45 protein-coding genes and 5 pseudogenes (1 of these 50 running past the window's edge) are annotated in these 57,671 nt (G+C 59.6%); 33 read left to right on the forward strand and 17 right to left on the reverse strand.

Annotated elements, in window-relative coordinates; genetic code table 11:
• Nucleotides 1-86: 86 nt before the first annotated feature.
• The 3 genes from JF290_RS18240 to JF290_RS18250 all read left to right on the forward strand — a co-directional run bounded on the left by JF290_RS18240 (nucleotide 87) and on the right by JF290_RS18250 (nucleotide 3,637).
• Entirely contained in the window at nucleotides 87-1,400 is a 1,314-nt protein-coding gene (locus tag JF290_RS18240; RefSeq protein WP_233155559.1) for an ArgE/DapE family deacylase, read from the forward strand.
• Nucleotides 1,401-1,567: 167 nt separating this feature from the next.
• Nucleotides 1,568-2,548: a L,D-transpeptidase gene (locus JF290_RS18245; RefSeq protein ID WP_233155560.1), complete on the forward strand. Its 981-nt coding sequence runs from the start codon at nucleotides 1,568-1,570 to the stop codon at nucleotides 2,546-2,548.
• 144 nt (nucleotides 2,549-2,692) lie between these two features.
• Nucleotides 2,693-3,637 (forward strand): META domain-containing protein, encoded by a 945-nt coding sequence (locus JF290_RS18250; protein WP_199026343.1) that lies wholly within the window; start codon nucleotides 2,693-2,695, stop codon nucleotides 3,635-3,637.
• A gap of 243 nt (nucleotides 3,638-3,880) precedes the next feature.
• Here JF290_RS18250 and JF290_RS18255 read toward each other — a convergent pair whose 3' ends face one another.
• Complete coding sequence (locus tag JF290_RS18255; protein ID WP_199026344.1) at nucleotides 3,881-4,789, reverse strand: DMT family transporter; 909 nt, start codon at nucleotides 4,787-4,789, stop codon at nucleotides 3,881-3,883.
• Nucleotides 4,790-5,054: 265 nt separating this feature from the next.
• On the opposite strand from JF290_RS18255, the pseudogene JF290_RS18260 reads away from it, so the two are divergent.
• A pseudogene (locus JF290_RS18260) lies at nucleotides 5,055-5,497 on the forward strand (hypothetical protein).
• 149 nt (nucleotides 5,498-5,646) lie between these two features.
• Here JF290_RS18260 and fahA read toward each other — a convergent pair.
• The 3 genes from fahA to hmgA are packed head-to-tail and all read right to left on the reverse strand — an operon-like array spanning nucleotide 5,647 to nucleotide 8,898.
• Nucleotides 5,647-6,897, reverse strand: a complete 1,251-nt coding sequence (gene fahA / locus JF290_RS18265; protein WP_199026345.1) for a fumarylacetoacetase — start codon at nucleotides 6,895-6,897, stop codon at nucleotides 5,647-5,649.
• A 10-nt stretch (nucleotides 6,898-6,907) separates the two neighbouring features.
• The gene (maiA, locus tag JF290_RS18270) at nucleotides 6,908-7,543 is read right to left on the reverse strand and encodes a maleylacetoacetate isomerase (RefSeq protein WP_199026346.1); all 636 of its coding nucleotides are present in this window, start codon (nucleotides 7,541-7,543) and stop codon (nucleotides 6,908-6,910) included.
• Between the two features lie 5 nt (nucleotides 7,544-7,548).
• A complete protein-coding gene (gene hmgA / locus JF290_RS18275) occupies nucleotides 7,549-8,898 on the reverse strand; it encodes a homogentisate 1,2-dioxygenase (protein ID WP_199026347.1) in 1,350 nt (449 codons plus the stop codon).
• A 242-nt stretch (nucleotides 8,899-9,140) separates the two neighbouring features.
• Between hmgA and JF290_RS18280 the strand changes: the two genes are divergently transcribed.
• From JF290_RS18280 to JF290_RS18290, 3 genes are read left to right on the forward strand one after another with little or no spacing between them, the layout of a single operon-like run.
• On the forward strand, nucleotides 9,141-9,575 hold the full coding sequence (locus JF290_RS18280) for a MarR family winged helix-turn-helix transcriptional regulator (protein WP_227363278.1): 435 nt from the start codon (nucleotides 9,141-9,143) through the stop codon (nucleotides 9,573-9,575).
• A 46-nt stretch (nucleotides 9,576-9,621) separates the two neighbouring features.
• Nucleotides 9,622-10,410 carry a 3-hydroxybutyrate dehydrogenase gene (locus JF290_RS18285; protein ID WP_199026349.1) on the forward strand — a complete coding sequence of 263 codons (789 nt, stop codon included), beginning with the start codon at nucleotides 9,622-9,624 and terminating at the stop codon, nucleotides 10,408-10,410.
• Nucleotides 10,407-12,341, forward strand: a complete 1,935-nt coding sequence (locus JF290_RS18290) for an acyl CoA:acetate/3-ketoacid CoA transferase (RefSeq protein WP_199026350.1) — start codon at nucleotides 10,407-10,409, stop codon at nucleotides 12,339-12,341. The genes JF290_RS18285 and JF290_RS18290 overlap by 4 nt, the downstream gene beginning before the upstream one ends.
• 26 nt (nucleotides 12,342-12,367) lie before the next feature.
• On the opposite strand, the gene JF290_RS18295 is transcribed toward JF290_RS18290, so the two are convergent.
• On the reverse strand, nucleotides 12,368-13,156 hold the full coding sequence (locus JF290_RS18295) for an IclR family transcriptional regulator (RefSeq protein ID WP_199026351.1): 789 nt from the start codon (nucleotides 13,154-13,156) through the stop codon (nucleotides 12,368-12,370).
• Nucleotides 13,157-13,279: 123 nt separating this feature from the next.
• On the opposite strand from JF290_RS18295, the gene JF290_RS18300 reads away from it, so the two are divergent.
• From JF290_RS18300 to kynU, 5 genes are all read left to right on the forward strand, one after another.
• Nucleotides 13,280-15,139: a TRAP transporter permease gene (locus JF290_RS18300; protein WP_199026352.1), complete on the forward strand. Its 1,860-nt coding sequence runs from the start codon at nucleotides 13,280-13,282 to the stop codon at nucleotides 15,137-15,139.
• A gap of 29 nt (nucleotides 15,140-15,168) precedes the next feature.
• Nucleotides 15,169-16,200 (forward strand): TAXI family TRAP transporter solute-binding subunit, encoded by a 1,032-nt coding sequence (locus tag JF290_RS18305; protein WP_199026353.1) that lies wholly within the window; start codon nucleotides 15,169-15,171, stop codon nucleotides 16,198-16,200.
• Between the two features lie 72 nt (nucleotides 16,201-16,272).
• Nucleotides 16,273-17,901: an alkaline phosphatase family protein gene (locus JF290_RS18310; protein WP_199026354.1), complete on the forward strand. Its 1,629-nt coding sequence runs from the start codon at nucleotides 16,273-16,275 to the stop codon at nucleotides 17,899-17,901.
• A 45-nt stretch (nucleotides 17,902-17,946) separates the two neighbouring features.
• Nucleotides 17,947-19,725, forward strand: a complete 1,779-nt coding sequence (locus tag JF290_RS18315) for a SulP family inorganic anion transporter (protein ID WP_199026355.1) — start codon at nucleotides 17,947-17,949, stop codon at nucleotides 19,723-19,725.
• Between the two features lie 71 nt (nucleotides 19,726-19,796).
• The gene (gene kynU, locus JF290_RS18320) at nucleotides 19,797-20,993 is read left to right on the forward strand and encodes a kynureninase (RefSeq protein ID WP_199026356.1); all 1,197 of its coding nucleotides are present in this window, start codon (nucleotides 19,797-19,799) and stop codon (nucleotides 20,991-20,993) included.
• A gap of 833 nt (nucleotides 20,994-21,826) precedes the next feature.
• Here the strand turns inward: kynU and JF290_RS18325 are convergent.
• From JF290_RS18325 to JF290_RS18335, 3 genes are all read right to left on the reverse strand, one after another.
• Nucleotides 21,827-22,414, reverse strand: a complete 588-nt coding sequence (locus tag JF290_RS18325) for a dimethylsulfonioproprionate lyase family protein (RefSeq protein WP_199026357.1) — start codon at nucleotides 22,412-22,414, stop codon at nucleotides 21,827-21,829.
• A gap of 260 nt (nucleotides 22,415-22,674) precedes the next feature.
• Nucleotides 22,675-23,889, reverse strand: a complete 1,215-nt coding sequence (locus JF290_RS18330; RefSeq protein ID WP_199026358.1) for a M24 family metallopeptidase — start codon at nucleotides 23,887-23,889, stop codon at nucleotides 22,675-22,677.
• A 121-nt stretch (nucleotides 23,890-24,010) separates the two neighbouring features.
• Complete coding sequence (locus JF290_RS18335) at nucleotides 24,011-24,904, reverse strand: LysR substrate-binding domain-containing protein (RefSeq protein ID WP_199026359.1); 894 nt, start codon at nucleotides 24,902-24,904, stop codon at nucleotides 24,011-24,013.
• Nucleotides 24,905-24,999: 95 nt separating this feature from the next.
• On the opposite strand from JF290_RS18335, the gene JF290_RS18340 reads away from it, so the two are divergent.
• The 6 genes from JF290_RS18340 (at nucleotide 25,000) to JF290_RS18365 (ending at nucleotide 31,452) form a co-directional block, all read left to right on the forward strand.
• Complete coding sequence (locus JF290_RS18340; RefSeq protein ID WP_199026360.1) at nucleotides 25,000-25,803, forward strand: creatininase; 804 nt, start codon at nucleotides 25,000-25,002, stop codon at nucleotides 25,801-25,803.
• Nucleotides 25,804-25,848: 45 nt separating this feature from the next.
• A complete protein-coding gene (locus tag JF290_RS18345; protein WP_199026361.1) occupies nucleotides 25,849-26,967 on the forward strand; it encodes a polyamine ABC transporter substrate-binding protein in 1,119 nt (372 codons plus the stop codon).
• A gap of 75 nt (nucleotides 26,968-27,042) precedes the next feature.
• Nucleotides 27,043-27,888, forward strand: coding sequence for an ABC transporter permease (locus JF290_RS18350; RefSeq protein WP_199026362.1), 846 nt, complete (start codon nucleotides 27,043-27,045; stop codon nucleotides 27,886-27,888).
• 1 nt (nucleotide 27,889) lies between these two features.
• Nucleotides 27,890-28,684 carry an ABC transporter permease gene (locus JF290_RS18355; RefSeq protein ID WP_199026363.1) on the forward strand — a complete coding sequence of 265 codons (795 nt, stop codon included), beginning with the start codon at nucleotides 27,890-27,892 and terminating at the stop codon, nucleotides 28,682-28,684.
• The gene (locus JF290_RS18360) at nucleotides 28,684-29,805 is read left to right on the forward strand and encodes an ABC transporter ATP-binding protein (protein WP_199026364.1); all 1,122 of its coding nucleotides are present in this window, start codon (nucleotides 28,684-28,686) and stop codon (nucleotides 29,803-29,805) included. Before JF290_RS18355 ends, JF290_RS18360 begins: the two co-directional genes overlap by 1 nt.
• 72 nt (nucleotides 29,806-29,877) lie before the next feature.
• Nucleotides 29,878-31,452, forward strand: a complete 1,575-nt coding sequence (locus tag JF290_RS18365; protein ID WP_199026365.1) for a BCCT family transporter — start codon at nucleotides 29,878-29,880, stop codon at nucleotides 31,450-31,452.
• A 148-nt stretch (nucleotides 31,453-31,600) separates the two neighbouring features.
• Here JF290_RS18365 and JF290_RS18370 read toward each other — a convergent pair whose 3' ends face one another.
• The gene (locus JF290_RS18370) at nucleotides 31,601-32,596 is read right to left on the reverse strand and encodes a GlxA family transcriptional regulator (RefSeq protein ID WP_199026389.1); all 996 of its coding nucleotides are present in this window, start codon (nucleotides 32,594-32,596) and stop codon (nucleotides 31,601-31,603) included.
• 126 nt (nucleotides 32,597-32,722) lie between these two features.
• On the opposite strand from JF290_RS18370, the gene JF290_RS18375 reads away from it, so the two are divergent.
• The 6 genes from JF290_RS18375 to JF290_RS18400 all read left to right on the forward strand — a co-directional run bounded on the left by JF290_RS18375 (nucleotide 32,723) and on the right by JF290_RS18400 (nucleotide 40,609).
• Entirely contained in the window at nucleotides 32,723-33,976 is a 1,254-nt protein-coding gene (locus tag JF290_RS18375) for a sarcosine oxidase subunit beta family protein (protein ID WP_199026366.1), read from the forward strand.
• A gap of 12 nt (nucleotides 33,977-33,988) precedes the next feature.
• Nucleotides 33,989-34,288: a sarcosine oxidase subunit delta gene (locus JF290_RS18380; RefSeq protein ID WP_199026367.1), complete on the forward strand. Its 300-nt coding sequence runs from the start codon at nucleotides 33,989-33,991 to the stop codon at nucleotides 34,286-34,288.
• The gene (locus tag JF290_RS18385; protein ID WP_199026368.1) at nucleotides 34,285-37,290 is read left to right on the forward strand and encodes a sarcosine oxidase subunit alpha; all 3,006 of its coding nucleotides are present in this window, start codon (nucleotides 34,285-34,287) and stop codon (nucleotides 37,288-37,290) included. Before JF290_RS18380 ends, JF290_RS18385 begins: the two co-directional genes overlap by 4 nt.
• A gap of 12 nt (nucleotides 37,291-37,302) precedes the next feature.
• Complete coding sequence (locus JF290_RS18390; protein ID WP_199026369.1) at nucleotides 37,303-37,833, forward strand: sarcosine oxidase subunit gamma; 531 nt, start codon at nucleotides 37,303-37,305, stop codon at nucleotides 37,831-37,833.
• 76 nt (nucleotides 37,834-37,909) lie between these two features.
• Nucleotides 37,910-39,184 carry a serine hydroxymethyltransferase gene (gene glyA, locus JF290_RS18395; RefSeq protein WP_199026370.1) on the forward strand — a complete coding sequence of 425 codons (1,275 nt, stop codon included), beginning with the start codon at nucleotides 37,910-37,912 and terminating at the stop codon, nucleotides 39,182-39,184.
• 3 nt (nucleotides 39,185-39,187) lie between these two features.
• The gene (locus tag JF290_RS18400) at nucleotides 39,188-40,609 is read left to right on the forward strand and encodes an L-serine ammonia-lyase (protein ID WP_199026371.1); all 1,422 of its coding nucleotides are present in this window, start codon (nucleotides 39,188-39,190) and stop codon (nucleotides 40,607-40,609) included.
• Nucleotides 40,610-40,811: 202 nt separating this feature from the next.
• Here JF290_RS18400 and JF290_RS18405 read toward each other — a convergent pair.
• Nucleotides 40,812-41,728, reverse strand: a pseudogene (locus JF290_RS18405) (pseudouridine-5'-phosphate glycosidase).
• Nucleotides 41,729-41,852: 124 nt separating this feature from the next.
• Here JF290_RS18405 and JF290_RS18410 point away from each other — a divergent pair.
• Together JF290_RS18410 and JF290_RS18415 are read left to right on the forward strand one after the other, a co-directional pair.
• Nucleotides 41,853-42,995: a DSD1 family PLP-dependent enzyme gene (locus JF290_RS18410; RefSeq protein WP_199026372.1), complete on the forward strand. Its 1,143-nt coding sequence runs from the start codon at nucleotides 41,853-41,855 to the stop codon at nucleotides 42,993-42,995.
• A 7-nt stretch (nucleotides 42,996-43,002) separates the two neighbouring features.
• Nucleotides 43,003-43,696 (forward strand): annotated as a pseudogene (locus JF290_RS18415) (dimethylarginine dimethylaminohydrolase).
• Between the two features lie 92 nt (nucleotides 43,697-43,788).
• On the opposite strand, the gene JF290_RS18420 reads toward JF290_RS18415, so the two are convergent.
• From JF290_RS18420 to JF290_RS18435, 4 genes are all read right to left on the reverse strand, one after another.
• On the reverse strand, nucleotides 43,789-45,183 hold the full coding sequence (locus tag JF290_RS18420; RefSeq protein WP_233155562.1) for an NCS1 family nucleobase:cation symporter-1: 1,395 nt from the start codon (nucleotides 45,181-45,183) through the stop codon (nucleotides 43,789-43,791).
• A gap of 230 nt (nucleotides 45,184-45,413) precedes the next feature.
• The gene (locus JF290_RS18425; RefSeq protein ID WP_199026373.1) at nucleotides 45,414-46,307 is read right to left on the reverse strand and encodes a mechanosensitive ion channel family protein; all 894 of its coding nucleotides are present in this window, start codon (nucleotides 46,305-46,307) and stop codon (nucleotides 45,414-45,416) included.
• A 283-nt stretch (nucleotides 46,308-46,590) separates the two neighbouring features.
• Nucleotides 46,591-47,028, reverse strand: coding sequence for a nucleoside diphosphate kinase regulator (rnk, locus tag JF290_RS18430; RefSeq protein WP_199026391.1), 438 nt, complete (start codon nucleotides 47,026-47,028; stop codon nucleotides 46,591-46,593).
• 89 nt (nucleotides 47,029-47,117) lie between these two features.
• Nucleotides 47,118-47,570 (reverse strand): GreA/GreB family elongation factor, encoded by a 453-nt coding sequence (locus tag JF290_RS18435; protein ID WP_227363300.1) that lies wholly within the window; start codon nucleotides 47,568-47,570, stop codon nucleotides 47,118-47,120.
• A 551-nt stretch (nucleotides 47,571-48,121) separates the two neighbouring features.
• Between JF290_RS18435 and JF290_RS18440 the strand changes: the two genes are divergently transcribed.
• The 7 genes and pseudogenes from JF290_RS18440 to JF290_RS19855 all read left to right on the forward strand — a co-directional run.
• Complete coding sequence (locus JF290_RS18440; RefSeq protein ID WP_199026374.1) at nucleotides 48,122-48,433, forward strand: DUF1127 domain-containing protein; 312 nt, start codon at nucleotides 48,122-48,124, stop codon at nucleotides 48,431-48,433.
• A gap of 79 nt (nucleotides 48,434-48,512) precedes the next feature.
• Nucleotides 48,513-48,836 carry a hypothetical protein gene (locus tag JF290_RS18445; protein WP_199026375.1) on the forward strand — a complete coding sequence of 108 codons (324 nt, stop codon included), beginning with the start codon at nucleotides 48,513-48,515 and terminating at the stop codon, nucleotides 48,834-48,836.
• A gap of 42 nt (nucleotides 48,837-48,878) precedes the next feature.
• Nucleotides 48,879-49,829, forward strand: coding sequence for a universal stress protein (locus tag JF290_RS18450; RefSeq protein WP_199026376.1), 951 nt, complete (start codon nucleotides 48,879-48,881; stop codon nucleotides 49,827-49,829).
• 9 nt (nucleotides 49,830-49,838) lie between these two features.
• On the forward strand, nucleotides 49,839-50,333 hold the full coding sequence (locus tag JF290_RS18455; RefSeq protein WP_199026377.1) for a Dps family protein: 495 nt from the start codon (nucleotides 49,839-49,841) through the stop codon (nucleotides 50,331-50,333).
• Between the two features lie 176 nt (nucleotides 50,334-50,509).
• On the forward strand, nucleotides 50,510-51,784 hold the full coding sequence (locus JF290_RS18460; RefSeq protein WP_268912039.1) for an MFS transporter: 1,275 nt from the start codon (nucleotides 50,510-50,512) through the stop codon (nucleotides 51,782-51,784).
• A 250-nt stretch (nucleotides 51,785-52,034) separates the two neighbouring features.
• Nucleotides 52,035-52,740: pseudogene (locus tag JF290_RS18465) on the forward strand (IS6 family transposase).
• Nucleotides 52,741-52,793: 53 nt separating this feature from the next.
• A pseudogene (locus JF290_RS19855) lies at nucleotides 52,794-53,081 on the forward strand (YcbK family protein); the annotation flags it as partial.
• Between the two features lie 189 nt (nucleotides 53,082-53,270).
• Here JF290_RS19855 and JF290_RS18470 read toward each other — a convergent pair.
• The 3 genes from JF290_RS18470 to JF290_RS18480 form a co-directional block, all read right to left on the reverse strand.
• Nucleotides 53,271-55,178, reverse strand: coding sequence for a DUF3604 domain-containing protein (locus tag JF290_RS18470; protein WP_328701292.1), 1,908 nt, complete (start codon nucleotides 55,176-55,178; stop codon nucleotides 53,271-53,273).
• 323 nt (nucleotides 55,179-55,501) lie between these two features.
• On the reverse strand, nucleotides 55,502-56,347 hold the full coding sequence (locus JF290_RS18475; protein WP_199026379.1) for a bestrophin-like domain: 846 nt from the start codon (nucleotides 56,345-56,347) through the stop codon (nucleotides 55,502-55,504).
• A 713-nt stretch (nucleotides 56,348-57,060) separates the two neighbouring features.
• Nucleotides 57,061-57,671: the 3' portion of a DUF1254 domain-containing protein gene (locus tag JF290_RS18480; protein ID WP_199026380.1), read on the reverse strand. 391 nt of this gene lie beyond the right edge of the window; 611 of the gene's 1,002 nt are visible here — the last part of the coding sequence; the start codon falls outside the window, past its right edge; the stop codon is at nucleotides 57,061-57,063.

A 57,671-nucleotide genomic window follows, 5' to 3' on the forward strand; every position in this document is an offset into this window, starting at 1 on the left:
CGCGGATTCGCTCATCTCGCCGACGTCATCGAAGGCGTCGACTTCATCAACGGCATCAAGCCATCAAACCAAGATCAAGCCGCCGCATGATGATCGCCTGGACACCAGATTTGACAGTAACTCAACAACTCCTTCTCCAAGCGATAGAGAGCAGCTTCGATAAGCAAGTCTCATTTCTCGCCGATTTTGTCCGTATTCCCAGCCTGCGCTTCCAAGAAGGCCCAGCGCAGGATTTCATCGCCGCTGCTTTGCACGAGAGAGGATACGAAATCGATGAATGGCAAGTGCATCTCGGAGACCTGGAGCCACTGCCGGGGTTCGGGCCGATCCACGGTGATTTCTCTCGTGCGCGCACTGTCGTAGGCACCCATCGACCCAGTGTGACACGCGGCCGGTCGCTCATTCTTCAGGGGCATCTTGATGTTGTGCCGACCGGCCCTCTCGATATGTGGACACATCCTCCTTTCGAGCCCGCAATCATCGATGGCTGGATGTATGGCCGTGGGGCAGGCGACATGAAGTCTGGTACAGTCGCCGCGATCTTCGCTCTGGATGCCTTGCGCCATGCCGGCTTCGAACCTGCCGCTCGCATACATCTCCAGTCGGTAATCGAAGAGGAAAGTACAGGACTTGGCGCGCTTTCCACGCTCCAGCGAGGATATCGCGCTGACCTTGCCTTGCTTCCAGAGCCTTCCGGGCACACCGTCAATCGAGCGCAGATTGGTGTGCTCTGGTTCCGCATAGCGGTGAAAGGCAAACCTACGCATGTTGCCGTGGCCCAGGAAGGGTCGAATGCTATCATGGCTGCGCACGACGTGATCCGCGCACTTGAGAAACTTGAGGCGGATTGGAATGCGCAGGCCGCAAATGACCCTGTCTATGGCGACGTGCCGCATCCACTGAACTTTAACCCGGGCAGGATCGCCGGTGGGGATTGGGCGTCAAGCGTGCCCTCTTGGTGCTATGTGGACTGTCGCATGGGTGTGTTGCCAGGTCAGGATCTTGAGGCGGCGAAGTCCCAGATCGAGGCTTGTGTTGCCGCAGCCTCGCGTGACCATCCGTTCCTGTCCAACAACCCTCCCGAGGTCGTCTGGAATGGTTTTCAAGCCGAAGGGTACGTTCTTGGGCCAGAGACCGAGCCAGGTCTTGAAGCCCTGCGGCGCAGCCATGCAGCCGTATTCGGAGAAGGGGCTGAACTGGCGGAACGGAAAATGACTGCGCTGACCGATACGCGTTTCTACGGCTTGTACTACGGGATTCCTGCTTTCTGCTACGGTGCCCAAGCCGAAAACATTCATGGCTTTGATGAACGTGTGAACCTGGAGTCGCTTCTGCGCACGACCGAAGTACTAGCGCTATTTATCGCCGATTGGTGTGGTCTGAACCGATTGTCCAGCTGATGATCTCGGATGGCATGACTTGGTGCGGCATCCCCCCAGCTCCACCTTGTCGAAAAGGTTCCAATTGGCAGATACCTCGCCGAGGCCCATAATCGGGTTTACAAGGCTACACCGTGTGGGCATCGTTGACCGAGATACCGTTTTGGCAGAACCCGAGACCTCCAATCATGTCCGACCCGACCGCCCCGACCCGGCGAATGCTTCTGGCGGCTTCCGGTGGAGCAGCGCTGGCACTGTTCGCTGGCCCGCTTGCAGGACAACATGTTTATAAAGAGGTCCACGAGCTCAAACCCAACGAGTTTACTTGGCATCCCGAGCGTCAGCCCGCCGGGCCGGTCGCGGTCATCGTGTCGTTGACGGATCAACGGGTCCATGTCTATCGCAACGGCGTTCGGATTGCGGTCTCGACCTGTTCCACCGGCAAGTCCGGTCATGAAACCCCGACGGGAGTTTTCGTCGTCCTGCAGAAAGACCGAAATCACCGTTCGTCGACCTACAACAACGCGCCCATGCCCAACATGAACCGACTGACATGGGATGGCATAGCTCTCCACGCTGGCAACCTTCCGGGCTATCCGGCCTCGCATGGGTGCGTGCGTCTGCCGCTGAAGTTCTCGGCCCTGCTGTTCGAGGTCACGCACCTCGGGACGCCGGTCATCATCGCCGACGAGCATCACTTCCCCATTGACGTGGTGCATCCGGGAATGGTTCTGTCGCGCTATGCCGAGGACGAGTTCGAGGATGTCGTTTCCACCTTGGAAGGGCGCAAGCATCCCGCGGACTGGGCCTTGGACGATGCCTATCCGGTCACCACGATGCTTGCGTCCTCGCATGACCGCAAGATCGTGATCATCGAAAACGACGTGGAGGTTGCCTCCGGGCCGCTGGAATGGGATGGCGATCCCTTGGGCGACCATGTCTATGTCCTGCAAGGGGCCCATGAAGGCGTCAAGGGAATGCATTGGCAGGCGCTCACGTATGGCAGCTCGCAGAGCGCGGAGATGCAGGATCTCACGCGCGTGCGCTCTGACCAGGCATTTGCGGAGCAGATCCGAGAACATATCCACCCGGGCATGATCTACATCCTGACCGATCTGCCGCTGCATCCCGACAGCCGCTCGCAACGCGACTTCGTGATCATGTCGTGATGGCCAGGCGGACCGGAATGATGCAGAACCGTTTCAACGCTTTCGCCACTCTTTTGCTCGCAAGCATCGCTCTTGCGGCCTGTTCGCAGTCGTCGGGTGGGTTCGAGAGTGTCGTTGTATCCGACTTTGTAGAGCAGGAAGCCAATGAGTGATCTGTGCCGCATTGCTGGGGCGATCGGACTTGCCGCCGCCTGCTTGTCGCCGACCTTTGGCTGGGCGAGCGATTGGACCATCGTCTCGGTGAACGGAGCGCCCGCAATCGGGCAGCCCAAGATCGCGCTTGGTGCGGATGGCGCCATGGCCGGAAACACCGGCTGCAACAGCTTCACCGGGTCGGCACGTTTCGAGAACGCCATGCTGGTGGTGGAGGCTCCACTGGCCGTGACGCGAATGGCGTGCCCCGACGATGGCCTGGCGCGGCAGGAAGCAGCGATCCTGCAGCTGCTGGAGGGGCAAATTGCGTTCACGCATGACCCTTTCACCGGCGCATTCGCTCTGTCCCGTGGCGAACGCCAGTTGGAGCTGACCGAATTGGCGGCTTCGTTATTCGATATCGACTTCGTCACTGTGGACGGTCTCAGCGGCCCGCTGAACATTCGACAGGCGCCCGGAACGGATGCGCCCTTGGTCACGCGTGTCTTGCCCGGAACACTCCTACGAAACCAGGGATGCGAGGTCGGTGACACCTATGACTGGTGCAACATCACCTTTCTGGACGCTTCGGGAACTACGGGCTGGGCAGCGGCAGACTATCTGCGACCCGCGCCGGCCACGGTTCGGGTGCGGCAGGGGCTTTTCGACAATATCGGTACCCTCGAATGCCGCGGCTCGGTCGAGGGGGAAGTCGCGCTTTGCGAATATGGCGTTGCGCGAGACGGCGACCACTCCGCGGTCTTGGTGGTCTATGATCCGGACGGCGGCGAGCGCGTCATGCATTTTGCAGACGGTGAACTGGCCTATGCCGAGACCGCGGAAGGTACCGCCTCCGATGCGCAGGGTAGCGAACTTTCGGGGGACGTGCTTGTGGTTACTCTGGGTCAGCAGATCTACGAAGTGCCGCAGGCTGTTATCGTAGGAAACGGGGAGTAACACGCCTTCGATGCAGCTGATGCCCGATGGACGTGGAGGGGACAATCTGATGACACGTCTCCCGGAGACACCTGACATGGTCTTCGGAGCGTCAATTGCCGGGTTCCTCGGAGCCATTGTTGAGTTGTCAGAAGACACAGCCGTACTGGGCGCTATTGCGGCACAACCAGTGCCGGGAAAGGTCGCTCCCGCCGTCGCCGCGATTCGGGAAGGCACCATTGACACAGTAGTGCTGCGCCGGTGTCAGGTCGCGGATATCGCTTGAGTCTTGCTGAGAATGCCCGAGGCAAGGAAGACGCCGGCGGCCACCAGGATGACGCCAACCACCTTGAGCGGGGTGACGGTTTCGCCCAGGAAGGCCACGCCTCCCAGAAGGGCGAGAATCGGAGTCAACGCGCCGAAGGCCGCGGTTTCGGCGGCACCGAGGCATTGCACCGCGTAGCCGAACAGGAACATCGCCAGGATGCCGATAATGAAGCTTTGCAGCACGATCATCACGGCGATGTCGCCAAGACTCGCGGTGGCAAAGCTCACTCTGCCAGTCGCGAGCAGCAAGGGAGTCATCAGCAACGTGCCCCAGAACAGCCCGATGACCAAGCCATGCAAGGGGCTCAGGCCACTCTGGCGGAAAATGACGGAATAGACTGCCCAGCAACCTGATCCGGTCAGAAACATCAGGTGCCCCTTCCAGGCATCCTCATCAGCCCCGGCCAGGATTTGCCACAGGCTCACGACCATCGCCCCGGCCAAGATCATCGTCAGCCCAAGCCGTCGGCGGGGGCCGGGGATTTCGCCTGCCATCGCATAGGCGGCCAGCGCGGTCCAGAACGGCAGCATTCCGGGCGCAAGTGCACCGCCGTCCGAAGCGGGAGCATAGGCAAGCCCCATGGACACAACGAAGGGAAAGACCGCGCTTGCGCCAACCATCAGCATCGCTGCGCGGGGCCACGACTGCCCGCGTGGAGTAATCCCCAACCACCACATAAACGGAGCCATGGCGAGGGCTCCGGGCACAAGGCGCAGAATCAAGAGTTCTTCTACGGTGAAACTGCCCTGAACCGCGAACCGCGTGACCAGCATGAAAGCGGCCCAGATCGTCACGGTCGCAAGGGCAGCAAGCAGTCCTTGCGCGCGCGTTGCGGGGAGGTTCATGAATCCGGCCTTTCGCGAGTCTGTCTCCACGCCGCACTAAACGTCATCGCAGGCCGATGCGCCAGCCAAAGCCATCATCAATGCGGGAAGGGGCGCTGCGCAGTGCAAAGTCGAAGCCGCCTTCGATGGCATTGAACGGCTGTGTCGGTCTTGTCAGGGGAACGTGGCTTGCGTGGAGGCTGGGGTCTGAGAAGCGTTTTCAGATGACCAAACTCAACCCTTCAAGTACTTCAAGACGTCGCCTGAAATCATCCGCCTGGCGGTGATGATGTACGTCCGGTTCCCTCTCTCGCTTCGGAACGTCGAGGATCTGCTGCATTAGCGCGGCATCGAGATCAGCCGCGAGTCGGTGCGGTTCTGGTGGCATCGCTTTGGTCCGATCTTCGCCGCCGAAATCCGGAAGTGTCGCATCGAGCGGACGAAGTCGAGCCACTGGCGGTGGCATTTGAACGAGATGTTCGTGAAGATCAACGGCGAGCGCCACTACCGTTGGCGGGCGACCGCGCCGAGAATTCGCACCTGCCGTTCCGACGACGGGAGCGGGCGATGCTGCGGTTCCGGCGCATGCGCAGTTTGCAGAAGTTCGCGACCGTGCACGCCTCCGTCAGTAACCACTTCAATCAGGAACGCAGCCTTTCTAACCGGACCATTTTCAAGACCAACCGCGCCGTCGCTCTAGCCGAGTGGCGCGACCTTTGCGTCACATAGCGGGCAGGGTCACTGTCGTAGACGAGACTGGTTGGAATTCGTCTGCCAGCACCCGTCAGGGCATTCCGGATTTTGGGTCGGGTTCCAGATCATATGATCTCACATGTATTGGGATAATCGCCGCAGACATGCTGCGACGATCCTGGCTGTTAGTCCAGAGCAGGGGCAGGGCGCAATGTGCCTGCGCAGTCACCAAACCCGATGCGGTAGCCGTCGCCTTTGGCCGCGCCGCGCAGGGTCAGGGTGTCACCATCTTCAAGGAACGTGCGGGTCTCGCCCGTGTCCAGCGTCAGCGGTTCTTTGCCCGCCCAGCTCAATTCCAGCAGGCTGCCACGGTTTTGCTTTTCCGGGCCGGAAATCGTACCGGACCCCAGAAGGTCGCCCACGCGCATCGGGCAGCCGCTGGTGGTGTGGTGGGTCAGTTGCTGGGCTGCAGAGTAGTACATCACGTTGTAATTCGTGCGCGACAGGATCGTCTCGGCTTTGCCTTCAGGGGCTAGGCCCACTTCGAGGTCGATGTCATAGAGCATCGGACCCGGCTCTGCGAGGTAAGGCAGCAGTTCCTTTTCGCGCGGGGGAGTTGAGGCGCGGAAGGGCTCGAGCGCTGCTTTGGTCACGATCCACGGGCTGATGGTGGTTGCCGTCGCCTTGGCTTGAAACGGTCCAAGCGGTACGTATTCCCACGCCTGAATGTCGCGTGCGGACCAGTCGTTGAGAAGAACGTAGCCGAAGATCATGTCATCGGCCTCTTGCACCGAGACGCGGCCTTTGGACGGTTTGCCAACAATGGCGCCCATTTCCAGCTCCAGGTCGAACCGCTTGGAGGCCTCAAACACCGGCATGTCCGCGTCGGGCGCTTTCAACTGGCCGTTGGGGCGGGTGATATCGGTGCCGCTGACCACGACAGACGACGCGCGACCGTTGTAGCCGATGGGGATGTGCAGCCAGTTGGGCGGCAGGGCATTGGCCGGATCGCGGAACAGGCTGCCGACGTTGAACGCGTGGTGACGACCTGCGTAGAAGTCGGTGAACTCGGTCACACTGAAGGGCATCTCAAGCGTGGCATCGGCCATCGCGACCAGGTGCGCCTCAAGATCTGATCGCTGCGCGGCGCCCTCGGACAGCGCCGTGGTCAGGTGGTCCCGAAAACGGGCCCAGACATCCGCGCCGAGCGCCATGAAATCGTTCCATGTGCCGCGGGCAAAGACGCCGTTTTCGGGCAGATCCAGCAGACCGGCCTGCTCAAGGGCGGTGACGTCAAGAATGCGGTCGCCAATCGCGACACCTGCATGCAGCGCGCCGCCGCCGAAGCGGAAGGCCCCATAGGGCAGGTTGTTGAGCGGAAAATCGGTCTCGGGCGTATTGGCACTTTCGACCCAGGAGCGGAGGAGCTGTGTCATGGTGTATCCTTCAAGTGGCGTCTGGCTGGTTTTCGGGGCGCGCGGCGTCAAAGGCCGGCAATGTCAGGGCCTGTTTTTCGATCTCAAGCAGGCGGGCAAAGGGCGTCATGTCAACGCCCCAGCGGTGTGCGTTATAAAGCTGCGCAACAAGGCAGATATCGCAGAGCAACGGCGTATCCGAGAAGCTGTAGGTGGGGCCATCGGGCAGCAGTGCCTGATAGGCGTGGAAGCCTTCGGTCATCCAGTGACGCATCCATTCGGTGCCTTGATCGGCACTCAATCCGTGTTCGGACTTCAGGCGGCTGACAACCTTGAGGTTGTTCACCGGGTGGATGTCCAGCGCGATGACCTGCCCTGCGGCCAGAACCCTTGCCCGCAACAATGGGTCTTCCGGCAAAAGCGCGGGATCGGGGGCGACGTGATCCAGATAGTCGAGGATCGCCAGCGATTGCGTCAGCGCCGTGCCGTCCTCCAGCACCAGTGTTGGAACACCCTTGCTCGGGTTCCTGACGACATAGTCCGGCGCGCGCTGCGCACCGGCAACAAGGTCCACCGGGACTGTCTCGTAAGACAGCCCCTTGAGATTCAACGCGACACGCACCCGGTAGGATGTTGTCGACCGCCAATAGGAATAAAGCGTCAGCATCCCGGTCACTTCTTGCCCGGCGTGCCGTCGAACTTCTTCTCCATATCCGCCCAGCAGTCGATGTAATCGTCTTGAAGCGGGGCTTCCTTGCCTGCGAACTGGGTCAGTTGCTGCGGGAAGCGCGTCTCGAACATGAAGGACATGGTGTTGTCCAGCTTGTCCGGGCCAAGATTTGCGTTCGACGCCTTCTCGAATGCTTCGCGGTCCGGACCATGCGGCAGCATCATGTTGTGCAGGCTGATCCCGCCGGGAACAAAGCCCTGCGGTTTGGCATCGTATTCGCCGTAAATATTGCCCATGAGTTCGGACATGATGTTCTTGTGATACCACGGCGGACGGAAGGTATCTTCCATAACCATCCAGCGTTCACGGAACAGCACGAAGTCGATATTCGCGGTGCCCGGCTGGCCGGATGGGGCGGTGAGAACCGTGAAGATCGACGGGTCCGGGTGATCAAACAGGATCGCACCGACAGGGCAATAGTTGCGCAGGTCATATTTGTAGGGCGCATAGTTGCCGTGCCAGGCCACGACATCGAGCGGGCTTTGCCCGATCTTCGTCTCGTGGAATTGCCCGCACCATTTCACGGTCAGGGTCGAAGGCACCTCGCGGTCCTCGAAGGCCGCCACCGGTGCCTTGAAGTCGCGCGGGTTGGCCATGCAGTTGGCCCCAATCGGCCCACGGCCGGGCAGTTCGTACTTCTGGCCGTAGTTTTCGCAAACAAAGCCGCGCGCGGGTCCGTCCAGTAACTCCACCCGGTAGACAAGGCCGCGCGGGATGATCGCGATTTCCTTGGGCTCAAGGTCGATTATGCCCAGCTCAGTGGCAAAACGCAGGCCGCCTTCTTGTGGCACCACGAGCATCTCGCTGTCGGCCGAGAAGAAATATTCGTCCTGCATGGATTCGGTCACGAGATACACGTGGGAGGCCATGCCAACCTGCGTGTTCACATCGCCCGCCGTCGTCATGGTGCGCATGCCGGTCAGCCATGTCAGCGGCTCGTCGGTGTGGGGGATCGGATCCCAACGGTATTGACCAAGGCTGGTCACGTCCGGGTGGATGTCGGGCGCCGAGCGGAAATGCGGCAGGTCGATCTTTTCATAGCGGTGGCTGTGTTTGACCGACGGGCGGATGCGGTAGCACCAGGTGCGCTCGGGGCGCACATCGGTGAAGGCGGTGCCGGACAGCTGCTCACCATAAAGGCCATAGTTGCATTTCTGGGGGCTGTTCATGCCCTGAGGCAGGGCGCCGGGCAGGGCCTCTGTCTCGAAATCATTTCCAAAACCGGGCATGTAGCCGGGCGTCGTCGTTGTGCCATCGGCTTGGACCAAGGGGCTGATATCTATGTCTTTCATCGTGCGGCTCCTTTCAGTGATGCAACCGGGTCCAAGCCAAGTGAGTCGGGTTTTGTCGGCTGGCAACCGGAGGGTCAGAAAATCGTTTCACTTGCAACGAATATCAGTTTGTGAGATGATGAGTCAAGATCATTTCATATGCAACGAAATACGGAAGGCCGATCCATATGACGTCAGACAACTTCAATCTGTCGGAGTTTCTGCCCTACAAACTGTCGGTTCTGTCCTCTCGGACCACCAAGATGCTGTCGAAAGTCTATGGCGAAAAATATGGCCTCTCGACGCCGGAATGGCGGGTGCTGGTGCATGTCGCACGTCGTGAAAAAATGTCCGTCCGTGAAATCCACGACAGTGTCTACCTTGAAAAACCCGCCGTCAGCCGTGCCGTTGCCAAGCTCGAAAAGGCGGGACTTCTCAGAAAGACCACCTGCGACAAGGATCACCGGTTGGTTGAAATCGAACTGACCGAAGGCGGGCTCTACGTATTCAACGGGATAGTGCCAGAGGCGCTGTCGTTTGAAGCTGCGATTCTGAGCGCCTTTTCCCCCGAGGAGAGGGACCAACTGCATGACCTGATGGAACGGCTGCATGATGTTCTTGACAGGCTGCCAGACGCGACCCGCCGACCTCAGATGGACAACGATACATCGGGCAAATCTTCGACCGAAGCCCACTAGCTAGGCGCAAACGCCTGGATACTCGACAAAACAGAGGACACGGAAAATGACGGATCTGACGGGAAAAACAGCTGTAGTTACCGGGTCGACCTCGGGCATCGGGTTGGGGCTGGCGCGGGGGTTTGCGCAGGCGGGCGCGAATGTCGTCCTGAACGGTTTCGGGGATACCGAGGAAATCGAAAAGACGCGCACTGAACTGGATGCCGCGGCTTCGGGGAGGGTGACCTATGACGGCGCGGACATGACCAAGCCGGACCAGATCGAGTCCTTGATAAATTCAGCCATCGCGCAACACGGGAGCGTCGATATCCTCGTCAATAACGCCGGCATCCAGCAGGTGGCACCTGTCGAAGACTTCCCGCGCGACAAGTGGGATATGATCATCGACATCAACATGAACTCGGCCTTCCACACCGCGCGCGCGGCAATTCCGGCGATGAAATCCAACGGCTGGGGTCGGATCATCAACATCGCCAGCGCGCATGGGCTCGTCGCCTCGCCGTTCAAGTCGGCCTACGTCACGGCCAAGCATGGGGTGGTGGGCATGTCCAAGACGATCGCGCTTGAGGTGGCCGAGGACGGGATCACCTGCAATGCGATCTGTCCGGGCTATGTGTTGACGCCTCTGGTCGAGGCGCAAATCCCCGACACAGCCAGGTCGCGCGGCATGACCGAAGAAGAGGTCAAGCGTGACGTGCTTCTGGCCGCGCAATGGACCAAGAAATTCGTCACAGTCGAACAATTGGCAGGTGTCGCCCTGTTCCTGTGCTCAGACGCGGCGGAAAACATCACCGGGATCGCCTTGCCGGTGGATGGTGGGTGGACAGCGGCATGAAGGCCAGCAAGGTTGTCTCGCCCTCCGAGGCCGCCGCCCTGATCAAGGACGGCGATTGCGTCACGACATCCGGTTTCGTCGGCATCGGTGTTCCGGATGAGCTGCTGGCCGCGATCGAGGCGCGGTTTGTCGAAACCGGCCATCCGCGCGATCTGTCTCTGGTCTTTGCGGCCGGGCAGGGCGACGGCAAAGACCGAGGTTTGAACCGGCTGGGCCATGAAGGCCTGTTGAAACGTGTCGTCGGCGGTCATTGGGGGCTGATCCCGAAGGTTGCGAAACTGGCGACCGAAGGAAAGATCGAAGGCTGGAATCTACCGCAAGGCGTGATCAGTCAACTGTATCGGGACATCGCGGCGGGCAAGCCGGGGATGCTGTCGAAAGTCGGTCTGGAAACCTTTGTCGACCCGCGAAAGGGGGGCGGCGCCATCAATGCGAATTCCACCACGCCGCAAGTCCGGTTGATGGAGGTTGGTGGCGAAGAAATCCTCTTTTACCCGTCGCAGAAGTTGACCGTTGCCTTGTTGCGCGGAACAACGGCGGATGAGGCCGGCAATGTGACGATGGAGCGCGAAGCGCTGACCATCGACAATCTGGCGCAGGCCATGGCGGTGCACAACGCCGGTGGTCTGGTGATCGTACAGGTCGAACGGGTGGCGCGGGCAGGCACATTGCCCGCACGCGATGTGCATATACCGGGCATCCTCGTGGACGCCGTGGTCGTGGCAAAGCCAGAGAACCACCTGCAAACCTACAGCACCGCCTTCAGCCAGGCCTTCACCAATCGTATCCGTCCGCCTGTGGGCGAAATCCCGGCCATGGCACTGGATGCACGCAAGGTCATCGCGCGGCGCTGCGCGTTCGAGTTGCCGGTCAACGGGGTCGTCAACCTAGGGATCGGGATGCCTGAGGGAGTGGCCTCGGTCGCCGCCGAAGAAGGCTTGCTGGAGCATCTGACTCTGACGGCCGAACCCGGCGTGATTGGTGGTCAGCCGGCCTCGGGTCTCGATTTCGGCGCGGCGGTCAACACCGATGCGGTCATTCCGCAAAACAACCAATTTGACTTCTATGATGGCGGCGGTCTTGATCTTGCTTGTCTTGGCCTTGCGCAAGCCGATGCCGCTGGCAACGTCAATGTCTCCCGCTTTGGGCCGCGGCTTGCGGGTGCTGGCGGGTTCATCAACATCAGTCAGAACGCCCGCGCCGTTGTCTTTGCGGGTACGTTTACCGCGCAGGGGTTGGATGTTCAGATCAGCGAAGACGGGGTTGAAATCCGCAAGGAGGGCAGGGCGCGCAAGTTCCTTGACCATGTCGAACAGATTTCCTTTTCAGGCGCGCGCGCTGCACGTCTGGGTCAGCGGGTGCTTTATGTGACCGAGCGCTGTGTTTTTGAGCTGACCGCGGATGGATTGAAACTGATCGAGATCGCCCCGGGTATCGATCTTGAGCGCGATATTCTGAGCCTGATGGACGTGGCCCCGATGATTGACGACCTGCGCCCGATGGAGTCGCGCATCTTCCGCGAAGCCGAGATGGACCTGCGCACCGACCTGTTGCACCTTGATCTGCCAGACCGCGTCGCGCTGGATCGTACTCTGGGCCAGTTGTTCCTCAACTTCGAGAAAATGCGGATCCGGACGGGCGACGAAATCGATCTTGTCCGGGAGACTGTTGCCAAGACTTGCGAGGCTCACGGTCGCCGGGTGGATGTCATCGTGAACTATGACGGTTTCCGCATTGACGAGGCGCTCGAAAGCTGTTGGGCCGAAATGGTGGCCGGACTGACCGAACGGTACTACGCACAGGTGTCGCGCTATTCCGGGTCTGCGTTCATGCGGATGAAGCTGGGCGAAGTCTTCCCTGATGCGCGCACGCACATCTTTGAGACGGGCGGGCAGGCGCGGACATTCCTGCAGTCGGACAGGGGGTCCTGACCCAACAGGAATAACGAAACAGTGGCTTACAGGTCCGAGCCGGAGGCGAATTGCCGACCTATGGCGTCTGCGGCCGCGATGAGCCGATCAAGACATGCGTCTGCGACTTCATCCACGCTTTTCCTTTCGGCCAGCCAGACCAGACTGAGGGCCCCAATGACGTGATCGTCGGCGCGAATTGCAACGCTGATGGCACTGGGAATGCCGCCATAATCCACCGCACGGCCCCAATAGCCGTATTCCCGCGTCGCAAACCCTCGTGTCCGTATCTCACGGAGCTTTTCGGGCAGGCGCAAGGCGGCCTCGCGATCCTTGCCCTTGGTGTTCACAGCCAATTTGGCCGCGACATCAGCCCTTTCATCAGCTTCCAGAGCTGCAAGGAATGCACATCCCAAGGCCGAGCGAAACGGGGACGGTCGGTAGCCGATACAATCGGGAAAGATGCCGTGTTCAGCGTATTTTCGGGTCGTGTCGACGATCTCGACACGTCCGTTTCCGATCGCCGCAGCAAGGTCGACTCCGAACCCGGTTGTCTCGGACAGGCGGACGATTTCCGAGCTGCCCGCTTCGACCAGAGCGTCAATCGAATCAAGCGCAGTATCAAGGCGTGGGAATCGTGAGCCGATTCTGTATCGACTGTCGCTTCGGCTTTGCGCGAGCCATCTTTTATTCACCAACGTTGCGCAAATTCTCAGGATCGTGGGCTTTGGCAAACCGGTTTGATCCGCCAAAAAAGCCAATGAAGTCACACCGCTACCGGAAACGACTTCGAGTATTTTCATGCTGCGCTCGACTGAGCGGTTCAACTTGGTCATCGCATTCCACCTAGTGAAACGCATGTTCGACCAAATGTACATTTCTGTCTAGCTTTTATCGAAACCGCGCATCGGCTTGCGAAAACAACCCGCGACTGAGCCGGCCGGAGGAGGAGGAAACACATGCAAAGACTACTGTCGCAATCCGTCACGGGACTGAGCCTGACCTTGTCCGCTTTGGTGATTGTCGTTGTCTTCTACGTCTCGGTGTTCGGTGTCTTCAGCGACTCCTACCTCCGGGTCGGTATGCTTTTGGTCGGCGGTCTGCTGATCCTGCTGGCGCAGGTCGAGGACAGCGACAGCGCCTTGGGAAAACTCCTGGCGCTTGTAACCGCGGGGTTCCTGGGTGTCGCGGTCTTTCAGTATTTTCGCGCCGCCGCCGAAATCGAGACCGGGCTCTATTTTCTGACCTCCGCAGACATCTGGCTGGGTACGCTCGGTTTGATCGCCGTGATCGAGCTGACGCGGCGTTCCGTCGGAATGGTCATGGCGGGTGTCGCGGCTTTCGTTCTCATTTATGGCGCCATCGGGCAGTTTGCCCCGGGTTTCATGCGTCATGCCGGGATGACCTCCGAGGAGCTGATCCAGGTCCTTTGGTATTCCTTTGACGGTGTGTTCGGGCGCCCCATGGCCACCGTTGTCTCGACGATCCTCATTTTCATCATCTTCGGGGCCATTCTGGAATTCCTGACGATCGACAGGGTGCTGGTGAAGCTGGCGCTGGCGGCCACGGGGCGGGTGCGCTCGGGCCCGGCTGCGGCCGCAACCATCGCCAGCGGGCTGTTCGGCACGATCTCGGGCAGTGCGGTGGCCAACGTAGTTGGCACCGGGGTCATCACGATCCCGCTGATCAAGAAGCGCGGGTTCAAGGCGCATTTCGCCGGGGCCGTCGAGGCTGCCGCCTCAAGCGGTGGGCAAATCACCCCGCCGATCATGGGGGCCGTCGCCTTCATCATGGCCGACATCACGGGCGAGCCTTACCTGACAATCTGTGTTGCCGCGGCTGTTCCTGCGATCCTGTACTACGCGGGTCTGTTCATGGCGACCTCCAGCGCGGCGCGCGACATGGACCTCGATACGTCCCAGCAGCCCAAGCTGAGCTTCGGCTGGCGTGAGGTTGCGCAGATCATCGTCTTCATGCTGTCTTTGACGGCCATCGTCGTGGCCATGGTCGGGGGGTCTTCGCCCGCCTATGCCGGGTTCATCGGCGTTGCCTTCGCCATCGTGTTCGGCTTTGCGCTGAAACCCAGCCTGCTGACGGACCTGCAATCCTGGATCAAGTTCATTCGCTCGGCTGGCATGATTTCCGCACAGCTTGTCGTAATCGTGGGGGCCGTAGGCATCATTATCGGCATTCTGAACCTGACCGGCGTTGGCCTGCGGTTTGCGTCCCTCGTGGCCAGCTACGCGGACGGACAACTGGTGGTGTCACTGCTGCTGATGGCTCTGGCCTGTCTGCTTCTGGGCATGGGAATGCCGACGGTACCCGCCTATCTGATCATCGTGCTTGTGATGGGGCCCGCGCTGCAAAAGCTTGGCGTGCCGATCATCCACACGCATATGTTCGTGCTCTATTTCGGCGTGTTGTCTGCGGTCACACCCCCGGTCGCGCTGGCCGCCTTCGCGGCGGCCCCCATCGCCGGGGCGGGTGCGATGCGCACAGCCATTGAAGCGTCCCGTCTGGCCTTGCCCGGCTTCGTGATCCCCTTCGCCTTCATCTACCAGCCCGCGATGCTTCTGGGCACGGGATACCCGCTGGCGGACTCCGCACAATCCATCCTGTTCGTGACGCTGGCCGTGCTGCACATCTCTCGCGCCTGCTATCCGGGCAAGGGGAAGGCCCGCTACGCGCCCGTCGGGCTGGCTCTCGCCTTCGCGCTCCTGTTCTTCGGACCGTTCGTTTCGTGGATTGCCGTCGCAGCGACCGCTGCGCTGTGGTCGGTGGTTCGGTTCGGCAATTTCCTGACCCCTGAAAATACCTGAAAACACTGACTACTGAGGAGGAACTACCCATGACCAACACAACTCTGACACGCAGATCCCTTTTGGGCACTGCCGCTGGTGCAGCGGCTTTTGCGGCGCTGCCCCGCGCGGCTTTCGCCAAGAAACTCTTGCGCATGTCCACTCTTGGGCCGGGCACCAGCCCCAACCTTGTGATGACGACATTTGTGAACATCGTGAACGGCGCATTGCCGGATTATGAAATCCAGTTGAATGCGACCGGCGCTGCCACTCGCCACGTTCTCGAAGTTGCCATGGGCCGCAGCGATTTTTGCATGTCCTCGCCGGTGATCCACGCGCTGATGCGCCGACAGGCGGCAATGTATGAAAAGATCGAGCAGGCCCCGGAACTGGTCAAGAACCTGCGCACGGTGCTGAACTTCCCGATGGGCGTTTATCACATCGCGGTCTACGGCTCGTCGGGCATCACCGCGATGGATCAAATCGCCGGCAAGCGGGTCTTCCTTGGACCTCCCGGTGGTGCCGCCTACACCACGATGGAGCGGCTTTTCAAAGCGGTTGCCGGTCTTGAGGCAGGGACGGACTATGAGGCTGTCACCCTGGGTTGGGACGCCGCCGCTGCGGCCTTCCAGGACGGGAACATCGACGTCTATTGCAACCCCACCAACGCGCCAAGCCCGGCCCTGACACAGATCGCCGTGACCAACGAAATTCGGTTCCTCGGCATTCCCGCCGATGCGCTGGAAAGCGAAGGCGTGCAGGCACTTGTGGGCCGTCCCGGTTTCAGCGCGGCGACCCTGCCCGCGGGTATCTACGGTGACAACCAGATCAACGAAAGCGACGTCACCACGCTTGGCGTCACCGTGGGCATCGTCACGAACCAGGACGCTGACGAGGAGATGATCTACCAGATGACCAAGGCTTTCTATGCCGGGGTCGAAGAAGCGGGCGAAAGCGCGCCATGGTTGCGCGCGATCACGCCTCAAGGTGCCGTGCAGGACATCAACCTCGCGCTGCACCCTGGCGCTCTGCGCGCACTCACCGAGTTGGGCGTAGAGATACCGGACGCGGCCAAAGGCTGATCCGGCTGGCCGGGGCGCCTCCCGCCCCGGCCGTTTCCCGATTTTTCGTTCACATCTTGCCCGGATACTCCCATGACAAAAAACGTACTCTTCATCATGTGTGATCAACTGCGCTGGGACTACCTGTCCTGCGCCGGGCATCCGGGCCTTGAGACCCCGCATATCGATGCACTGGCAAAACGCGGCGTGCGCTTTGACCGGGCCTATGTGCAATCCACCATCTGTGGCCCCAGTCGGATGTCATTCTACACCGGCCGCTATGTCAGTTCGCATGGATCGACGTGGAACAGCATCCCCCTGAAAGTGGGCGAAATGACATTGGGGGATCATTTGCGCCCCCTTGGCGTGCGCACCGTGCTCTGTGGCAAGACCCATATGGCCGCCGATGCCGAAGGGATGAAACGCCTTGGCCTTGCGCCCGACAGCACCATCGGCGCGCTGGTGGCAGAATGCGGGTTTGAACCCTATGAGCGCGATGACGGGCTGCACCCCAGCACCAGCTATGGCAAGCGCAACAAGAACTACGATGCCTACATGAAAGAGCGCGGCTGGGACGATGAAAACCCCTGGGACAGCGTGGCCAACAGCGGTGAGGACGAGGACGGCAACATCCTCAGCGGCTGGTTCCTCGACAATTCCGACCTCAAGGCGCGCGCTGCCGACGAGGACAGCGAAACCCCCTATATCACCCGCCGCGCCATGGATTTCATCCGCGAGGCTGGCGATACGCCGTGGTGCCTGCATCTGAGCTTTATCAAGCCGCACTGGCCCTATATCGTGCCCGCGCCCTATCACGACATGTACCCGCCCGAGACACACAGCCCGGTGCTGCGCAGCGACGCTGAAAAGGATGACCCGCATCCCGTGTTCGGCGCGTTCATGGAAGAACGGGTGTCCAAGGCCTTCACCAACGACACCACCCGCAGCAAGGTCATCGGCGCGTATATGGGTTTGATCAAGCAGATCGACGACCAGATGGGCGCATTGATGGCCTTTCTCGATGCTCAGGGGCTGACGGATGACACGATGATCATCTTCACTTCGGATCATGGCGACTATCTTGGCGATCACTGGATGGGCGAGAAGGAGCTTTTCCACGACCCATCCGCACGTATCCCGTTGATCGTGGTCGATCCAAGCCGCGAGGCCGACGCGACGCGCGGCACGGTGTCTGATGCCTTGGTGGAAGCCATAGATGTGGCACCCACGATCCTTGACTATTTCGGCGGGCAGGAAGTGTCGCACATCATCGAGGGCAAGTCGCTGCGCCCGCTGATGCATGGTCAGTGTGAGAGCCTGCGGGATTTCGTCATCTCGGAATATGACTATTCCATGCGCCAGGTGCGCCGTCGTCTGGGCGTGAGCGTGGCCGACGCCAAGCTGACGATGCTGTTCGATGGACGCTGGAAATACGTCTTTGCCGAAGGCTTCCGCCCGATGCTGTTCGATCTGGAAACCGATCCGGACGAATTTCACGACCTCGGCGCAGACCCCGCCTACGCGCAGGAATGTGACCGCCTGCAGGCGCTTTTCTTCCAATGGACCCGCCGGATCAGCCAGCGCACGACGATGTCGGATGCCGAGATCGAGCGACGCGGCGTGGATCTGAACGAAGCCAAGGCCGGGATCATCATCGGATTTCGGACCGAAGCGGATCTGGCGGCCGCGCTCGCCGCAGACAAAAAGCGACAGGAAGGCTGATCCTGACAGCAAATCCGGCTGCAAGGATCGGAACGGGGCGTTTCCATGCACCATCGTTTGACTGCATTGCTTTCATCGCTCAGCCCCGTCCGCCCATGGTTCGGGCAGGTCAACGCTGACACGCTCCGGGCCGATGCGATCGCTGGCCTGACCAACGCGGCCATCGTCTTGCCGCAGGGTGTGGCCTTTGCCATCATCGCCGGGCTGCCGCCGGAATTCGGCCTTTACACCGCCGTTGTTGTCGCCCTGATCGCCGGCATCTGGGGGTCGTCCATGATCATGGTGTCCGGCCCGACTACAGCGATTTCGGCGGTTATCTTTGCGTCCATGTCGCAATTCGCGGCGCCCGGCTCCGAGGAGTACATTGCCCTGGTCTTCACGCTGACGTTGATGGTCGGCGTGATCCAGATGATCGCAGGCATGTTCAAGCTGGGCGGGCTGATCTCGTTCATCTCGCATTCGGTTCTGATCGGCTTTACCGCCGCCGCGGCGCTTTTGATCGCGTCCAGCCAGATCGGCGGCGCGCTTGGTCTTGAAAAAGGTCCAGGCGGCGGCGTCTTTGAGCGTTTGGTGCACGTGGTAGGGCAATTCGGGGGCGTCAACGCCACCGCCGTGATCATCTCTGGCGCGACGATCCTGACACTGATTGTGCTGTCGAAATTCAGCAAGAAGATACCGTCCTACATCGTCGCGCTGGCCATGGGTTCCGGCGTGGCGTGGCTGTTGAACGCGCCCGAACATGGGGTCGCGATGTTTTCCCCGCTTGGATCCATCGTGCCGACCGTTGGCGCGCCGAACATGTCCCTGCCGCTGCTTGCCGAGCTTCTTCCCGTCGCAGCAACGGTCGCTTTCGTCGGCCTGCTCGAGGCGATCTCCATCGGGCGGTCCTTTGCTCTGCGCCGGGACGAGCCATACGATTCCAGCCAGGAGATGGTGGGGCAGGGGCTGTCCAACGCGGTTGGGTCGTTCTTCCAATGCTACGCCGGATCGGGCTCCTTCACGCGGTCCGGCCTGAACGCCGATGCGGGTGCTCAAACGCCCGTTTCAACGATCTGTGCAGCCGGTTTTCTGGTCTTCCTGCTCTTGGTGTTGGCCCCGTATCTGAAATACGTGCCTGTCCCTGCGATGGCTGGTGTGATCCTGTTCGTCTCCTACCGGCTGATCAATTTCGCCGAGATCCGCCATGTCCTGACCTCCAACCGGAGCGAAACGGCCATTCTGGCGGCCACCTTCCTGACCGGGATCTTCACCGAACTGGACCTTGCCATTGTCGTCGGCGTGATCACCTCGCTTTGCGTCTTTCTCTATGACAGCGCCCATCCCATCGTCGCCATCGGTGCGCCCACCGACATCAATGGAAGACGGGTGTTCAAGAACGCGGCCACCTATGGGTTGCCCGAATGCCCGCAGATTTCCGTCATCCGTGTGGACGGACCGCTGTTCTTTGCCTCGGTCGAGAATGTGGAACAGCAGTTCCGTCGGGCAGAGGCCGCCAGTCCGGTTCCCAAAACCAAGCTGATGGGTTTGAAGGGCCTGTGGAAAATCGACATGTCGGGCGCCGGCCTCTTGCTGAAAGAAATTCGGCGGGCGAGAAAGGCCGGAGCGGATTTTCATATCTTCACGACAAACGCGCCTTCCCTGCGTATCCTGAAAAGGCTGCACGTCTTTGATGAGCTTGGTCCTGATCATCTGCACAACAACAAGGGCGAAGCCATCGCCGCCTCCGTTGCCGCTGCCGACGATCGAATCTGCAAGGACTGCAAGCTGCGAGTGTTTCTGGAATGCGCCCAGAAACCGGGGCACCGAAATGAAAACCGACAATGACATGCAGGCCCGTGGGAGCGGGCAAGCATGTTGACAAAGAAAGGCGCATGCACGTTGAGAAAGGACAAAAATTGACTGATTTTGAGTGGACAAGACAGCAATTCGATCTGCCCGAGGGCATGATCTATCTGAACGGCAACTCTCTTGGTCCGATGCCGCGCGCCTCCGTGCCTGCCATGACCAGCTTTCTCAACGACGAATGGCGCACCGAGCTGATCAAGGGCTGGAATACCAAAAACTGGTTCATGCAGACCAACACGCTGGGCGACCGTGTCGGGCGTCTGGTCGGTGCGGCAGAGGGCACGACAGTCGTGGGCGACACGCTTTCGATCAAGGTGTTTCAGGCGGTGGCTGCGGGTATGAAAATGGTTCCGGATCGCAGGGTTATCCTGTCGGACAACGGCAACTTCCCAACCGATCTCTACATGGTCGAAGGGCTGATGAAGCTGAGGGACGCGGGCTATACGCTGCGCACACCTGACCCCGAGGACGTCATGGACGCCATCACCGAAGAGGTCGGCGTAGTGATGTTGACCGAAGTGGATTACCGCACGGGCCGCCGCCATGACATGAAAGCTGTCATTGAAAAGGCGCATGCACTTGGGGCAGTGGTCGTGTGGGACCTGGCGCATTCAGCGGGCGCGGTGCCAGTCGATGTGGGCGGATTTGACACCGATTTCGCCATCGGCTGCACCTACAAATACCTCAATGGCGGCCCTGGCGCCCCGGCTTTCATATACGTTGCGCCCCGCTTGCTGGATACGGTCGAGCCGTTCCTGTCGGGCTGGTATGGCCACGAAGCGCCTTTCGCCTTCGATACCGATTACCGCCCGATGCCGGGCAAGATCGAACGGATGCGCATCGGCACACCGTCGATCGCGTCCTTCGCGCTTCTGTCGGTTGCATTGGACATCTGGGACAAGGCCGACATGGACGAGGTTCACGCGAAGTCTATCGAACTGTCAGAATTGTTCATCCGCGAGGTTGAAGCCCGTTGCCCCGGCCTGAAGCTGGTCAGCCCGCGCGATCCGGCCGCGCGCGGCAGCCACGTGTCCTTCGCATTCGAGCAGGGCTATGCCGCCATGCAAGCGTTGATCGCTGACAACGTGATCGGTGATTTCAGGGCCCCTGACGTCATGCGCTTTGGCATCACCCCGCTGTTCGTGAATGAGGCTGATATCATCGATGCCGTCGACAAACTGGAACAAATCCTTGAGGAAGAACGCTACAAGGACGCGCAATTCCAGAAACGCGCGTTGGTCACGTAGACTCTTATCGCGAGGAGGCCAACGGCTCGGATAACGCAGAAAAACTTGGCTGTTGAATTGCCAAAAACGAGATGGAGTGGCGTGAAGGTGTTAGCCGGGACAGATTCGAACCTGGCCGTTCTGTATCTCTCTGAGGACTCTCGGCACCCATCCCAGACGTCGTTTGCACAGAGCTTTGGCTGTGACGACGAGCTTTCGCGCGACTGCAGTGACAATGATTTTGTGCGGCTTTCCTGCCTGTGAAGACGGTCAGCGAAGGATTCAGGGTGAGATTGTGATTTGATGCGACCAATGAGGCTTGGAACAGGGCATGTCGCCTAGCGCGCCTACGTCCGGTGATGGCGCGCTTTCCACGAACCGTTCCACTGTCTTGCGCAATGGGTACCAGAGTCGATCAATGCGGCGGCTCCTCTCCCGAGAGGGTGCAGAGAGCCCTCTGAGAGGTACATTGAAAATCGTTGACGGGTGTGTCGTGCGCACGTTGCGCGCAGCGCCAAGTCGCCTTCCCTCGGGCCTGAGAGCGCGTTTCGGAGGGTTACCGGAAACGTGAGCCCGTAAAGATCGGGAAAACACCACTCCTTGCACGGAATACTGCCACGCTAGCGCGTCCTTGCACATTCCTTACCTGCGTTTTCGCTCGCGTCATATCTGGTACTTATTGGTACATGGCTGTCTCGTGAACCAATCCTCGCGGAGGCGTTGCGCTAGTTTCAGCTCGTGGCAGGGGGAGGTTGGCAATGTAGTGTCGTGGAGTTCTGCGTGATCGGCGTCATAACTTAGAAAGCTCGGAAAACGGGCGGCGGCACGTTTTGCTATTAATTTCATGTTCCCGGCTATTCCTTCAGAGCCCAAAAAGCGAGCAGGGGAAGATCGGATGACCGCATCGCGTGCACGATATTGTGCGGATTGTAGAAGGTTTCGCCCCCAGCCAAATGGACCCAATCCAGTTGACCTTGACGAAAGTCCCCAGCACTCATGACAAGATAGGTTTCTTCGGGTGGGTGCCTGTGATCGGGGTACCGCACGTTTGGACCGAGAAGCGATACACCCAGCCCGATGTCCTCTCGCGGTTCAAGTCCCCCGGGACCGACAATCATCGCATTTGCGTGTTTTTCGGCAAAACCTTCGCTTGCACCGCTCCAATCCCCTTGGCGCCGCCGCCACCGGAGCAGTGGTTCGATCCTCAAGAATGTTTTCATCACCTGTCGAAGATCAGACTCATCGGAGGCGGAAGATTCCGCAATATCCGTGAGATACTGGCACACCGGAAGCCGACCGCTGTCGGACGTTGATTGTGGCGCGGGAGCCTCAAGGGTGGCAAAAACCCGTTCAACCAAGCTGACAGAGTTCAGATCTCGCGCACGGAAGGAATACGCTAATTTTGCCGCGTCTAGAAACTCTTGGAGTGCTTGGTTACGCATTTTCACATCAGGTTCTCAAGAAGAGTTAAGTTGTCTGACGGCCAATGCCGTCAGACAACGAAACGGTAGCGCCAATCATTTTGCTCAGCATGGTTTAGTCGCTGCTGTTCGATTGGATGAAGATCGGTACGTCCGCCCCACGCGCAATCATTGTGTAGCCATGCTTTTGGGTTTCACGCAATAGGAGGGTTACCACTACGACCAGCGCCAACAGGGCGCTGACCATAGCAATATTGTGCGCTATCGAGACAGCACTGACCTTAGTTCTTGATGACATTGTGCTCGGGGCCAAATGGGAAGCCGGTGATGTTTTCCACCGTGTCGTCATCATTGATGACCAGGATGTCATGTTCGCGGTAGCCGCCGGCGCCAGGCTGACCCTCGGGGATCATGACCATCGGTTCCATCGAGACAACCATGCCTGGCTTCAACTCTGTTTCGATGTCCTCGCGAAGTTCGACACCGGCCTCGCGGCCATAGTAATGACTCAGCACGCCGAAGCTGTGGCCATAGCCGAAGGACCGGTACTTGAGCAGGTCCCACTCGCGATACATCTCGTTGAGCTCGATCGCGATATCCATGCAGCGCGCGCCCGGCTTGATCAGTTCAAGGCCACGTTCATGCACAGCAACGTTCTTCTCCCAGATGTCGAGGCTTGTATCATCGACGTGATCACAGAACAGTGTGCGTTCTAGCGCCGTGTAGTAACCGAAGATCATCGGGAAGGTGTTGAGGCTCAGGATATCGCCCGACTGCACTTTTTTGTTCGTGACCGGGTTATGTGCACCGTCGGTATTGATGCCGGATTGGAACCAGGTCCAGGTGTCCATCAGTTCGACGAACGGGAAGGAATTGGCAATCTCGCGGATCATCGCATTGGTGCTGGCGATGGCGACTTCGTGCTCGGGAACACCGGCCTTGACCGCTGCAGCAACAGCCGCACCGCCGACGTCGGCCACGCGTGCGCCTTCCTTGATCAGTTTGATCTCTTCGTTAGACTTGATCGTGCGCATCCACATGGACGGTTGGCCAACGTCGACAAACTCGACACCCGGCAGAGCATCCTGCAGCAGTTGGCGGTATTCCAGCGACACGTGATCGAATTCGATGCCGATACGCTTGGCACCGGGTGTCAGTTGCTGTATCGCGCGGTAGAAGTTGTCACGACGCCAGTCTGTGTAGGTGATGTTGTTGCCAAAGCTCCGGCGGAACGGTTGGCCTCCGTCGATGCCTGCTGAGATGGTCGTCGCGTTCTTCTGGTCAATGACCATGCCGTATTTGCGACCAAAGTAGCAGTACAGCCATCCGCTATAGTAGTTGATGCAGTGATAGGAGGTGAAGAGCGACGCATCGACATCGTTCTTGGCCATCCAGTTGCGCAATTCGTTCTGGCGACGGGCCATTTCGTTATCCGAAAAGGGCGAAAACTCCTTCTCGCCGTTGTGCCATTCCATGACGTGGAGCATGTCGTCCATTGTCGATATTCCTCTCTGCTAACAGTGACCTTGTCTGCGTAGCAGTGAGGTGATGCGGCGAAAAATTAATTGCAATCATCTCACCATAAGAATTTCAAATTTACCTTGGTGAGCGTGTACATTACCCGGCGCGAGCGCGCGTCGGCAGGCGGAAAGTTGACACATCCTCCGTGATCTGTTCGATCAACTTTAGCGCGGCATCGGACATCTTTATGTGCTTGTAGAACAGCCCGATATGGATGCTTGACAATTTCGGGAAGCCATCGCTGGTGGTGAGGACCCGCATTCCGGGCAGCAACGTCTTCTTTGTCAGCGCGGTGACGCCCATGCCATCCAGAACTGCCTTTTGGAGGGCTGATACGCCGAGACTTTCGAAGGACACGCGCCAATCGCGCCCTTCGGTATTCAGCGCGTCGATCATACGCTTCCGATAGAAGCAGCCATCGGGATGCGCGATCACCCTGAGCGGCTGATCCCGATCGACCTTGTGCTCGCGGGCGCAGACCCAAACCGGCCGTTCTGACCAGTAGATGGAGACGTGTGGTGCGGGCAATTCATCCGTGATGGCGATGGTCATATCCAGATCATCAACATGAAGGGCTGCAAGAAGCTCAGGGCTTCGGTTGCAGCGAATGTCCAGCAAAACAGCGGGGTTCTCGCGGGAGAACTTGGCTATGACGCTTTGGAAATAGTCGATTGAATAGTCGACCGGCAGGCCAATCCTGAGCGTTCCGAGGAAGGCGGCTTGTTGCAGGTTCGCGACGGCCCTGTCATTGAGGCGCAGCATTTCGCGTGCGTAGCCAAGAAGGGTCTGTCCGTCTGGCGTCAACTCTACTTTCTTGCCTTCATGCTTTAGCAATTTGGCGCCGACAACCTCTTCGAGGCGCTTGATCTGTAGGGATATCGCCGGCTGCGTCCGCCCAAGAATGTTCCCGGTTTCCGTATAGTTGCGCAGGTCGACCACGGTCACGAAGGTCCGTAGAAGATCGGTCTGCAGGTTGGTAAATTTCCGCATCATTAGCATTCCTTATTCAACCATTGTTACTATGAATTTCTCGGCTAAGGCAAGCTGCCCTAGGGTTTGACGATCTTCAGATGCAGGGGGGTGCAATGCCACATTCAACCGTTTTTGCTGCCGAAATGCCTTGGCCCGACTATCAAAAGCGGGTGCAAAACGGCGATGTGCCTGTTCTGATTCCGCTCGGGTCGATGGAGCAGCATGGTCATCATATGCCGATGCATGTCGATGTGCTCTTGCCGACTGAATTCGCGCGCCGTGTCGCCGAGCAGGTTGGGGCTCTGGTCGCGCCACCCTTCACATACGGATACAAATCCCACCAGAAGTCGGGTGGCGGAAACTTCTTTCCGGGCACAACCAGCCTTGACGGTGCAAGCCTCGTGAATGCGCTCAAGGACGTAGTCAAGGAATTCGTGCGACATGGCGTGCGCAACCTGTGTGTCGTCAATGGCCACTTTGAGAATTCCTGGTTCATCACAGAAGCGATTGACCTTGCCTTGCGCGAACTGGGCTGGGCCGACATCCATGACGTCAAGGTCGTGGTCCTGTCCTATTGGGACTTTGTGGATCAGGCCTCGATCGAGAAGCTGTATCCGAACGGGTTTCTCGGATGGGACATCGAACATGGCGGCGTTCTGGAAACGTCTCTGATGCTGCGTCTGCACCCCGACCTCGTGTCTCTTCAGGACGCGGTTGAGCACGCTCCAGCAACATTTCCGCCCTACGACGTCTACCCAGCCAAGCCGGAATGGACACCAGCAAGCGGGACACTGTCCTCGCCGAAGGACGCGACCGCTGAGAAGGGCGATATCCTGCTGGATGTCTGCACCAGAGGGATCGTCGAGGCGCTCGAAAACGAGTTTGGCAAGGCCGCCGCTCTGGCGAGTGCAAGCTGATTCTCCCGTCAAAAAAAAAGAATTATCCCAACAAGGAGTAACCCAATGTCCACTAAACTGATCCGACCAAGCCGACGCAGCCTACTGAAGATGACAGGTGCCGCAGCTTTGGCCACGCCGTTCTTGTCCATCCGTGCAGCGGCGCAAACGACAGAGCTGTCGATGCTTGCTTGGTATGGTCACGCCGAGCCGGATATCGTAGGTGAATTCGAAGAGGCGAATAACGTCAAGTTCGTGCCAAAGTACTATACCGGCGGCGACAACATGCTGGGCCTGATCGCGCAATCCCCGCGCGGTACCTTTGATGTGATCCTGTCGGATGGCGAATATGTTCAGCAGCTTAACGCGGCCGGTTACATCGAAGAGTTGGATCCGGCTGACTACGCCTTTGACGATTTCTTCCCCGAATTCCAGAAGTTCCCTGGCCATTGGCAGGACGACAAGCTCTATTCCGTCATCACGCGATTTGGTTTCCTTGGCGTAGCCTACAACACGGATGCCTTCACCGAAGAAGAGGCCTCCAGTTACGATCTTTTTGCAGACGAGCGGTTGACGGGAAAGCTCGGTCACTTTGACTGGCACCTGCCCAACCTGGGTCAGATGAGCCTGCATGTCGGCAATTCATCGCCTTACGACATCGACGAAGCGGCTTGGGAAAAAGTGCAGGAGCATACCATGAGCCTGCGCCGTCAAGCTGGCGGATTCTTCGATTACGGCGGTACCTTCTCGTCGCTCAACAACGGGCAAATGCTGGCTTTTGCAGGTATCGGTGACTGGATCACCGGTACGCTGGAAAAGAACGGCAGCCCGGTGCGCAGCGTGATTCCAAAAGAAGGCGGTCTGCAGTGGACCGAGAGCTTCTCGATCGGTAAAGGCTCGCGCAATCAGGAGATGGCCAAGAAGTGGATCCAGTATATCACCTCGCCCGAGGGTCAGGCGAAATCCGCTGACATGGCGGCCTATCCGGCGATGGTCCCGTCCCAAAAGGGCTGGGTTGTGCTCAACGAAACAAACCCTGCCGAAGCCAAGCGTCAGAACATGGTGCTCGCCGAACGCAATGCGATGGACATGATCCGCGAAGGCTTGATCCAGTATCGTCAACTTCCGATCCAGCAGAGCCTCGAAGACTGGAACGATTTCTGGTCCGACTACAAAGGCGCATAAAGCACAGTTGGCTTGGGGGCGCATGTTTCTATGCGCCCCAACAAGACGCTCGATTGCCGAGCTATGGGATCTGATATGACCAAGCGACCAACACTTTTTTCATTGATCTTGTCGATGCCGCTGCTGCTCTGGCAGTTGTTGTTCTTTCTTTTCCCGCTCCTGTTTCTGGTCGCGATCAGTTTCTGGACAGTGCGCAACTTTCAGATGCAGCCTGATCTGAACTTTGGCAACTGGGAGCGCGTCCTGACGCGTGGCGTATTCTGGGATGCATATTTCCGCACCATGATACTTGCCACCGCAGCAGCTGCGATCACCAGCATCATCGCCTTTCCGGCGTCTTATGCGATCTCCTTCAAGATGAGCGAGAAAGCAAAGCGCTGGATGATCTTCATCCTGATCATCCCATTCTTCACCAGCTATCTTGTCCGGGTGTATTCGCTACAAGTGTTTCTGTCCGATGCGGGCATCGTGAACGCAGCCTTTGGGTATCTCGGGCTTGGGCCATTCCCAATGTTGAATAATGCGTTTGGTATCATCGTGGGAATGATCACCCTCACGCTGCCATTGGTCATTCTGTTGCAGACCTTCAGCCTGAACTTCGTCAATCGTGATTTGATCGAGGCTGCTCACAACCTGCGCTGTGGGCGGTTGAGGACAGTTTTCGCCGTCATCGTGCCGTCGGCAAAAGTGGGCCTTGTGATTGCGGCACTATTTGCCTTCATTCTCAGCTTCGGCGACTTCGTCAGCCCGCTTTACCTGGGCGGCGGCAATCCTCCGACCCTGTCGATCATGATCACCGATTTCACCAAATCCGGTCAGCAATGGCCTCGCGCCGCAGTGGTCGCGATCATGATGATCATCACGTTGCTTACCGCGGCGTTCGCGGCCATCACTTATGCCTACAAAGAGCGGGGAAGATAAGATGGGGAACGAGAACCGGATCATCAACCTGCTGTTGAAGCTGCATATTGCGCTTTGTCTGCTTTTCATCTTTGCGCCGATCGCCGGAAGCTTTGTCTTTTCGCTCAACTCCGACCGGTTCCCGTCGCTCCCGCTGGGCGAGTTCTCGACCGAATGGTATCGCCTGATCTGGGAGGATCCGCTGGTCTGGCAGGGCTTTGCCAATACCGTGGTCGTGGGCCTGACGGTCGCCGTCATCGCCACCGTGCTGGGCTTTGGCGGGGCCTACACGGACTTCCGCTACAATTTCACCGGCAAATCCTTCTACCTTGCGCTCGCACTCCTGCCGCCGACCATCCCCGTCGTGATCATGGGGCTGGCAATGCTGGCCTTCCTGAGCCGCGTGAACCTGTCCGGTACGACAATTTCCGTCATCATTGCGCATGGCGTCATGTGCAGCCCCTTTGCCATGGCCATCATCCGCCTGCGACTTTCGCAGATGGATCCCGATCTGGAGGCGGCCTCATGGAACATGGGCGGCAACCAGTGGCAGACCCTGCGCTATGTCATCATCCCCTTCGCCAAACCTGCGATCTTTGCGGCGCTGTTTATCACAATGGCTGTCTCGTTCGATGAATTCGCCGTCGCATGGTTTGTCTCCGGCCTCAACGAAACGCTGCCCGTCAAGATTCTTGGTTTCCTGCAAGGCCAGGTCAGCCCACGCATCAATGCCATCGGCTCTCTCGCCTTCCTCAGCTCTATGACGCTGATCATACTAGCCCAGCTTCTGCTGCGCAGCCCGGAGGATAAAAAATAATGGAAGCGAACGCACAAATGGAACAGCACTCAGAAGCGATCGTGACGTTCGACAATGTCGTAAAGCGGTTCGGAGACTTCACTGCAGTCGAAAAAGCTCATTTCGAGATTGGTCGCGGAGAATTCCTGGCCATCATGGGATCATCCGGCTGTGGCAAAACCACGACGCTGCGCATGCTTGCGGGCTTGGAAGACCCTACCGAAGGCGCGATCTATCTTGATGGCGAGAAGGTGAACGGCAAAGCCACCTGGGATCGCGATACCCCCATGGTCTGGCAATCTCTGGCCTTGTTCCCGTTTCTGACGGTTCAGGAAAACGTGGAGTTCGCGCTCAAGATGCGGGGTGTCGGCAAAGAGGAACGCCGGCAACGCGCGGAAAAGTGGCTCGAGAAGATGCAGATCACCGAGTTTGCGAACCGCAACATCAATCAGCTGTCTGGCGGTCAAAAGCAACGTGTGGCCTTGGCCCGCGCCTTGGTGACGGAACCGAAGATCCTGCTGCTGGATGAACCTCTCTCGGCGCTTGATGCGCACCTCAAAGTGCGCATGCAGGCTGTCTTGTCAAATCTACAGAAGGATCTGGGGATTACTTTTGTTTATGTGACACACTCCATGTCCGAAGCGTTCTCCATGGCTGATCGTGTGGTCATCATGAGCCGGGGTCAGATCGAACAGATCGGAACGCCTGAAGAAATTTATCGCGAGCCGTACAATCGCTTTGTCGCTGAGTTTCTGGGCTCGGCCAACATCTTTGACGGTGTGGTTCAGGGCCCCGCCGGTGCAGATGGCTGGCAGGTCGCCTATGAGGGCGGAGAGACCATCTTGCCAAAGAGCGAGCTGCCGGATGGCAGGCAGGGCCAAAAAGTCACTTTCATCGTCAGCGCGGAGAACATGCAGCTGAGCCTGCCAGACAGTGGCCAACCCGGGATAGAAGCCAGCGTTGCGGGTGAGGAATTCATTGGCGGCACGGCAATGGTCTTTCTCGAGACCGCAGGGGGCCAAGAGCTTAAAGTACAGAAAAGCCACGACGAATTGTCGTTGCTCAATCTGCATGCCGGCTCGAAAGTTGTTGTGCATTGGGAATCCGGAAGCTGCCACGTGCTGCCTGGCGAGAACAAGTGATTAAAGTATAACATCTGCGCGCACGTGAGATGACGATCCGCGCGGTCAATTCGAACTACGGGGGTGGTTCTCATGCTAATTCGATCTGGAGTGTTCAGGGGCGTAAACCCGTACTCATCCTTAATTTCGGCGGGCGTCATAGTGCTTTTTGTCTTTCTGGTGCTCGCGTTTCCGACCGGTTCGGCCGATTGGATTGATTCAGCCCGGACATTCGTTACCTTCTACTTCAATTGGTGGTACGTTGCCCTGTCAGCTGTTTTTCTCGTCTTTTTGATCGCGACTGCCGTCAGCAAATATGGCTCTCTCCGGCTTGGTGATGCGGATGAGCGACCGAAATACAGCTACTTCACCTGGTTCGCCATGCTCTATGCTGCAGGGCAGGGGATTGGCATTATCTTCTGGTCGATCGCCGAGCCGATGTTTCATTTTTCCGGGGGTACGCCGTTTGCCGAAGGCACAGGCAATCAGGCAGCGGCGGATATGGCGCTTCAGGTCACCTTTTTCCACTGGGGCCTCAACGCCTGGGCAATCTATTGCATAGTCGCACTGGCCCTTTGTCTTGTCAGCTACCGGCTGAAAAAGCCGCTTGGGATCCGCTACACCCTCTACCCGCTATTTGGCGATCGGGTCGAAGGGGCGCTCGGCGTCGTGATCGACGTGATTGCAGTGTTCGCGACTATTTTCGGCATCGCCACTTCGCTTGGTCTAGGCGTTACGCAGATCAATGCGGGTCTGAACCATATCTGGGACGTTCCGATTTCGCAGGCAGTCCAGCTTGTCTTGATCGCTGTCATTACCGCCGTTGCATTGTGTTCGGTTCTTTCGGGTCTGGACCGGGGCATAAAGTGGCTATCTCAGGTCAACATGTGGCTGACGATCGTCCTCCTGGTCTTTTTCTTTGCCTGGGGACCGACGCGCTATCTGTTTGTCAGTCTGGGTGACGCTACGCTGTCTTACGCAAAGAGTCTTTTTTCGTTCAACGTTTATGTTGAAAGCGTGCCCGCCGAAGCGGCCCGTTGGAGTGATATGTGGCAGGGATGGTGGACGACCTTCTATTGGGGTTGGTGGATCTCTTGGGCGCCCTTCGTCGGTGTTTTCGTCGCGCGGGTTTCACGGGGCAGAACTGTTCGTGAATTCATCTTTGGCGTAGTTGGCGTTTCGTCTCTCCTGTCCTTTGTCTGGATTGCGGCCTATGGCGGGACTGCGCTCTGGGCGGAACTCTTCGGTCCCGGTGGCGTGTCCGATGCAGTGAGTGCAAACGTCTCGATGGCACTCTTCGCGACCTTCGAAGCGATGGACGTCGGAGCGATCGGGGTGGTAGCCGGTGTGCTTGGCACGATCCTCGTGACAACCTATTTCGTGACGTCATCGGACTCCGGCACACTGGTTGTGGCCACGATCCTCAGCGAAGGCAACGAGCACCCGATGTTTCGTCATCGGGTAATCTGGGGAACGTTCGAGGGAGTCGTGGCAGCGGTCTTGTTGGTGGCGGGCGGAAGTGCTGCGCTTAGCACCTTGCAAACAGCGGCCATCATTGCAGCGCTGCCGTTCTCACTGATCATGGTGCTCATGTGCGTCGCCATCGTTCGCTGCCTTTCGTTGGAGCACAAGGCGGAAAAATCCGCAGGGCTAGGCAAGACGACCTGACTGGGGTTCCGTGAGCGGGTGAGGACGCGCCTGCTCACGGTAACCATGCTCGAACATGCGATCAACGACACAAAGATCACGTCAAAGCGGCTTGGTCATCAGACGAATGAAAACCTGAGCCCGCCAGGGGGCGACGATCAAGACAGTTTCAAGCTATCAAGCCTGGTGCGCCATTTGCGCGATTTTTCTGTCTCCAGGCATCGGGGGGATCGCCTTCACGGGTGCGGAAAACCTTGCCGAAATGCGACGCATCGCAAAATCCAGTCGCTGCTGCAATGTGGGTGACGGACTGATCGGTACTGTTCAGTAGATGGCGTGCGACAGCCAACCGGACCGATAGACCCACCTCTGCGGGCGTCACTTGCAGCGCATCGCCGAAATGGCGCTCCAGCATACGTCGACTGACTTTCAGGCGTTTTGACAACTGATCGACTGTCAACGGCGTCGCCACATTCTGACGGATCAGATGTAACGCTTTCCTGACCAACTTGTCCGAAGTGGCATATTCAAGTGGCAGACCGGGCTGTGGGTTTTCCGGCGTCTGCGCTTCGTCGATAATCATTATGTTCAGGCTCTTGCGCGCCGCTGCCGGCCCGATGTGTCGGTCCACCAAATACGCGGCCAGATGAGCCGAACTTGCCCCGCCGGAACAGGTCAGACGATTGCGGTCTACAACGAAGATCTGGTCGGAGATCGGAATGAGCCCCTCGAACTGTTCCAGAAAATCATTGTGATGGAACCAGCTCACGCAACAGCGATAGCCATCCATCAACCCCGCCTTGTGAAGGATAAACGCGCCTGTGCAAACGCCAACGATTGGCACATTGGAAACTGCCGCGCGCTTGAGATAGGCGATGTAATCCGGGTTGAGTTCTTCAATGGCCGAGATCAATCCTCCCACCACGACCACATAGTCAAACTCGGTCGGATCACCCAGTCGTTGATCGGGCTGCACCGGGATTCCGCAGCTCGATACCACCGGATTCATCGTCGCAGAGACAACGCGCCAGGAACATCGGATCGGGCGCGAACGATCCCCTTCATCTGCCGCGAGCCGCAGAACATCTACGAAATTCGCGAATGCAGACAAGGTAAATTGCCGTGCCAGAATGAGGCCGATCTTCAGGGCAGGTTTGGGGTTCATTTCGGCCATTCCAGCAAGTGTTGCGACGTAAATATACTAAGATTTTGGCGCAATAATACAATGAATTTCCGGAAGGGTATGAGAAAGAAATTCAGACTGCTTCCTTACAGATTCGAGGCTTCCCAGATGACCCATTTTTCCGGCTTTTCATTGCTCAAGAACGCGCTCAGTGGCCATAAGAACTGGCCTGAGCAATGGCCTGACAAACAGCCCAAAGGTGAATACGATGTGATCATCGTCGGCGCGGGTGGTCATGGCCTGGGCGCTGCGTATTACCTTGCCAAGGAACATGGCATCACCAATGTCGCCGTGATCGAGAAGGGTTGGCTTGGCGGTGGCAACACCGGGCGGAACACGACGATCATCCGCTCGAACTACCTTTATGATGAAAGCGCGAAGCTCTACGATCACGCACTCGATCTGTGGGAGAACCTGTCGACCGAACTGAACTACAACGTCATGTATTCCAAGCGCGGCGTGATGATGCTGGCGCACAACGTGCATGATGTGCAGTCCTTCCAGCGCCATATTCACGCCAACCGGCTGAACGGCGTCGACAACCAGTGGCTTACGCCCAAGCAGGCCAAGGAATTCTGCCCGCCGCTGAACATTTCGCCCGATGCGCGCTATCCCGTCATGGGCGCGGCCCTGCAGAAACGCGCCGGCACTGCGCGCCACGATGCTGTCGCATGGGGCTATGCCCGTGCTGCGGCCAAGCGTGGCGTAGACATCATCCAGAACTGCCCGGTGATCGCGATCCGGCGTGGCGCCGATGGATCGGTCGAGGGCGTCGATACCGCCAAGGGCTTCATCAAGGCCAAGAAGGTGGCGGTCTCCGCCGCCGGTCACACCAGTGTCGTGATGGACAGCGCGGGCGTGCGGATGCCCCTCGAAAGCTACCCGCTCCAGGCGCTTGTGTCCGAGCCGATCAAGCCGGTCTTCCCCTGCGTCGTGATGTCCAACACCGTGCACGCCTACATCAGCCAGTCCGACAAGGGCGAGCTGGTGATCGGCTCTGGCACCGACCAGTACACCAGCTATTCCCAGCGCGGTGGCCTGCCGCTGATCGAGCACACGGTCGCGGCGATCTGCGAGGTCTTCCCGATCTTCAACCGGATGCGGATGCTGCGCAAATGGGGCGGCATCGTGGACGTGACCCCCGACCGGTCGGCCATCCTCGGCAAGACACCGGTCAAGGGTCTCTATGTCAATTGCGGCTGGGGAACGGGCGGGTTCAAGGCCACACCGGGGGCGGCGCATACGCTGGCCTGGACCGTGGCCAAGGATGAACCGCACCCGATCAACGCGCCCTTCACGCTTGAACGTTTCACCACCGGCCGTCTGATCGACGAAGCCGCCGCCGCCGCCGTTGCGCATTGAGGAGACAGACCCATGCTTTTGATCCATTGCCCCTATTGCGACGACACGCTTCCCGAACTGGAATTCGCTTATGCCGGTGAAGCGCATATCGCACGTCCCGCGGACCCCTCCAAACTCAGCGACGAGGAATGGCGCGACTTCCTGTTCATCCGCACCAACGTCAAGGGCGTGCACGCCGAACGCTGGCGGCACATCCACGGCTGCGGGCGCTTCTTCAATGCCCTGCGCGACACCGTGAGTGACCGCTTTTTGACCACATACAAGGCAGGCGAGGCCCGCCCCGACGTGCAAACCCTGGAGGCCGCAGAATGACCGAGTATCGCGTAAAAGGCCGGGGCCGTGTGAATACCGGCAAACCCGTCAAGTTCACCTTCGACGACCGGACCTATCAGGGTTTCGAGGGCGACACCGTTGCGTCGGCGCTGCTGGCCAATGGCGTGCACCTGATGGGCCGCAGCTTCAAGTATCACCGTCCGCGCGGCGTGGTCACGGCAAGCTCGGAGGAACCCAATGCTCTGGTCGGCACAACCCGTGGCGGCAAGGGCCGGTTCGAGCCGAACACCCGCGCCACGATGCAGGAAATCTATCCCGGTCTGAAGACCGAGAGCCAGAACAAGTGGCCAAGCCTCAAGTTCGACGTCGGCGCGATCAACGACCGGCTCTATATGCTGTTTTCCGCCGGTTTCTACTACAAGACATTCATGTGGCCACGCAGCTTCTGGGACAGCGTCTATGAACCGTTCATCCGCAAGGCTGCCGGTCTGGGCAAAGCCCCGACCGAGGTCGATCCCGACATCTATGCAAGCCGCTATCTGCACTGCGACGTTCTGGTTGTCGGCTCCGGGCCGGCTGGCATCGCTGCCGCGCTGACGGCCGGGCGGGCCGGATCCAAGGTCGTTCTGGTGGATGAGAATTCCGAGATGGGCGGCACGCTCTTGTCGGAGCCGTCCGTGTCCATCGACGGCCAGCCTGCGTGGGACTGGCTCGAAAGCGCCTTTGCAGAGCTTGACCGCATGCCGAACGTGTCGCGCATGACGCGCACCACTGCGATCGGCTACTACCACCAGAACATGATCGGTCTGGTGCAAAAGCTGACCGACCACATGGCGGATGTTCCCGAAGGTGCGCCTCGGGAACGCATGTGGCGGGTGCGCGCGAAAGAGGTCGTTCTGGCGCAAGGGGCCATCGAACGCCCGATGGTGTTCCATGGCAACGACACGCCTGGCATTATGATGTCCGGGGCGGCACAGACTTTCCTGAACCGCTTTGGCGTGCTTGTCGGCAAGGCACCTGTGATGCTGACCAGCCATGACAGCGCCTGGTACAGCGCCTTTGACATGGCCGACGCCGGTGCAAAGGTGGTTGCCATCGTCGACACCCGTGAAGACGTGGCACAGGCACTGAAGGACGAGGCGCAGGCGCGTGGGATCAAGACCTATCTTTCCTACACGGCGACCGGCACCAAGGGCCGGCTGCGGGTCAAGGCCCTGCGCGTCAATCCCGTCCGCGATGGCAAGGTGGGCGCCGCGCATATGCTGTTCTGCGACGCTGTTCTTGTCTGCGGTGGCTGGACACCGTCACTGCATCTTTTCTCGCACACCAAGGGGTCTTTGCACTGGGACGAAGAGGCCAAGGTCTACCTGCCCGGTCGCAAGACCGAAGACGTGCATATCGCAGGCGCAGGGCGTGGGCTCTGGGGTGTTGCGACCGCGCTCGAGGATGGATCCAAGGCAGGCGCCGATGCGGTCAAGTCGCTTGGTGGCAAGGCTGGTCCGGCCACCTATGAAGTTGCCGATGACCGCACCGGAACCGGCATCACGCAAAAGGAACTGCCGACAGATCGCAGTCCCGGCAAGGCCAAGGCCTTCGTCGACTTCCAGAACGACGTGACCGCCAAGGACATCCGTCTCGCCGTGCGCGAGGGCATGAAATCCATCGAACATGTCAAGCGCTACACGACCAACGGCATGGCGACCGATCAGGGCAAACTGTCCAACATGAACGGGTTGACCATCGCTTCGGACGCGCTTGGCAAGGAGGCGCCGCAGGTGGGTCTGACGACCTTCCGTCCGCCTTACACGCCGACAACCTTCGGTGCGTTCGCGGGCTATCACAAGGGCACGCATTTCGAAGTGACCCGCAAGACGCCGATCGACAGCTGGGCTGAGGAAAACGGCGCGGAATTCGAGCCGGTCGCTCTGTGGCGCAGGGCCTGGTACTTCCCGAAGGCCGGCGAGGACATGCACAAGGCGGTCGCGCGCGAGTGTAAGGCGACGCGCGAGAGCCTGGGCATCTTCGATGCCTCGACGCTCGGCAAGATCGAGGTCTCCGGCCCCGATGCGACCGAGTTCATGAACCGCATGTACACCAATCCCTGGACCAAGCTTGGGGTGGGTCGGGCACGCTATGGCCTTCTGCTGGGCGAGGACGGGTTCATCCGCGACGATGGCGTCATCGGCCGGATGCGCGATGACCTGTTCCATGTGACCACCACAACGGGTGGCGCGCCGCGGGTTCTGAACATGATGGAGGATTACCTCCAGACAGAATGGCCGGAGCTGAAGGTCTGGCTGACGTCGACCACCGAGGAATGGGCGACCATCGCTCTGAATGGTCCCAATGCGCGCAAGCTGCTGGAACCGTTCGTCGAGGGCGCGGATATCTCTGCCGATGCGTTCCCGCATATGTCGGTTGTGGAATGCACCGTCGCGGGCTTCCCGTCGCGGCTCTTCCGGATCAGCTTTACCGGCGAACTGGGCTTTGAGATCAACGTGCCCGCCCGCCACGGCAAGGCGCTCTGGGAAAAGCTCTGGGAAGCGGGTCAGCAATACGACATCTGTCCCTATGGAACCGAAACCATGCACGTCCTGCGCGCCGAGAAGGGCTTCATCATCGTGGGTCAGGACACCGACGGCACCGTGACACCGCATGACGCCGGGATCGGATGGGCCATCGGCAAGATGAAACCCGATTTCGTGGGCAAACGCTCGCTCGCTCGGCCCGACATCGTGGCCCCGGGTCGCAAGCAGCTGGTCGGTCTTCTCACCGAAGATCCCAAGACCGTGCTGACCGAAGGTGCACAGATCGTCGATGACCCCAAGCAGGCGAAGCCGATGAAGATGATCGGCCATGTGACGTCGTCCTACTGGTCGGAAGCGTTGGGCCGTTCCATCGCCATGGCGGTGGTCGAGGGCGGGTTCGACCGGATGGACCAGACGCTGCATGTCCCGGATGAGAGCGGAAACCCAATTCCTGCGAAGGTCACGGGCACTGTGTTTTATGACCCGGCGGGCGACCGTCTGAAGGTCGAATGAGGAGGTGAGATCATGAATGCTCCTGTAACGAATTTCGATGCCGTCACCGTGACGGTTCTGCCCCCGGTGGCTCGGTTCAACCTGCGCATCGCGCCTGCCGACCTGGCGGTGGCCTCGAAGGCCTTGGATCTCTCCTTGCCGACGAGGATCGGTCAGGGTTCCCAGCAGGGCGACCGCGCCGCCTATTGCATCGGCCCTGATGAATGGTTGCTGCACGCGGCCGAAGAGGAACAGCAAGCCATCGCCGCGGCCTTCGACAAGGTTCGCACCGAGACGCCCCACAGCCTCGTGGTGATTTCCGATCGCGAAGTGACGATTGGCATCAGCGGGCCTGCCGCGGTCGATCTGCTGTCGGTTGCTTGCCCGTTGGACCTGTCGCGCATTCCCGTTGGCGGCGCCAAGCGTACCGTCTTCGACTATGCGCAGGTCACGCTGATCCGCGATGGCGAAGACGCGTTCCGTCTTGAGGTCTGGCGCTCTTACGTGCCGCATGTCCAGGGTCTGCTGGACGTTGCCACCCGCGAGCTCGCCGCAGGCCTTTAAAGGCCCTCGCAGCCCTTTTTCAGCGCGCCCCGTTTCGGGGCGCGATTCTCATGCTACGTCTCAAAGGATTCTTTCCATGCTCGACACCGTCAAAACCGCCCGCATTTCCGACACGGCCATCGCCGATGCCGTGAGCCACGAACTTGCCCGCCAGCAGAACCAGATCGAACTGATCGCCTCCGAGAACATCGTCAGCCGCGACGTTCTGCTGGCCCAGGGGTCGGTTCTGACCAACAAATACGCCGAAGGCTATCCCGGGCGCCGGTACTACGGTGGCTGCGAGCATGTCGATACCGTCGAACAGATCGCCATCGATCGGCTGTGCAAGCTGTTCGGTGCCGGCTTTGCCAACGTCCAGCCGCATTCCGGCGCACAGGCCAACCAGGCGGTGTTCCTTGCCCTGCTCAAGCCGGGCGATCGCATCATGGGTCTGGACCTCGCGCATGGCGGACACCTGACGCACGGATCTCCAGTCACGATGTCGGGCAAGTGGTTCGACGTGGTCAGCTACGAGGTGTCCAAGGAAGACCTGCTGATCGATATGGACAACGTGCGCAAGGTCGCGCTCGAGACCAAGCCCAAGCTGATCGTCGCGGGCGCATCGGCCTATCCGCGCCACATGGACTTTGCCGCCTTCCGCGCCATTGCCGACGAGGTGGGCGCATATCTCATGGTGGATATGGCGCATTACGCCGGCCTGATCGCTGCGGGCGAATACCCGGACCCGGTGCCGCACGCCCATGTCGTGACCTCGACCACCCACAAGACCCTGCGCGGCCCGCGGGGCGGCATCATCCTGACCAATGACGAAGCTCTGGCCAAGAAGTTCAACTCTGCCGTGTTCCCAGGCAACCAGGGCGGGCCGCTGATGCATGTCATCGCGGCCAAGGCCGTGGCTTTCGGTGAAGCGCTGGAGCCATCGTTCAAGCAGTATGCCAAGGACGTGATCGCCAACGCGCGCGCTCTGTCTGAAGTGCTGGTTGCGGGCGGTCTGGGCGTCGTGTCCGGTGGTACCGATTGTCACATGGTGCTGGTCGATCTGCGCCCCAAGGGCGTGACCGGCAAGGCGGTCGAGATCGCGCTGGAGCGTGCTGGTCTGACTTGCAACAAGAACGCCATTCCGTTCGATCCCGAAAAGCCATTCGTCACCTCGGGCGTGCGTCTTGGCACCTCCGCTGGCACGACGCGCGGGTTTGGCGAGGCAGAGTTCCGCAAGGTGGGCGAGTTGGTTCTCAAGGTGATCGACGCACTCGCGGCGAACCCCGAGGGAGATGCAGCTGTAGAGGCAGCGGTGCTGGAAGAGGTGCGGGCTCTTTGTGAAACCCACCCGATCTACGCCGACAGTGTTTAAGCCATGTTCTTGTCGGTTTTCGACATCTTCAAGATCGGTGTCGGTCCCTCTTCATCGCACACGATGGGACCGATGACCGCTGCAGCTCGGTTTCTAGACGATTTGCGCGGCAATGCTGAGAAAATTCCCGGAGCGGGCACGTTGACGCGCCTAGGGGCCTCCCTTCATGGATCGCTCGCCTTTACGGGCAAAGGCCACGCAACGGACCGCGCGGTCATCCTCGGGCTGATCGGGTATCTGCCCGCCTCGCTTGATCCAGATGCTGCCGAAGAACTTGAGACCGAAATCCGCCGCACCAAACGCATCAGCCCGCCGGGGCTTGGCACGCTCGATTTCGACCCCGAAACCGACCTTGTCTTCGACTTTGGCCCACCATTGCCGGGCCATGCTAACGGGCTGGTGCTACGCGCGTTTGACGAACGCGGAAATCCCTACATGACGCAGACCTATTATTCGGTCGGCGGCGGCTTCGTCGTGACCGAAGCCGAGCTTGAGGCCGAAAAGGCTGCCAAGACCCAGACGCTTCATGACGAGAAAGAAGCAATGGGCTATCCCTATCCCTTCGGCTCAGCGGCCGAGATGCTGGAGATGGGCCGCGCCACGGGCAAGACCATTGCAGAGATGAAACGCGCCAACGAATGCGCGCATCAGAACATTCAGCCGGGCGAATTGTCAGCCCAGATTACCCGCATTTGCGAGGTGATGAATGCCTGCATTGACCGCGGCTTGCGGATGGATGGCATCCTGCCCGGCGGGCTCAGCGTCAAGCGACGCGCCAAGGCGATCCACGAACAGCTCTTGGCTGAACAGGGCAGCAACCTGCGCCAGCCGCACGCGGCGAACGATTGGCTGAGCGTCTATGCCATGGCGGTGAACGAGGAAAACGCCGCCGGCGGTCGGGTCGTCACATCGCCCACCAACGGCGCGGCGGGGGTGGTGCCGTCGGTGATCCGCTATTACCGCGACCATTGCATCGGGGCATCTGATGCCGGGATGGAGACGATGATGCTGACGGCGTCGGCTATCGGCGGGCTGATCAAGCACCGTGCCTCGATCTCGGGTGCGGAATGCGGCTGCCAGGCCGAAGTGGGCAGCGCGTCCGCCATGGCGGCTGCGGGGATATGCGCGGCGTTGGGTGGCACGAACGAACAGGTCGAGAACGCAGCCGAAATCGCGCTGGAGCATCATCTAGGCATGACCTGCGATCCCGCCGGCGGGCTGGTGCAGGTACCTTGCATCGAACGCAACGGTCTGGGGGCCATCAAGGCAGTCAGCGCCGCCAGCCTCGCTTTGCGCGGGGATGGAACGCATTTCATGCCACTCGACAATTGCATCGAGACCATGCGCCAGACCGGCGAAGACATGAACACCAAATACAAGGAGACGAGCCTTGGAGGCCTTGCTGTCAACCTGCCGGAATGCTGAATCAGATCCAGTTTCCCGCTAGGCGCCCGAACTACATTTCATCCTGAAACTGTCCTGCGGCGCGGCACCGGGGATCGTGGCGGCGGTGACAGTCACCGCCGAACTGTCGTTCGAGCTATGGCCTAGGCAGCCGCTTCACAGGGGGCCGCCTGCGCGGCGACGCCTGTCATGCGGATGTCCCGGCGGTTGCGGATGGCAACCATCACGTGTGGAAGGCGACGGCAATCTCGGCGGTCAGCCGTGCGTTGTTCTTGACCAGGGCAATGTTGGCCTTGAGACTTTCTCCGCCGGACAGCTCGAAGATCCGTTGCAGAAAGAACGGCGTCACTTCCTTGCCCGAGATACCGCGCGTTTCCATCTCTGACTGCGCCGTTCGGATGTAGCCGTTGATGACATCCGCAGGAATTTCGTTTTCTGCCGGGATCGGGTTCGCCACCAGCAGCCCGGCATCAAGGCCAAGTTGGTCCCGGACCTTTTGAAACTCTGAAAAATCGGCGGCACTGTCCAATCTGAGCGGAATCGCCAGATCCGACCCCCTTGTCCAGAAGGCCGGAAGCGTGTCTGTCTGGAAACCAAAAACCGACACACCTTGCGTCTCAAGCACTTCCAACGTCTTGGGCACATCGAGGATGGCCTTGGCGCCAGCCGCCACGTCAATCACATCTGTCTTGCCAAGCTCGGTCAGATCAGCCGAAACATCGAAGCTCGTTTCGGCCCCGGCATGCACGCCGCCAATGCCCCCGTCGCAAACGCCCGAATGCCTGACATGCGCGCCGCGATCATCGTGGCAGCAACCGTCGTTACGGCCGTTTTTCCCCAGGAAATCGCAAAGGCCATATCCGCGCGCGAGATCTTCATCGCTTCCCTAGTCTTGGCCAGACGCACGAGCTCCTCTTCGGTGAGGCCAATCTTCAGACGGCTGTCCAGCACGGCGATCGTGGCAGGTCCGGCGCCATGCGCGCGTATGATTGCTTCGGCAGTCTTTGCCATCTCGACATTGTCGGGAAATGGCATGCCATGCGTGATGATGGTGCTTTCACGGGCGACGACGGGTTTGTCGGTGTTCAGGGCGTTCGATACATCCTCGTGGATGTCGAAAAAGCCGGGTAGGGTGGTCATGTCCGTTTTCGATTTCAGCATGATTTCGGCAGTCTGAACACCAGTGGTCTTGAAGGAGTTCCTTGCGTAGTTCCAGCTTGAACTGTCGATCATATCCCCGAAACCAAACAAGCCCGAGGTCTCTATGTCCGATACTATTCTGGCCGATTTGCCCACCCCATGTTTGCTGGTCGATGAGGCCCGTATGAAACGCAACATCGACCGCCTTGCGCGCCATGCGGCGTCTCTCGGGGTCACCTTGCGGCCGCATCTGAAAACCACAAAAAGCGTCGACGCTGCGCGCTATGTTCTGGCGGGCGGCAATGGGCCCGCAACGGTGTCGACGCTGGCGGAAGCGGAGGTCTTCGCCGAGGCAGGTATCACCGATATCCTTTATGCCGTTGGCATCAGCCCCGACAAACTGGATCGCGTCATTGCCCTGCACCGCGCGGGATGCCGATTGAGCGTCTTGTTGGACAGCGTCGCGCAGGCCGAAGCCGTCGCTGTAGCCTGCGGGGAGGCCGGGATCGCGATCCCGGCCATGATTGAAATCGACAGCGATGGTCATCGCAGCGGGTTGACAGAGGACGATCCGGCGCTTGTCGAGGTGGGGCGCGTCCTGCATGCCGGTGGGGCGGAGCTGAATGGCGTTTTGTGCCACGCGGGTGAAAGCTATGGTGCCGTCGGACGCGCGGCACAGGCCGTCTTTGCCGAACAGGAACGGCGCGCCGTTGTCGATGCGTCTCAAAGACTGCGCACAGCGGGGCTGCCTTGCCCGGTGGTCAGCGTCGGCTCCACTCCCACGGCCCATGCCGCCACAGATCTCACCGGCGTCACGGAGTTGCGCGCCGGCGTCTACGTCTTCTTTGACCTGGTCATGGCCGGGATCGAAGTCTGCGACGTTGATGACATCGCGCTCAGCGTCCTGACCACGGTCATAGGACACCAAGAAGCGCGCGGCTGGACGATCTGCGATGCCGGCTGGATGGCAATGTCGCGCGATCGCGGCACCGCCGCCCAAGAGGTGGATCAGGGTTACGGGATCGTCTGTGATGAGGCCGGTGCCGTGATCCCCGGCTTGATTGTCCTTCAGGCCAATCAGGAACACGGCGTGATTGCCCGCCGCCCGGGATCTGACGCGCAGATGCCGGAGTTTCCGGTTGGCACGCGGTTGCGCATATTGCCCAACCACGCCTGTGCCACTGCCGCGCAACATCAACAGTATCACGTTATCCCCGACGAGGCCGGTGCGCCGCTGGGACTGTGGCCGCGTTTTGGTGGCTGGTAGGGAACCAATGGAAAGGCTGATCCAGCCCCCCCCCAAGAGCTGGACATTCACCCATGCGATCTGCCGCGAACCGTCGCACAGCATTGTGGACGGATTACGCGCGGTCGACACCGGAACGCCCGATCTGGAGGTGTTTGCCGGACAACCCGCCGATTACGTGGCCGCGCTGCACAGCACGGGGGCCGAGGTCAGCGCACTGGATCGGCTGCTGCCTTCCCGGATTCGGTCTTTGTCGAAGGCGCCGCACTTTGCCTGCAAGAAAGTGCGATCAATGTGCGCCCCGGCGCGCCAAGCCGGCTTGGCGAGGCGGCAGAGATGGCCCCGCATCTGGAAGCGCTCTATGGTGAGGTTCTGTGGATCGCTGGGGGTATCGCGTGCGGGTCGTCGATACGCCCGAAGGTGTGCTGCACTTCAAGACCGATTGTTCGCTGCTTGACGAGGAGACGGTTCTGGCCACCAGACGGCTCGACGCGTCCGGCTGTTTCGAAGGCTAAAAGGTTCTGCATACTGCTGAAGGTGGGGAGGCCTGTGGCAATACGATCCGCTTCAACACTCTGGTGATCATGCCCGCCGGGTTTCCGCGCACGCGCGACACGCTGGTCGCCGCGGGATACGAGGTGCGCGAGGTCGGCAAGAGCGAGGCGGCGAAGCTGGATGGCGGCATGTCGTGCCTGTCCTTGCGGTTTTCACCCAAAGCATAAGGCCCGGCTTTTCCATGTGACGCCCCAGACGGAACAGGCCGGTGAGGACCGCGCCTCACCGGCCTGTTAGTTGCAGATGCCTGCCGAGGGACTTAGGCGGGCTTCTTCGCAATCGCGTTGTAGATGATGCCGCCCAGAACAGCGCCGATCACCCAGTTGAACCCGGACAGGACCGAAAACCACGGTACCCATACGGTCGCAACAGAGAAAATCGCCGCGGCACCGAACGCCTTGACTGCTGCGGAGTTCCAGCCGTTGTCGTAGTGATAGATACCACCCTCCATGTTGTAGAGGTCCGCCTCGCTCAACTGCTGTTTGCGGTGCGCATAGTAATCCACGATCATGATGCCGAAGATCGGGGCCAGAACCGCGCCAAGCGTGTTTACAAATCCGCCGATGCCGACCTGGCTGATGAAGCTGACCCACAAGCCGCCGATGACCAGGGCAAAGAACGAGGTGATCAAACCGGCTTTGCGGAAGCTGATGTTCTCGGGAGACAGGTTTGCGATTCCGTTCACCGCCGGAATGAAGTTCGCTACGAGATTGATGCCGACAGTCGCCGCGAAGAACGTGATTGCCGCGATGACACCCAGCAGAACGCTGTCCGTGCGCTCGACGATTTCTGTCGGGTTGATGATTTCTTCCCCGAACACGACCGCCGCGCCGCCGGTCGTCAGAAGCGCCAGGGCCGAGAACAGAATCATGTTGAACGGCAGACCCCAGAGATTGCCCAAGATCATCGTCTTCTTGTCTTTCGCATAGCGCGAGAAGTCGCTGAAGTTGATCATGACGGCGGCGAAATAGGCCACCATCGTTCCGACAATCGCGATAAAGCCCTTGGCTTCGGTCCAGAAGGTGCCTTCGGGGTTGGCAAAGATCGTGGCCGTTGCCTCGAGAAGCTGGCCGTCAGAGCGCTGCCACAGCACGATGACCAAACCGATCATGACAAGGTATACAAACGGTCCTGCGATATTCAGGAATGTTTCGACCCAGTTCATTCCGCGCCAGAAGATCACGATGTGGAAAAACCAGACGATCAGGAAGGCAATCCAGTCGACAGCGCTCAGGCCGAGGTATTCCGTGCCGCCGGAAACACCCGTGACGGAATAGATCAGGAGCGCGATCGCGGTGGAGGCAAAATAGACCTGTACCCCGTACCAGAAGACGGCCACGATTGCGCGCAGTATGGCAGGCAGTTTAGCGCCCTGCGTGCCAAGGCTGGCGCGGGCGACAACTGGGTAGGGGATGCCGTATTTTTCACCTGGGGCTCCGGAGAGGTTGACCATCCACATCACAAATAAACCGGCGGTGATCAAGGCCGCAAAAGCGGTCCAACCGCCGACGCCGAAAGAAATGAACAAGGATGCAACGAGTGAGTATCCAAAGAGCGACTGAACATCATTCGCCCAAATATTGAAGATCGCAAATGAACCCCAAGTCTTCTCATCCGCACTCGCCGGATTGAGCGTGTTGCCTTCCGCGTCCATTGTGCCGCCATGCGTCACGTGTCCAGTATCAGTAGAAACCATGCTGTCCTCCCAATGTCTCACCAATGTGGCAATATCTCCAATTCCATGGCTTCTTCGCACAACGGAAGGTATTTTCGTCATAAATAGTACCAATGCTCACATAAGCAGCACATGGCACACGGGGAGATATAGCGGAAATGAATCCCCTCGAGCCGCCAAGGAAGTAACGACGCAAATGGGACTACTGCCTAGGCGTCGTCGGGAATGGCTCTCGGGATCACCTCTATCCGGCGATAGGGAGCGATGGTTCCGGCCCGGCGGAGTGCCTCGTCCACAACGGTGAACACCTCATCGCGGCAATCGGCATCCCGATCAAAGCGCGATATCCAAAAGCGTAGGGCGTAGGTGATCCCGCCCTCCTCATAGGACAGGACACGCACGTCAAGCGCCGGGTCTTGCAGAATGAGTTTTGCCGCTTTCAAAGCCGCCAGCATGACTTGGGCTGCACGACCGATCGGCATGCTGTGATCAAGTGTTATTCTGACCTGTGCACGGTACTCCGGCTTTGGCGCGGAATAGTTGGTGATGCGCTGGCGCGCGATCTGGCTGTTGGGCAGGATCATGTAGGTGCGATCGAGTGTCAGGAGCCGTGTGGTACGCCAGCCGATCTCGATCGCCTTGCCGCGCGCCAGCCCGTCGATATCGACCCAGTCGCCGATACGGAACGGACCTTCCACTCCCAGCGCGACTCCTGACAGCGTGTCGGCCACAACATTGCGTATGGCGAACCCCAGCAGTGCCAGCACCAGGCCGGAGCCCGCCAGCGCTCCAAGCGCGCCTTGCCCCATGTACAGCGAGACGGTCGCGACGAACGCGATCAGAAAAAGCAGCGCGGCCACCATATCCTTGAGAAGGCGCGGATAGGGTCGGCGCCTTGCCGCCGTCTGATCAAGGACAAACGCCGCGATCCGGCTGGCGAACCAGGCCGTCGAAAAGTAGGCCAGCGCGGTGACGGCGAGCAAGAGGGTTTCATCATCCCCGACCAACCCGGTCAGTCGCGACGGAAACAGGACCAGCCCTAGGCTGACCAGAGTCAATATGGCGGGCCAGAGAAGCCGGCGGAAGTGTTGCGTCATGCTCATGACCAAAGCCCCATCGTCTGAATGATTTGGGCCCAGCGCAGACGCCACGCCTGGTACAGGTCGGCGACCGGCCATAACGAGATTCCGATGTCGGACTCGCAGGTTGCGAGATTGTGGAAATGTGTCATTTCAAGGGCTCCGAAGGACTGGTTTCTGTGGGGCGATATCGCCCGCTGATAGGATTCCCCCGGAGAATCGCTCGGTGACCAACTCACGTCATTGCATTTCTCCCGGGGAGGAGGCCCGGCACGGTGCCGTTGCCTTTGTCACGCGCATCATGGCGCTACCCGTCGCCACGGCCTACCGGTGCTTGCACCCGCAGCACCTTCAGCATCCGGCGCTGGTCCGTGCGCGTGTCCCAGTGGAACACCGCGCCTTCGGGCAGTCCCAACAGGGCGACACCGATAGGTGTCACGACCGAAACGCGCTGCTGCGCGATGTCGGCATCTTCCGGATAGGTGAGCGTCACCGTCCGCTCAACGCCGGTGGTCTCGTCTCGGTACGTCACGATGCTGCCGATCGACACGACATTCGCCGGCATCTTGCCCGGCGCGACGATCCGGGCGCGCCCGATTTCCTCCAACAGACGGTCGGCCAGCGCCGGATTGCGTTGCATCGCACCTTCGGCAAGGGCTTCGATATGGGCCAGATCATCGGCATTGATAGTGATCTTCGGTGCCCGCGGATTGCGTTTCGCGACACTTCTGGTCATTTCGGTCATCATTTTGGTCTCCTTCTAGTCACGTCGTGATAGGCATGTCGCGTGCGCGCCACTGCCTGAGGATTGCTGGAATGGATCGTGATCCTGGCTCAATTCGGCGGGGTGACGTTTAGGATCGAGACCGACATGATTGCCCCGTCCTCGGACAGAAGCGGCGCCCGCTGCCCGACCCGCATGCCAATCAGGGTAGCCCCCAACAGGGAAGCCACCGGGATCACGCCACTGCTTGATCCCGATCTGGCCCGGTGAACAAGCAGGCCTGTCTGGCGCGGTCCACCGTTCACCGAATAGGTCACGTGACACCCGCCAGTTACGAGATCACGTGCGTACAGGCTGGCGATCGGTTCCGTTGTCAGAATCTTGTTGTGGAGCACATATGCAAGCAATGTCCATGAGGGCTGCCGCAGCCCCTCGCACAGGCCCAGATGCTGTTGGAGTTTCTGGTGGTCTGTCTCTGGCAGGATCGATCGCTTGCGCGGCGGTATCCTTGGGCCAAAGTACATATCGCGCCCGAAAATACGGGTGTTTTGGATGCTGGTCATATCTGCTCCCCGCACGACGTCATCGTCGCGTGCTCATTTCAGGACTTTGAGGAGACCCCGGAAGGTTCAGCAGACGCGTGCGCGCCTACACCGCCCGGGGCAGCGGGCGGTTCAGCAGAAGAAATCTGAAATGATCTGCATGTACCAACATAAAGTACAGATAGGTATGGTAGTTGCGTTCGTCAATCTCGGCGGCGCTGTTTCAATGCAAACAACTGGACCTGGGCTATTTCAGGCCAAAAGGCCGCAGTCCGGCTCGGGAGCCTTGTAAACCCGGCACGGATAGCCCAAGTCTGTCTCATGTCAATGTTCATGCTTCATACGAGGTTCCTGCTCTTCGCGGGAAATCTGCTGAACCGCCGGTAATCCCGGGCGGGGCGGGTACTTGTGCCTGTCCAAGCCTCGGGGCCGATATCGATCTTCCATAGATCAACTCGAAAGACGGAGTCGCTGGCGCTGCCAGAGCAGGACGTTCGCTTATCCGCGTCCGAGCTCCGGGCAGTATGGGCTCCAACGTCTTGGCATCAGTAGTCTCAGGATTGGAGGATGACATGTCCACCTACATCACACGTGAAATGATCGCATCCGCTTCCCGCGAGGGCGGTGGCGATGAAAGCAAGGACCTCGTCCGTCGGTTGTTCGGTTCGGCGATCAGAAATTGGCGTCGGCGCAAAATGATCGCCACGCTTGAAGCCATGGATGACCGGTTACTTCGGGATATCGGCCTCCAGCGCGGGGACATTCGCCACACTGTCTACGCGTTTGAGGACCGAGAACTGCGCATGATCCCGTTCGCGTCGCCGGCGGATCGGCTCGACGACATGACGGCGCAGGCCAACTGGCGAAGCAGAGCTTTTCTTTGACGCCCACGCGTCACCGGGTCTCGGTGACGCGAAACAGCCGCGCACAGGTGGCCCACTTCAATTGGAAAGGACTGAAGAAATGATGATCTGCAAGGCCGATTTCGAGGAACTGTTTCCCGATCTGTTCCAGCCCGAAGCCAACCCCAACACGCCCAGAATGGCAAAACCAGCCAACGCTCGATGCATCGCACTATGGGAAGATGACGGCGGTCAAAGTTTGCTCGCCGGACAGCGCGGCCAGATGGAATTCGGCCGCATATCGCAGCAGGGCTCGAACATGCCGGAGTTTGCCAGGGCAGGTGCCATGGGTGCCACGATGCCGGTCGCAGCTGCTTTGGCGGCTGCCTGGACCATGCTTTCGGCTTACGGGCCGATGAAAACAGATCGGCACAACACGCTTTGAACGCCAAACGGTGATGTCCGGTTGCATTGAGGAGGAAAGACCATGAAAACCCCACGCATCCTCGCGGCGGTCGATCGGTTTCCGGAAGACGACGCGGTGTTGCTACGCGGCATGGAAATCGCAGCACGTCACGATGTGACGCTGACCATCGTTCACATCGTTGACCTGCCCGATCATGCGGCGTCTCCGTCAATGATCAACACCTTTCGCGGCCAGGCAAAACTGGTCGCCCTTGATCGGATCGAGGCGGCATTGCGCCGGCTTGGAATCGGTCCTTGCAAAACAGCGATAAAGATCGAGGCGGGCTCGCCCGCGCTGCGGCTTGTTGAGATATGCGATGTTCTAAATCCCGCGCTTGTCGTGATACGCGCGCGTAACAAGCCGTGGATCGTCAAGAAGCTGCTTGGTTCGACGACCGAAAAGCTGATCGCTGCAGGCACTGTTCCGGTACTGGTTCTCAGGCAGGCCGTCGGCAAACCCTATGGCCGTGTCCTGCTGGCGATCGATGGACCCGACACCGCGCCGCAGGCGTTGTCTTTCGTGGCGGCCCTCCTGCCGGATGCCGCTCTGCACATGGTTCAAGCCGTCCAGGTTGGACGCCAGCTTGAAGAGGCGATGCTGCGTGTCGGATTGCCACGATCGGACCTGACCGCACATCACGATGTTCTTGTGCAAGACGCCGAAACCCATTTGCGCGCGCTGGCCGCCGTGCTCGTGCCCCGTGCAACATGGCAGGTGCTGCCCGGCGAACCGGCTGCGGAACTCGCCCGTGCGACGAAGGGTGCCGACGTCGACCTGATCTCGCTCGGCCCCAATCGGTCAGGCCTGATCCAACGCACGTTCATCGGCAGCGTGACGCGACATCTGCTGCGTGATGCGGCCTGCGACGTGCTGGTCGGCCATTCAGCCGAGACCCGCACCCCGAAAGTAGGCGAGTCGCTCATGCGCGCTGCGGATCAAAGCACGACACTATTTCAACACCGTTCGATATAGGAGGTAACCATGACGACCATCCTGAAGCAAAAGCCGCTGTCCAAAGAACTCAAGACCGATATCTCCAAAGCCCGGTCCGTGGCCGAAGCACTGACCGAAGTTCTGACCGATACCTACAGGCTTGTCCTGAAGAGCCACACCTACCACTGGAACGTGACCGGCCCGCTGTTCTTCTCGATCCACGAAATAACAGAGCACCACTATACCGACATGTTCGCTGCGGCAGACGTGCTGACCGAGCGCATCAGAGCCTTGGGTGAACCCGCCTTGGTCAGCCTGGCCGGGTTGACCGCAGGGCCAGAGGAGCAGAACCCGGATGCCGGTCTTGCCGCGATTGATATGGTCAAGGATCTTCTGACTGATCATGAAAAGCTGGCACAGCGCATGCGTACACTCGTCGAGACGGCAGAGGCAGCAGGTGATCCGGCAACGGCCGACCTTGCGACAGAACGTGCGGCGTTCCACGAAAAAGCCGCGTGGATGCTCCGTGCCACGGCGGCGTAGACGCACCAGGCCTGGCAGACCGAAGCAGATCAGCCCCGGCCCTGGCCGGGGCTTTTTGCTATGATGCGTTCCTGCTGACGACAAATTCAGCTACAAGGAACGGCAGGCCCGGTCTGAACCGCCTATGGGAGACGAAAGCTATCCGATCAAGTCATGGCCTAAGTCTGCGCGGGTTGATGGCCCCTGTGAGATCCCTGATAGGGGGCACAGTCGTTTTCATGGCCGGGAACAGCCTGCTCGGCGTCGTACTGCCGCTTCGCATGCAGGCGGCGGACTACTCCGTGGCCTTGATCGGCGCGATCATGGCAGCTTACTACCTGGGTCTTGCCTACGGAGGACTCAAGGGCAAGCGTGTCATCCTCCGGATCGGGCACATCCGCGCCTTCTCGACCTTCGCGGCACTGACCGTAGCCACCTGCCTTGCATATAACTTTTTCTTCAGTCCGGCAGCCTGGGTGGTCCTGCGGATCATCAACGGATTCTGTATTGCCGGGATGACGACCTCGATCGAGAGCTGGCTCAATGAACGCAGCAGCAACGAGACCCGCGGGCGTGTCCTTGGCGTATACATGCTGGCCTTTTATCTCGCGATTGCGCTTGGACAGACGTTGGTGAACATTGCTCCGGTCGGCGGCAGCGACCATCTGATGATCGCCGCCATGCTGATCGGGCTGTCGCTTGTCCCCATCGCCATGACACGCCTGGGTGAACCCAATCTCCGAGCCCTCCGCGTTCTGGGCTTGAAGGAGCTGTACGCAGCGTCGCGGGTTGGTGTGATCGGCGCTTGCGTCGCGGGAGTGCTTGTCGGGTCATTCTACGCTCTGGGCGTCGTGTTTGCCCGCCAGATCGGGTTGGACGTGACGGAAGCCGCCTTGTTCATGAGCACCGTGGTGATAGGTGGCCTTGCCGCACAAATGCCTGTTGGTATGTTGGCCGACAAGTTCGACCGACGCATCGTGATGTCCTGCATGCTGATCGCGGTCGGTACGTCCTGGGGGCTGCTGTCGAACTCGATCGCAACCGGGGTACCCATGGTCTACCTGATGGTCATGGCATTGGCATTTGGCGGCGCGATCAGCAGTGTCTATCCGCTTTGCGTCGCCCAAACCTTCGACCGGCTCGAGCGGAAATTCTATGTTGCGGCGTCAGGGCGTCTTCTGATGGTCTACTCGATCGGCGCGACGATCGGCCCCTTGCTTGCAGCAACGCTGATGTCGATCTACGGGCCTTTTTCGTTTTTCCTGTTCGAATCCGCCGTTGCCATTGCGTATGCCATATTCGTTCTCTTCAGTGTCTGGAACGGGCCTAAACTGCCTGCAGAGGGGCGGGAAAAATTCGTGCCGCTTCCCGACATCTCGCCGGTTGCCATGGCGCTCGACCCCCGAACCGAACCAGAGGTGACAACTCCATTGTCCGGATCGGACCAGCCGGCAATCTATACGGCCGATTGATCGCGCCGTTCGCGGAATTACGAGGTTCTGTCGCAAGTTTTGGCTATTGACGTGAGAGTTCGGTGTACCGACAGTCTTCTCCCGGTCTGGCCTAGCCGTTTGGCACGGCTTTCTCATGCTACCCCGCCCGCCTCAACCTGCGCCATGGCCCAATCGCGGAAGATGGCGATCTGGGGCTGCAGCACCCGGCCAGGGCACTGTCAGAAGGAATCCGGTTGAGGGAGGCTTGGCGGTTTCGTAGCGTCCGTGGATGACAAAGCGCGACCCGTTCAAGTACTTCCAGAGCAGCCCTGAGATCATCCGCCTAGCGGTGATGATGTACATCCGGTTCCCGCTGTCGCTTCGAAACGTCGAGGACCTACTGCACGAGCGGGGCATCGACATTGGCCATGAGACGGTTCGGTTCTGGTGGAACAGGTTCGGCCCGATGTTCGCCTGCGAGATCCGCGAAAGACGCGCCGAGCGGTTGCGATCCGCACCACAATGGCGGCGGCATCTGGACGAGGTGTTCGTAAAGATCAACAGTGAGCAGCATCATATGTGGCGAGCTGTCGATCACGAAGGCGAGATCCTGGAAAGCTTCGTCACAAAGAGACGGGACAAGAAAGCCGCATTGAATTTCCTCAAGAAAACAATGCGGCGGTACGGTCGGCCTGCCTCCATAGTCACCGACTTGCTTCGGTCCTATGGCGCGGCTTTGAGGGAGATCGGGGCGGCAGACCTGCAGGAAGCTGGTCGCTGGTTCAACAATAGGCCGAGAATTCGCGCCTGCCGTTTGACGACGGGAACGGGCAATACAGCGGTTCCGGAGCATGCGAAGTCTGCAGATGTTGGCCGCCGTCCACTCGTCCGTATCAAACCATTTTACCAAGGAACGTCAACTCTACTCACGACACAATTTCAGACTCAACCGTGAAACTGCTCTCGCCGAGTGGCGCCAACTTGGCGCGGCATAAGGGGCAGGGCTATTGTCCGACCTGAGACCAGTTCGAATCTGTCTGACAGATCCGGCGAGCGGTCTTCTGTGCGAACCGTGCCCTTTGCCACCGAGACGCCGCCTACGCGCGAGCTCTTGGTGCAGAGCCGCACCATGAAAGGCGGCGGCGCAGTGGGTGTTGCCACGCAGGGTGCGGTGGGTGTCGAGGTGGCGCAGCAGGTGCTGACCGAGACACAGAGCGCCATCCTGCCTCTCTTCCCGTATCTCGACGCCCTACGCTGGGTTTTCATTGCCTTCGCGCTCGGCGGCGTCGCGGTCACGATCTACGCTCGGCTCGACGACTGGAAGCGGGGGCGGCGACGATCGGCGGGTTCCTCACATGTATCGCCACGAGCCCATGGATGCGGGCGGCAATCCGCTATGGCGTCACCGCCTTTGCGATCCTTTTTTTCCTTCTGGCCCTGCGCCGTTCCAGCAAGCGCGCGGGACGCCTCCAGCCACAGCGACACTCATGCTACTCGTTCTAAGGTGCCCATCGCAGGTGTGTCGTCATCCCGGCGTGTACCAGATGGGCGACGTGTAGGCGCGCTCCTGGTGGGTCGGCTCCACGAAGTCGGGCGGGTCGATGCCGAAGAAGGCCGCGTCATAGGTGGTCCAGCGCGGTGTCGGGATCTCGAGCACGCGGACGTAGTAGAAGGCGCGCAGCGCCGGGTCGAAGTCCGGATCCTCCCAAAAGGTTTCCAGGAACAGCGCGCCGATGGCGTTGGTGTAGGTCGCGGTGGCCACGTTCACGGTGTTGCCCACATTGCCATCGCAGGCGCCATCGTTGATCGAACGTCCGTCCGAACAGGCTACGTCATAGACCCGTTCCTGCGTTTCGCCAGCGGCATCGACCCAACCTTTGATGACCTGAACCCGGTCGATATTGGCCCCATCTGGATCACGGAGCGCGCGGATCAGCATGCCCGGCGTGTCGCCCTCGTTGAACCCGGTCAGGTCGCCGCCCATTGGCACACCGTTGTCATAGCCGTAGGCCGCAAAATCGGACCGTGTGAGGTCATCCGCGCCGAACACGGTTCCCGCAAAGACGCGCACGCGCAGCCGCGTTCCGGTCGTGGCATAGACTTCCTTGTTGTTGAGAGAGTCCCAGATTGCCTCGCGGGTGTTTTCGCGCGCCCAGACGGCAGCAACTCCGGAAGCAAGGCCGATGCCGTGAATCTGGTCATCGGCGGGATCGTCGGGTGTGAGGCGACCGGTAATCTCTTCCTCCCAGCGCAGCGCGTCGCCGGTCGGTTCGACCATCGGAGCCTTGCCGAAGAAATTGTCTTCCTGCGCGGTCGACAGGCCGGTATGTGAATCCGTCGAGCCGACCATGCCGAACTTGAACGGGTTGGCGCCAAGTTCGGCTTCGTAGGCCATGCCGCGCTTCAGCGCCTCGCGGGCATATTCCCGTGGCAGCATGTCGGGGGTCTTGAGCTCTGGACCAAAGCTGCCGACATCCCATGTTCCATAGTCGGCAAAGGCATCATCTGGCGACAGCATCGGGTGCGCCTCGCCATCGCCCTTGATCTGGGTGACTTCGTACAGCGGTTCCCACCGCATCCGGCGTTTGGCATAATCGGCGTCGATCGGGGTCTTGTCCGTCAGCGTCACGTCATCGAACATCAAGCCATTCGACAGATTGCCATTGTGAGGAATGGCCAGCACCCGCCCGCCGGTTGTCGCCTCGTACTGCTCCATCCAGTCCCAGAGATCTTCGGGGTCGTCACTGTCATAGGCGCTGAAGGGAACAACCTGATCGGCCTCTGCCTTGCTGTCCCTGAAAATGAGGTTGCGGTGCAGGTTGTTGCCGTCAGGGCCGGACGTCCATTCATAGCCGATCAGGGCGGTGAATGCTCCCGGCTCGTTGTGCTGCTCGGCGGCCTCGGTAATGCGATTCCACATTGTCTGGACAAGCGGGCTGTCAGCCAGTGGATCGCCGCCACTTGGACCGGACGAGAATGCGCTGCCCCAGTAGACATAGGCTTCGTCCATAGCCTCCTTGGTTCGGGGCGCGAAGATGTCGCGCAACCCGACAGCCCAGTCGTTGCCCTCCAGTAGCGAACTAACTTCGTCGAGCGCGACATAGAGACCGAGGTTCTCGGCGTGGTCCGAAACAACCAGAAAATCCAGCGGCCGCTGCAGGCGCGCCGGGATGCCGTTCGACGATGTGACGACCTGCCCCTTGGCAAAGCGATAGGCATCGTCAGGTGTGGTTGTTGCCCCGGTAAGGCCTGCATCGGCGGAATAGGCTGTGTGCAGATGCGTATCGCCGAACAGAACCTGATCGGGATAATCGTGTTGGAGATAGGGTACGTAGTCTGTATCCGGGCTGGGCGATAGTGTCCCTACGTCCTGCGCGTTGATCGGAATTGCGGTGGTTGCGCAGACGAGAGCGGCGATTGACGTCCTGAGCACTAAAGTCTCTCCTTATTCGAGCTTCACTCTTGATGATCGATTGGGTCAGACGACCTGCACGATCTACTGGATCCGCGAAACCGAACCGACCGACGGATCACGCCGTCCATGGGCGGAACCATGATCAGCGTCCAACAGCGGCGATCAGGTTCAGATGTATCACAATGCCCACGGTCATTTTGCGACAATATGCAGACCCACAAGACCGGTTCCATCGGTGTCCGCCGGCGCAACGTTCGGAGGATCAACCGGATAGCTCGGCAGGTTGATAGGCGCGTCTGAACTCGTGAAGTGCGCGCATCGGAAACCTGGACTAAGAACGGTTATTCAGACCGAGCGGAGAGAGCCGTCTGCATTTCGTGGATGGTCGCGTGCAGCGTGTCCGGGTTCTCGCGCATCGTGCCCTCCAGAGTTCGATCCAGATCGAAGATGATGATCATGACGATGGATAGAACGCCCGCGAAGACGAAGGTGCGCCAGGTCAACGGACGGCCCTGAAGCGCGGAGCGGTTGCCCAATATCAGGATGGCAATGACAGAGACGAAGAAGATCATCAGCTTCGCCGGTGGTGGTATCTGCTGAGCTGCTGCCGCGATGCGTCTTGTATGCGCGTCGAGCATATCGGTCACGCTGCGCACTACAGCGGTGCGGACCGGATCGGATGTTGCCGCGTCAGTCGCGCGCAGTGTGGCCGGCCAGATCGCAGCTTGAGCCTCAAGTGTTTTCGCAAGAAACGCGGTCCACGCCTCCCTGGTCCGTGTATCGTCGACAGTGGCGAGACGGGTTTCTGCGTAGGACAGGATTCGCACCTGAAGATCGGTTCGCCCGGGATCGTCAAGGAGATCGGCGGTCAGAAAAGCCGTACTGATCGTCGTTGCTTCCTCGACGAGGCTGGATTGCCGGGCTTCTCGCCAGCCAAGTGCTGAACTGAAAGCGAAACCGAGCAGAAGCCCGAGAAGCGCGAGCATGGCGCCGAGGGATGTTCCACCCGGAATCTTCTCGGAGGAAAACTTGCCGTACTCTAATCGTCGGTATTCTGTCGCTCCCAGGCGGAACCCGAGGAACGCAGCAAGCGGCAGCGCCAGTAGAATCAGCACAACGAGATACGGAAAAGGCACCAGCGGCTCGGCAAAGCCAGAATAGACTTCCGCTGCCTCGGTGCCGTTCATGTTCCCCTCTTTTCAACAGGTTGAGGCGGCTCGGTTGCTCCGACCTTCAGAGTTCAAGGGATCCAACGCCGGCCCGGTCCAGTCAAAATTACGGCGCGGAAGCCTTTGGATTTCCAGCACAACGATGCGTTGGCGATCATTGAAGTGTCAAGTTCGAGCGATGGTCTTTTGCTCGCTTATCAAGGTGTCTCCAATGACGCGAAAGGACGTGCGGCATCGGAGATGATACCCGCGATCAACTTGTTCGCATCTTCTCCAATCATCTGGTGTCACAAGGGCCGAGACGGACCAGATCACTGCAGCGATCGGCCTGTCGTTCTGGTCCGGCGGCGCATCGGACTCTCTTGACCTGAACGTTTTCAATACGGATCGGAGGGGCGGCAGGACGAGGTAATTCTCCGCCCCTCCGATTGCTGATCGCTTCCGGGAATGGATGCGAGCAGAAGCGCTGCGTTGACCTTTAGCCGGGCAATGGCTCAGGTCTTCATGTGTTGCTTCACGCGTGGACTGATTTTGGAGTTTTCCAGGCCACGTCGGTAACCCAAAACAGCCTCAAGCCCGGTCCACGGGGAAATTGCTTAGTCAAACCACGGTTGTCTAAGTTCTGATGCGCCCCAGCCTGTGCAAAAAGCACGACAGACACTTGCTCTTTTTCACAGCTCTGTTGTTCAACGGGTCTGCCGTGCGCCAGCGCTGTCACAATTTGCGCCGGCTTACTTTACCGGCTCTATCGACGGGAACGTCCAGCTGCCGTCGAGGATTGCCTCTTGCGGTTCATACAGTCGAATGGAGTAGTTCCAGCCGGGTGAGATGGGGATGCAGTTGATCCGGCCATCTTCGCAGCCACCGAAATGGACGGTGTAAGCTCCGTCAGCGTTTGGGGTGGCTGAGACGTTGTTATAGCTGTTCACGTTCAGATCATTGGGTTCAAGATAGCCGTCGGCGTTGTAAATTGTGATGGACCAGAACGCATCAACGGGCACATCCTTGACCGTCACCGCGTGCAGGGTCTTGCCGTCATTGGCGTCAACTCCGTCAACAATATAGGACGCGGCGGTGCGCGGTAGCCCACCCCAGCCCGCTGCGGCACCAACCAGGTGATCAATAGGGCGGGTTTGCTCTTTGCTACCGAAGGCATAGCTTGCATCAAAACCAAGCACAGCGATATCGCTCAGTGCCTTGCGCGCCACCCCGAGGCTTTCGAGATCCCAGTCCGGCGCCTCGAATGGTCCTGAGCCACCACCGCTAACTGTAATCGCGTCCTGTGCGGCATGGGCCTCCTTGATATCGTCAGGATTGCTGACATCGGCAAAGGTCCGAAACG

It is taken from the genome of Sedimentitalea arenosa (assembly GCF_016428585.1).
Classification (GTDB): Bacteria; Pseudomonadota; Alphaproteobacteria; order Rhodobacterales; family Rhodobacteraceae; genus Sedimentitalea; species Sedimentitalea arenosa.

Excerpts from the sequence above, each read along its gene's own strand:
- JF290_RS18240 (WP_233155559.1), top strand. The coding sequence starts at position 87 with ATGATGATCGCCTGGACACCAGATTTGACAGTAACTCAACAACTCCTT.
- JF290_RS18245 (WP_233155560.1), top strand. The coding sequence starts at position 1,568 with ATGTCCGACCCGACCGCCCCGACCCGGCGAATGCTTCTGGCGGCTTCC.
- JF290_RS18250 (WP_199026343.1), top strand. The coding sequence starts at position 2,693 with ATGAGTGATCTGTGCCGCATTGCTGGGGCGATCGGACTTGCCGCCGCC.
- JF290_RS18255 (WP_199026344.1), bottom strand. The coding sequence starts at position 4,789 with ATGAACCTCCCCGCAACGCGCGCGCAAGGACTGCTTGCTGCCCTTGCG.
- fahA (WP_199026345.1), bottom strand. The coding sequence starts at position 6,897 with ATGACACAGCTCCTCCGCTCCTGGGTCGAAAGTGCCAATACGCCCGAG.
- maiA (WP_199026346.1), bottom strand. The coding sequence starts at position 7,543 with ATGCTGACGCTTTATTCCTATTGGCGGTCGACAACATCCTACCGGGTG.
- hmgA (WP_199026347.1), bottom strand. The coding sequence starts at position 8,898 with ATGAAAGACATAGATATCAGCCCCTTGGTCCAAGCCGATGGCACAACG.
- JF290_RS18280 (WP_227363278.1), top strand. The coding sequence starts at position 9,141 with ATGCTGTCGAAAGTCTATGGCGAAAAATATGGCCTCTCGACGCCGGAA.
- JF290_RS18285 (WP_199026349.1), top strand. The coding sequence starts at position 9,622 with ATGACGGATCTGACGGGAAAAACAGCTGTAGTTACCGGGTCGACCTCG.
- JF290_RS18290 (WP_199026350.1), top strand. The coding sequence starts at position 10,407 with ATGAAGGCCAGCAAGGTTGTCTCGCCCTCCGAGGCCGCCGCCCTGATC.
- JF290_RS18295 (WP_199026351.1), bottom strand. The coding sequence starts at position 13,156 with ATGACCAAGTTGAACCGCTCAGTCGAGCGCAGCATGAAAATACTCGAA.
- JF290_RS18300 (WP_199026352.1), top strand. The coding sequence starts at position 13,280 with ATGCAAAGACTACTGTCGCAATCCGTCACGGGACTGAGCCTGACCTTG.
- JF290_RS18305 (WP_199026353.1), top strand. The coding sequence starts at position 15,169 with ATGACCAACACAACTCTGACACGCAGATCCCTTTTGGGCACTGCCGCT.
- JF290_RS18310 (WP_199026354.1), top strand. The coding sequence starts at position 16,273 with ATGACAAAAAACGTACTCTTCATCATGTGTGATCAACTGCGCTGGGAC.
- JF290_RS18315 (WP_199026355.1), top strand. The coding sequence starts at position 17,947 with ATGCACCATCGTTTGACTGCATTGCTTTCATCGCTCAGCCCCGTCCGC.
- JF290_RS18325 (WP_199026357.1), bottom strand. The coding sequence starts at position 22,414 with ATGCGTAACCAAGCACTCCAAGAGTTTCTAGACGCGGCAAAATTAGCG.
- JF290_RS18330 (WP_199026358.1), bottom strand. The coding sequence starts at position 23,889 with ATGGACGACATGCTCCACGTCATGGAATGGCACAACGGCGAGAAGGAG.
- JF290_RS18335 (WP_199026359.1), bottom strand. The coding sequence starts at position 24,904 with ATGCGGAAATTTACCAACCTGCAGACCGATCTTCTACGGACCTTCGTG.
- JF290_RS18340 (WP_199026360.1), top strand. The coding sequence starts at position 25,000 with ATGCCACATTCAACCGTTTTTGCTGCCGAAATGCCTTGGCCCGACTAT.
- JF290_RS18345 (WP_199026361.1), top strand. The coding sequence starts at position 25,849 with ATGTCCACTAAACTGATCCGACCAAGCCGACGCAGCCTACTGAAGATG.
- JF290_RS18350 (WP_199026362.1), top strand. The coding sequence starts at position 27,043 with ATGACCAAGCGACCAACACTTTTTTCATTGATCTTGTCGATGCCGCTG.
- JF290_RS18355 (WP_199026363.1), top strand. The coding sequence starts at position 27,890 with ATGGGGAACGAGAACCGGATCATCAACCTGCTGTTGAAGCTGCATATT.
- JF290_RS18360 (WP_199026364.1), top strand. The coding sequence starts at position 28,684 with ATGGAAGCGAACGCACAAATGGAACAGCACTCAGAAGCGATCGTGACG.
- JF290_RS18365 (WP_199026365.1), top strand. The coding sequence starts at position 29,878 with ATGCTAATTCGATCTGGAGTGTTCAGGGGCGTAAACCCGTACTCATCC.
- JF290_RS18370 (WP_199026389.1), bottom strand. The coding sequence starts at position 32,596 with ATGAACCCCAAACCTGCCCTGAAGATCGGCCTCATTCTGGCACGGCAA.
- JF290_RS18375 (WP_199026366.1), top strand. The coding sequence starts at position 32,723 with ATGACCCATTTTTCCGGCTTTTCATTGCTCAAGAACGCGCTCAGTGGC.
- JF290_RS18380 (WP_199026367.1), top strand. The coding sequence starts at position 33,989 with ATGCTTTTGATCCATTGCCCCTATTGCGACGACACGCTTCCCGAACTG.
- JF290_RS18385 (WP_199026368.1), top strand. The coding sequence starts at position 34,285 with ATGACCGAGTATCGCGTAAAAGGCCGGGGCCGTGTGAATACCGGCAAA.
- JF290_RS18390 (WP_199026369.1), top strand. The coding sequence starts at position 37,303 with ATGAATGCTCCTGTAACGAATTTCGATGCCGTCACCGTGACGGTTCTG.
- glyA (WP_199026370.1), top strand. The coding sequence starts at position 37,910 with ATGCTCGACACCGTCAAAACCGCCCGCATTTCCGACACGGCCATCGCC.
- JF290_RS18400 (WP_199026371.1), top strand. The coding sequence starts at position 39,188 with ATGTTCTTGTCGGTTTTCGACATCTTCAAGATCGGTGTCGGTCCCTCT.
- JF290_RS18410 (WP_199026372.1), top strand. The coding sequence starts at position 41,853 with ATGTCCGATACTATTCTGGCCGATTTGCCCACCCCATGTTTGCTGGTC.
- JF290_RS18420 (WP_233155562.1), bottom strand. The coding sequence starts at position 45,183 with ATGGACGCGGAAGGCAACACGCTCAATCCGGCGAGTGCGGATGAGAAG.
- JF290_RS18425 (WP_199026373.1), bottom strand. The coding sequence starts at position 46,307 with ATGAGCATGACGCAACACTTCCGCCGGCTTCTCTGGCCCGCCATATTG.
- rnk (WP_199026391.1), bottom strand. The coding sequence starts at position 47,028 with ATGACCGAAATGACCAGAAGTGTCGCGAAACGCAATCCGCGGGCACCG.
- JF290_RS18435 (WP_227363300.1), bottom strand. The coding sequence starts at position 47,570 with ATGACCAGCATCCAAAACACCCGTATTTTCGGGCGCGATATGTACTTT.
- JF290_RS18440 (WP_199026374.1), top strand. The coding sequence starts at position 48,122 with ATGTCCACCTACATCACACGTGAAATGATCGCATCCGCTTCCCGCGAG.
- JF290_RS18445 (WP_199026375.1), top strand. The coding sequence starts at position 48,513 with ATGATGATCTGCAAGGCCGATTTCGAGGAACTGTTTCCCGATCTGTTC.
- JF290_RS18450 (WP_199026376.1), top strand. The coding sequence starts at position 48,879 with ATGAAAACCCCACGCATCCTCGCGGCGGTCGATCGGTTTCCGGAAGAC.
- JF290_RS18455 (WP_199026377.1), top strand. The coding sequence starts at position 49,839 with ATGACGACCATCCTGAAGCAAAAGCCGCTGTCCAAAGAACTCAAGACC.
- JF290_RS18460 (WP_268912039.1), top strand. The coding sequence starts at position 50,510 with ATGGCCCCTGTGAGATCCCTGATAGGGGGCACAGTCGTTTTCATGGCC.
- JF290_RS18475 (WP_199026379.1), bottom strand. The coding sequence starts at position 56,347 with ATGAACGGCACCGAGGCAGCGGAAGTCTATTCTGGCTTTGCCGAGCCG.